At 62.5% G+C, this 57671-nt stretch carries 51 protein-coding genes and 3 pseudogenes (1 of these 54 running past the window's edge); 33 read left to right on the forward strand and 21 right to left on the reverse strand.

The genetic code is table 11. The features are described from left to right. Both IAQ70_RS22860 and IAQ70_RS23400 read right to left on the reverse strand, forming a co-directional pair. Positions 1-185, reverse strand: a pseudogene (locus tag IAQ70_RS22860) (MFS transporter); the annotation flags it as partial. A gap of 70 nt (positions 186-255) precedes the next feature. Continuing rightward, a pseudogene (locus IAQ70_RS23400) lies at positions 256-363 on the reverse strand (hypothetical protein); the annotation flags it as partial. Positions 364-851: 488 nt separating this feature from the next. Here IAQ70_RS23400 and IAQ70_RS23405 point away from each other — a divergent pair. The 9 genes and pseudogenes from IAQ70_RS23405 (at position 852) to IAQ70_RS18460 (ending at position 12943) form a co-directional block, all read left to right on the forward strand. Beyond that, positions 852-1214, forward strand: coding sequence for an LLM class flavin-dependent oxidoreductase (locus IAQ70_RS23405; protein ID WP_407682605.1), 363 nt, complete (start codon positions 852-854; stop codon positions 1212-1214). Between the two features lie 132 nt (positions 1215-1346). Next, positions 1347-2372 (forward strand): biotin synthase BioB, encoded by a 1026-nt coding sequence (gene bioB / locus IAQ70_RS18430; protein WP_190990935.1) that lies wholly within the window; start codon positions 1347-1349, stop codon positions 2370-2372. After that, positions 2369-2620 (forward strand): biotin synthase auxiliary protein BsaP, encoded by a 252-nt coding sequence (gene bsaP, locus IAQ70_RS23435; protein ID WP_456154048.1) that lies wholly within the window; start codon positions 2369-2371, stop codon positions 2618-2620. Before bioB ends, bsaP begins: the two co-directional genes overlap by 4 nt. A 127-nt stretch (positions 2621-2747) precedes the next feature. Then, positions 2748-3874: pseudogene (bioA, locus tag IAQ70_RS18435) on the forward strand (adenosylmethionine--8-amino-7-oxononanoate transaminase). A 233-nt stretch (positions 3875-4107) separates the two neighbouring features. Next, the gene (locus tag IAQ70_RS18440) at positions 4108-4248 is read left to right on the forward strand and encodes a hypothetical protein (protein WP_190990937.1); all 141 of its coding nucleotides are present in this window, start codon (positions 4108-4110) and stop codon (positions 4246-4248) included. 356 nt (positions 4249-4604) lie between these two features. Next, a complete protein-coding gene (locus IAQ70_RS18445; protein ID WP_190990939.1) occupies positions 4605-7859 on the forward strand; it encodes a caspase family protein in 3255 nt (1084 codons plus the stop codon). Positions 7860-7864: 5 nt separating this feature from the next. Then, positions 7865-11356, forward strand: a complete 3492-nt coding sequence (locus IAQ70_RS23220) for a CHAT domain-containing protein (RefSeq protein ID WP_190990941.1) — start codon at positions 7865-7867, stop codon at positions 11354-11356. A gap of 406 nt (positions 11357-11762) precedes the next feature. Further along, positions 11763-12116 (forward strand): hypothetical protein, encoded by a 354-nt coding sequence (locus tag IAQ70_RS18455; protein WP_190990943.1) that lies wholly within the window; start codon positions 11763-11765, stop codon positions 12114-12116. 266 nt (positions 12117-12382) lie between these two features. Further along, positions 12383-12943: a cysteine hydrolase family protein gene (locus IAQ70_RS18460; protein WP_190990945.1), complete on the forward strand. Its 561-nt coding sequence runs from the start codon at positions 12383-12385 to the stop codon at positions 12941-12943. Here the strand turns inward: IAQ70_RS18460 and IAQ70_RS18465 are convergent. Further along, complete coding sequence (locus IAQ70_RS18465) at positions 12940-13140, reverse strand: hypothetical protein (RefSeq protein WP_190990947.1); 201 nt, start codon at positions 13138-13140, stop codon at positions 12940-12942. The genes IAQ70_RS18460 and IAQ70_RS18465 overlap by 4 nt on opposite strands. Positions 13141-13439: 299 nt before the next feature. On the opposite strand from IAQ70_RS18465, the gene IAQ70_RS18470 reads away from it, so the two are divergent. Then, positions 13440-13736: a DUF4193 domain-containing protein gene (locus IAQ70_RS18470; protein ID WP_190990949.1), complete on the forward strand. Its 297-nt coding sequence runs from the start codon at positions 13440-13442 to the stop codon at positions 13734-13736. A gap of 743 nt (positions 13737-14479) precedes the next feature. Here the strand turns inward: IAQ70_RS18470 and IAQ70_RS18475 are convergent. Beyond that, positions 14480-14902: a zinc-binding dehydrogenase gene (locus IAQ70_RS18475; protein ID WP_190990951.1), complete on the reverse strand. Its 423-nt coding sequence runs from the start codon at positions 14900-14902 to the stop codon at positions 14480-14482. A 781-nt stretch (positions 14903-15683) separates the two neighbouring features. Here IAQ70_RS18475 and IAQ70_RS18480 point away from each other — a divergent pair. From IAQ70_RS18480 to IAQ70_RS18495, 4 genes are all read left to right on the forward strand, one after another. Then, a complete protein-coding gene (locus IAQ70_RS18480; RefSeq protein WP_190990953.1) occupies positions 15684-17552 on the forward strand; it encodes a vWA domain-containing protein in 1869 nt (622 codons plus the stop codon). 108 nt (positions 17553-17660) lie between these two features. After that, positions 17661-18473: an MBL fold metallo-hydrolase gene (locus IAQ70_RS18485; RefSeq protein WP_190990955.1), complete on the forward strand. Its 813-nt coding sequence runs from the start codon at positions 17661-17663 to the stop codon at positions 18471-18473. A gap of 105 nt (positions 18474-18578) precedes the next feature. Continuing rightward, entirely contained in the window at positions 18579-18836 is a 258-nt protein-coding gene (locus IAQ70_RS18490; RefSeq protein ID WP_190990957.1) for a hypothetical protein, read from the forward strand. Between the two features lie 25 nt (positions 18837-18861). Further along, positions 18862-19116 (forward strand): RraA family protein, encoded by a 255-nt coding sequence (locus IAQ70_RS18495; protein ID WP_223860332.1) that lies wholly within the window; start codon positions 18862-18864, stop codon positions 19114-19116. Here the strand turns inward: IAQ70_RS18495 and IAQ70_RS18500 are convergent. From IAQ70_RS18500 to IAQ70_RS18525, 6 genes are all read right to left on the reverse strand, one after another. Further along, positions 19113-19538, reverse strand: a complete 426-nt coding sequence (locus IAQ70_RS18500) for a ChaB family protein (RefSeq protein WP_190990959.1) — start codon at positions 19536-19538, stop codon at positions 19113-19115. The genes IAQ70_RS18495 and IAQ70_RS18500 overlap by 4 nt on opposite strands. Positions 19539-19824: 286 nt before the next feature. Continuing rightward, positions 19825-21015 (reverse strand): M20 family metallopeptidase, encoded by a 1191-nt coding sequence (locus IAQ70_RS18505; protein ID WP_190990961.1) that lies wholly within the window; start codon positions 21013-21015, stop codon positions 19825-19827. Between the two features lie 138 nt (positions 21016-21153). Then, a complete protein-coding gene (locus IAQ70_RS18510; protein ID WP_190990963.1) occupies positions 21154-21948 on the reverse strand; it encodes an SDR family NAD(P)-dependent oxidoreductase in 795 nt (264 codons plus the stop codon). A 2-nt stretch (positions 21949-21950) separates the two neighbouring features. After that, positions 21951-22712 (reverse strand): polysaccharide deacetylase family protein, encoded by a 762-nt coding sequence (locus IAQ70_RS18515; RefSeq protein ID WP_344000958.1) that lies wholly within the window; start codon positions 22710-22712, stop codon positions 21951-21953. Positions 22713-22908: 196 nt separating this feature from the next. Next, the gene (locus IAQ70_RS18520; protein ID WP_190990967.1) at positions 22909-24171 is read right to left on the reverse strand and encodes an amidohydrolase; all 1263 of its coding nucleotides are present in this window, start codon (positions 24169-24171) and stop codon (positions 22909-22911) included. A 161-nt stretch (positions 24172-24332) separates the two neighbouring features. Beyond that, positions 24333-25220 carry a LysR family transcriptional regulator gene (locus tag IAQ70_RS18525; RefSeq protein ID WP_190990969.1) on the reverse strand — a complete coding sequence of 296 codons (888 nt, stop codon included), beginning with the start codon at positions 25218-25220 and terminating at the stop codon, positions 24333-24335. Between the two features lie 124 nt (positions 25221-25344). Between IAQ70_RS18525 and IAQ70_RS18530 the strand changes: the two genes are divergently transcribed. The 4 genes from IAQ70_RS18530 to IAQ70_RS18545 all read left to right on the forward strand — a co-directional run bounded on the left by IAQ70_RS18530 (position 25345) and on the right by IAQ70_RS18545 (position 30566). Next, positions 25345-26961 carry an ABC transporter substrate-binding protein gene (locus IAQ70_RS18530; protein ID WP_190990971.1) on the forward strand — a complete coding sequence of 539 codons (1617 nt, stop codon included), beginning with the start codon at positions 25345-25347 and terminating at the stop codon, positions 26959-26961. Positions 26962-27008: 47 nt separating this feature from the next. Further along, positions 27009-28037 (forward strand): ABC transporter permease, encoded by a 1029-nt coding sequence (locus IAQ70_RS18535; RefSeq protein WP_223860334.1) that lies wholly within the window; start codon positions 27009-27011, stop codon positions 28035-28037. 109 nt (positions 28038-28146) lie between these two features. Then, the gene (locus tag IAQ70_RS18540) at positions 28147-29772 is read left to right on the forward strand and encodes a dipeptide/oligopeptide/nickel ABC transporter permease/ATP-binding protein (RefSeq protein WP_223860335.1); all 1626 of its coding nucleotides are present in this window, start codon (positions 28147-28149) and stop codon (positions 29770-29772) included. Continuing rightward, positions 29769-30566, forward strand: a complete 798-nt coding sequence (locus tag IAQ70_RS18545) for an ABC transporter ATP-binding protein (protein WP_317983708.1) — start codon at positions 29769-29771, stop codon at positions 30564-30566. The genes IAQ70_RS18540 and IAQ70_RS18545 overlap by 4 nt, the downstream gene beginning before the upstream one ends. A 777-nt stretch (positions 30567-31343) precedes the next feature. On the opposite strand, the gene IAQ70_RS18550 is transcribed toward IAQ70_RS18545, so the two are convergent. Then, positions 31344-32138 carry a hypothetical protein gene (locus IAQ70_RS18550; protein ID WP_223860336.1) on the reverse strand — a complete coding sequence of 265 codons (795 nt, stop codon included), beginning with the start codon at positions 32136-32138 and terminating at the stop codon, positions 31344-31346. A 158-nt stretch (positions 32139-32296) separates the two neighbouring features. Between IAQ70_RS18550 and IAQ70_RS18555 the strand changes: the two genes are divergently transcribed. Further along, positions 32297-32854: a putative immunity protein gene (locus IAQ70_RS18555; protein ID WP_190990975.1), complete on the forward strand. Its 558-nt coding sequence runs from the start codon at positions 32297-32299 to the stop codon at positions 32852-32854. A gap of 295 nt (positions 32855-33149) precedes the next feature. Here the strand turns inward: IAQ70_RS18555 and IAQ70_RS22880 are convergent, their stop codons facing one another. The 3 genes from IAQ70_RS22880 to IAQ70_RS18565 form a co-directional block, all read right to left on the reverse strand. After that, positions 33150-33602, reverse strand: a complete 453-nt coding sequence (locus IAQ70_RS22880) for an NAD(P)-dependent oxidoreductase (protein ID WP_317983709.1) — start codon at positions 33600-33602, stop codon at positions 33150-33152. Further along, positions 33599-33754, reverse strand: coding sequence for an NAD(P)-binding domain-containing protein (locus tag IAQ70_RS22885; RefSeq protein WP_223860337.1), 156 nt, complete (start codon positions 33752-33754; stop codon positions 33599-33601). Before IAQ70_RS22885 ends, IAQ70_RS22880 begins: the two co-directional genes overlap by 4 nt. Positions 33755-34186: 432 nt before the next feature. Next, positions 34187-35557, reverse strand: a complete 1371-nt coding sequence (locus IAQ70_RS18565; RefSeq protein ID WP_190990977.1) for an MmgE/PrpD family protein — start codon at positions 35555-35557, stop codon at positions 34187-34189. Positions 35558-35777: 220 nt separating this feature from the next. Here IAQ70_RS18565 and IAQ70_RS18570 point away from each other — a divergent pair, with 220 nt between their 5' ends. From IAQ70_RS18570 to IAQ70_RS18600, 7 genes are read left to right on the forward strand one after another with little or no spacing between them, the layout of a single operon-like run. Continuing rightward, positions 35778-36458: a 4-carboxy-4-hydroxy-2-oxoadipate aldolase/oxaloacetate decarboxylase gene (locus tag IAQ70_RS18570; protein ID WP_190990979.1), complete on the forward strand. Its 681-nt coding sequence runs from the start codon at positions 35778-35780 to the stop codon at positions 36456-36458. Continuing rightward, entirely contained in the window at positions 36455-37564 is a 1110-nt protein-coding gene (locus IAQ70_RS18575; RefSeq protein WP_190990981.1) for a 4-oxalomesaconate tautomerase, read from the forward strand. Before IAQ70_RS18570 ends, IAQ70_RS18575 begins: the two co-directional genes overlap by 4 nt. Beyond that, on the forward strand, positions 37561-38580 hold the full coding sequence (locus IAQ70_RS18580; RefSeq protein WP_190990983.1) for an amidohydrolase family protein: 1020 nt from the start codon (positions 37561-37563) through the stop codon (positions 38578-38580). Before IAQ70_RS18575 ends, IAQ70_RS18580 begins: the two co-directional genes overlap by 4 nt. Next, entirely contained in the window at positions 38577-39470 is an 894-nt protein-coding gene (locus IAQ70_RS18585) for an amidohydrolase family protein (RefSeq protein WP_190990985.1), read from the forward strand. Before IAQ70_RS18580 ends, IAQ70_RS18585 begins: the two co-directional genes overlap by 4 nt. 2 nt (positions 39471-39472) lie before the next feature. Beyond that, positions 39473-39871, forward strand: coding sequence for a protocatechuate 4,5-dioxygenase subunit alpha (gene ligA / locus IAQ70_RS18590; RefSeq protein WP_190990987.1), 399 nt, complete (start codon positions 39473-39475; stop codon positions 39869-39871). Continuing rightward, complete coding sequence (locus IAQ70_RS18595) at positions 39871-40722, forward strand: class III extradiol dioxygenase subunit beta (RefSeq protein ID WP_190990989.1); 852 nt, start codon at positions 39871-39873, stop codon at positions 40720-40722. The genes ligA and IAQ70_RS18595 overlap by 1 nt, the downstream gene beginning before the upstream one ends. Further along, positions 40719-41669 (forward strand): Gfo/Idh/MocA family oxidoreductase, encoded by a 951-nt coding sequence (locus IAQ70_RS18600; protein ID WP_190990991.1) that lies wholly within the window; start codon positions 40719-40721, stop codon positions 41667-41669. Before IAQ70_RS18595 ends, IAQ70_RS18600 begins: the two co-directional genes overlap by 4 nt. 139 nt (positions 41670-41808) lie before the next feature. On the opposite strand, the gene IAQ70_RS18605 is transcribed toward IAQ70_RS18600, so the two are convergent. The 3 genes from IAQ70_RS18605 to IAQ70_RS18615 all read right to left on the reverse strand — a co-directional run bounded on the left by IAQ70_RS18605 (position 41809) and on the right by IAQ70_RS18615 (position 45137). After that, positions 41809-42603 (reverse strand): NAD(P)-binding domain-containing protein, encoded by a 795-nt coding sequence (locus IAQ70_RS18605; protein ID WP_190990993.1) that lies wholly within the window; start codon positions 42601-42603, stop codon positions 41809-41811. A 3-nt stretch (positions 42604-42606) separates the two neighbouring features. Further along, the gene (locus tag IAQ70_RS18610; protein WP_190990995.1) at positions 42607-43611 is read right to left on the reverse strand and encodes an aldo/keto reductase; all 1005 of its coding nucleotides are present in this window, start codon (positions 43609-43611) and stop codon (positions 42607-42609) included. Positions 43612-43784: 173 nt separating this feature from the next. After that, a complete protein-coding gene (locus IAQ70_RS18615; RefSeq protein ID WP_190990997.1) occupies positions 43785-45137 on the reverse strand; it encodes an MFS transporter in 1353 nt (450 codons plus the stop codon). Between the two features lie 395 nt (positions 45138-45532). Here IAQ70_RS18615 and IAQ70_RS18620 point away from each other — a divergent pair, with 395 nt between their 5' ends. From IAQ70_RS18620 to IAQ70_RS18635, 4 genes are all read left to right on the forward strand, one after another. Further along, positions 45533-46330 (forward strand): IclR family transcriptional regulator, encoded by a 798-nt coding sequence (locus IAQ70_RS18620; RefSeq protein WP_190990999.1) that lies wholly within the window; start codon positions 45533-45535, stop codon positions 46328-46330. A gap of 184 nt (positions 46331-46514) precedes the next feature. Next, complete coding sequence (locus tag IAQ70_RS18625; protein ID WP_190991001.1) at positions 46515-48173, forward strand: FAD-dependent oxidoreductase; 1659 nt, start codon at positions 46515-46517, stop codon at positions 48171-48173. Then, complete coding sequence (locus IAQ70_RS18630) at positions 48170-48517, forward strand: Dabb family protein (protein WP_190991003.1); 348 nt, start codon at positions 48170-48172, stop codon at positions 48515-48517. Before IAQ70_RS18625 ends, IAQ70_RS18630 begins: the two co-directional genes overlap by 4 nt. A 9-nt stretch (positions 48518-48526) precedes the next feature. Then, complete coding sequence (locus IAQ70_RS18635; protein WP_190991005.1) at positions 48527-50281, forward strand: FAD-dependent oxidoreductase; 1755 nt, start codon at positions 48527-48529, stop codon at positions 50279-50281. A gap of 55 nt (positions 50282-50336) precedes the next feature. Here the strand turns inward: IAQ70_RS18635 and IAQ70_RS18640 are convergent, their stop codons facing one another. From IAQ70_RS18640 to IAQ70_RS18655, 4 genes are all read right to left on the reverse strand, one after another. Continuing rightward, the gene (locus IAQ70_RS18640) at positions 50337-51062 is read right to left on the reverse strand and encodes a FadR/GntR family transcriptional regulator (RefSeq protein WP_190991007.1); all 726 of its coding nucleotides are present in this window, start codon (positions 51060-51062) and stop codon (positions 50337-50339) included. 384 nt (positions 51063-51446) lie between these two features. Continuing rightward, entirely contained in the window at positions 51447-52121 is a 675-nt protein-coding gene (locus IAQ70_RS18645) for a FadR/GntR family transcriptional regulator (protein ID WP_190991009.1), read from the reverse strand. A 52-nt stretch (positions 52122-52173) separates the two neighbouring features. Further along, the gene (locus IAQ70_RS18650; protein WP_190991011.1) at positions 52174-52593 is read right to left on the reverse strand and encodes a Zn-ribbon domain-containing OB-fold protein; all 420 of its coding nucleotides are present in this window, start codon (positions 52591-52593) and stop codon (positions 52174-52176) included. Then, on the reverse strand, positions 52593-53780 hold the full coding sequence (locus IAQ70_RS18655) for a thiolase family protein (protein WP_190991014.1): 1188 nt from the start codon (positions 53778-53780) through the stop codon (positions 52593-52595). Before IAQ70_RS18655 ends, IAQ70_RS18650 begins: the two co-directional genes overlap by 1 nt. Before the next feature lie 116 nt (positions 53781-53896). Between IAQ70_RS18655 and IAQ70_RS18660 the strand changes: the two genes are divergently transcribed. The 3 genes in view from IAQ70_RS18660 to IAQ70_RS18670 are tightly spaced (at most 57 nt apart) and all read left to right on the forward strand, a layout consistent with a single transcriptional unit that may run on beyond the window. Further along, entirely contained in the window at positions 53897-56131 is a 2235-nt protein-coding gene (locus IAQ70_RS18660) for an acetate--CoA ligase family protein (protein WP_190991016.1), read from the forward strand. Further along, the gene (locus IAQ70_RS18665) at positions 56116-56604 is read left to right on the forward strand and encodes a MaoC/PaaZ C-terminal domain-containing protein (RefSeq protein ID WP_190991018.1); all 489 of its coding nucleotides are present in this window, start codon (positions 56116-56118) and stop codon (positions 56602-56604) included. Before IAQ70_RS18660 ends, IAQ70_RS18665 begins: the two co-directional genes overlap by 16 nt. A 57-nt stretch (positions 56605-56661) precedes the next feature. Next, positions 56662-57671 carry the 5' portion of an acyl-CoA dehydrogenase family protein gene (locus IAQ70_RS18670; protein ID WP_190991020.1) on the forward strand. 148 nt of this gene lie beyond the right edge of the window, so only the first 1010 of its 1158 coding nucleotides appear in the window; the start codon lies at positions 56662-56664; its stop codon lies off the right edge, out of view.

Below are 57671 nucleotides of genomic sequence, written 5' to 3' on the forward strand. Positions count from 1 at the left end.
CCGGTGATCAGGACCGTTCCACCGATGGCAATGAGCCGGGTGTGGGTGTAACGGTGAACCAAAAATTGCATCAGTCGGGCACCGGCAATAACGCCGAGACCATAACCGGCCACCAGGACGCCGGCCAAGGAGATCCCCATGCCGGTCTGCTGCAGCGCCGGGACGATATACGTCAATGCCCCCATCAGAACCGCTCCCTCCAGCACAGCAAGCCCGTAAACGCCGAGGGGCCCGCCGGCAAAATTCAGCAAAAGCGGTGTTCAGTCCGTCGACTATGGCCGAACGCCCTTCCCACTGGCCCCTGCCGGCGTCACAGATAGCATCAGCCGTAAAGAGTTCGCCAAGCAAACGAGCGTTGTTGGTGTCGAGGAGATGTGCTTACTTGATACGGAGATTCCTAATCTCCTCGGCGGCCAGGAGCTTTTCGATAGGTTCCATGATGCCTTTTCTCTTGAGTCGCGGGGACGTGGACAGTCAATCGCGGGCGGCCGGGATCCTCAAGATATGTGCACATCCATAAGGCTGGTCCGGCCGCTCGCATATGAAGAATGGACGTTCACACATATGTGAAGGTCAAGTTAGCGTTTGAGCGACACACCGAAACGCGCCTCGGCCTCCTGCCGCATTACGGGCCACCACGATGGTCATGGCCAAATGTTTCACTGGATGGCACCCATCACCCACCTGCCGAGATTTGACCTTGACACGGATGGCAAGGTTTACGTTGGTTCTCGTCGCAACCAAAGGCAACGATGAGGAGCAAAGTTGAAACTTGGAGTCTTGGATTATTCGCCTACCGATGAGGGTGCGTCGCCGTCGGACGCGCAAATGGCGTCGACGCGGCTTGTGCAATTAGCGAAAGGGCTCAACTATTCGCGTTTTTGGGTCTTCGAGCATCATGGATTGAAGCGATGGCAAGTGTTGCGCCGGAAGTCCTGATTGCCCATCTGGCTTCCGCTACCACGCGGATTCGCATCGGTTCGGACGGAGTAATGCTGCCCCATTACAGCAGCGTGAAAGTGGCGGAGAGCTTCAATACGCTGGAGGCACTGAATCCGGACCGGATCGATCTGGGATTCGGCTGCGCCCCGGGGGCCAATCAACGGTTTAGCGCCGCATTACAGGACCTTCCCGAAGGGAAGAGTGCCAGCTCGAATCGATACGCACGCCGAGCATTCCCGCGTCCCTACGGAACCGCCAGCAGCGCCCCTTGAGGCAGCCAATGGGCCGTCCAATTTCAGCTTCATCACTTTGTCGAAACCCCACAAAATCGCACCTCTGGCCGGGAACTAGCGTTTGTTCCGAGTAAGTATCCGCAGCTACGCAGGCACCAAAAAGGACTATCGATGACGATGCAGCCAGACCTCCAGGCCAACCCCAACACCATCCTCGAGACCGCCCGGGCACGGGTCCTGGAGCAGGGAATGGGCCTCTCCGAAAGCCAACTGGTGGAAATCCTCAGGCTGCCGGACGACGCCCTGCCCGCCACCCTGCAGCTGGCCCACGAAGTCAGGCTGAAGCACTGCGGCGAAGACGTCGAGGTGGAAGGCATTATCTCCATCAAGACCGGCGGCTGCCCCGAGGACTGCCACTTCTGCAGCCAGTCAGGCCTGTTCGACTCACCCGTCCGCGGCGTGTGGCTGGACATCCCCGAACTCGTCAAAGCCGCCAAGGAAACCGCCGCCACCGGAGCCACCGAGTTCTGCATCGTCGCCGCCGTCCGCGGACCCGACATCAAACTGATGAACCAGATCAAGTTCGCGATCGACCGCATCAACGAAGAAGCGGACATCAACATCGCTTGCTCCCTGGGCATGCTCACCCAGCGCCAGGTGGACCAGCTCGCCGAATGGGGTGTACACCGTTACAACCACAACCTCGAAACCGCGCGCAGCTACTTTCCCGAGGTAGTCACCACGCACACCTACGAAGAGCGCCTCGAGACCTGCAACATGGTCAAGGACGCCGGCATGGAGCTGTGCTGCGGCGCCCTCATCGGGATGGGCGAAACCCTGGAGCAGCGCGCCGAACTCGCCGCCCAGCTCGCCGCCCTAGAACCCCACGAAGTCCCGCTGAACTTCCTCAACCCGCGCCCCGGCACGCCGCTGGAAAACCAGGGCCTCATGGACGGCAAGGACGCCCTGCGCGCGATCGCCGCCTTCCGCCTCGCCATGCCCCGCACCGTGCTGCGCTACGCCGGCGGCCGCGAACTCACCCTCGGCGACCTCGGCACCCGCGAGGGCCTGATGGGCGGCATCAACGCCGTCATCGTGGGCAACTACCTCACCACCCTGGGCCGGCCCGCCAACGCCGACCTCAACCTCCTCGTCGAACTCAACATGCCCATCAAGGAACTCCAGAAAACACTATGAACCGGGTTTCGACGAACGCAACCACCGGCGGCACCTCAGGCCCAACCGCGGCTGAGTTTTGCGGCCACTGCGGTGAATCGTCCGACGGCGGCGCCAGCGCGACGTCGGACGTTCACCACACGTGCGAGGAACTGCTGCAGCTGGAACCACCGCGCTACTGCGCGGCCTGCCGCCGCCGCATGAAAGTCCAGGTCACTCCGCTGGGGTGGTCGGCTGAGTGCTCGCGCCACGGGCTGCTTTCACCGTGAGTGGCGCGACTCAGCCGGGCCTGATCCAGCGGGACGTGCCCCGCTGTGGCACCCCTAGGCCGGCGTCCCCGGACCTTCCGCTCGGCTTCGCGGCGAGGACGGCACCCGCCATGAGGTGGTTGACGCAATGTCCTCGTGGTGGTCCGCAATCCACGGTTACCGCAACCCGGTGCTTGACACCGCCGCGCGTGGGCAGCTGGAGAGGTTCAGCCATGTCATGTTCGGCGGCCTCACGCACGTCCCGGCGGTGAAACTTGCCGAGCGGCTGCTGGAGATGGCCCCTTCCGCACCGGGGCCGCCCGCTTTGGAGCGGGTGTTCCTTGCCGACTCGGGTTCGGTTGCCGTCGAGGTTGCGCTGTTGCTGGCGGTGCAGCACCAGAACGCATCAGGGAACCCGCAGAGGCAGCGGTTCCTGAGCATCCGCGGCGGATACCACGGCGACACCTTCGCGGCGATGGGGTCTGTGACCTGGTGGACGGCATGCACACTGCCTTCCCGGGTCTGCTGGCCGGCAACGTGTTTGCGCCCCGTCCCCCTGCGGCCGCCGCCGCGACGTCGGAAACCGTGCAGGCGGGGGCAGCCAGCCTCGCGGACATTGCTGATGCACATTCACGGGAGCTGGCCGCGATGATCGTCGAACCCATCCTCCAGGGTGCCGGCGGCATGCACGCCTACCCAGCCGAATGCCTGACAGTGCTGCGGCAGGTGGCGGACCGGCACGGCCTGCTGCTCATCTTCGATGAGATCGCCACAGGGTTTGGGCGGACCGGCGAACTGTTCGCGGCCGAGCATGCAGGCGTCGTGCCGGACATCATGTGCGTGAGCAAGCCCACCGGCGGGTACCTGACCCTCGCCGCCATGCTCTGCACCAGAGAGATTTCGGCGACGGTTTCCAATGGCCGGGCCGGAGCGCTGCTGCACGGCCCCACGTTTATGGGTAACCCGCCGGCATGTGCCGTGGCGAACGCCAGCCTCGGCATCATCGACGGCGGACGGTGGCGGGCCGACGTCGCCCAGATCGGCGCATGTCTGGTGTCCGGGCTCGCGCCAGCCCTGGACCTTGGGGCCGTCCGGGATGTCCGCACCATCGGCGCCGTCGGAGTCATCGAGCTGCACGACGCCGTGGATGTCACGGCGGTCACCACCGCAGCCATCCGGCACGGGTCTGGGTCCGGCCGTTCCGGAACCTCGTCTACACCGTGCCCCCGTACATCAGCACCGCGGCGGATGTCGACCAGATCACCGCGGGCATGACGTCGGCGGTCGCCGAAGTCCACGAGCGCGTCCCGGCACGGTCGGGAGGCCCGGTTTGAGCAACTCCATGACCCAGTGGCTCGAGCGGCAGGCCGCCGTCCGGGGCCGCTGGGGCCTGGCCCGCCGCCTGCTCCCCCGATCCGCAAACGAACGGTTCATCGACCTTGCCAGCAATGACTACCTGGGACTCGCCGCGGACCCCCGGGTCACCGCGGCGGCTTGGAGGAACGTCCATGAACCTGCCCGCCGTCATTCTGGTCACCGGCACGGACATGTTGTCGGTGCGCCGCATCGTCGAACGAGACAGCGACCTGCCAACCGCCTTCAACCAGGAAGTCATGGAGTCCCATGTGCTTCCTGCCGTGAATGAGTAGCAGCGACACCGCTGCCCAACCAGAGAGCGAGGGAGACGCCCCGCCACAGCAACGGCCACCAACAAAAAGGACCCCGAAGGGGCCCATTCGTGACAGGCGAGAAAGGCGGCCGAGTTTGTGCGCAGCAATAACGCCGCAGTAACGGGCCATCGTATATATAGAAATTGCGGGCAGTGGGACCTGCAACGCCAAGTGGTGCCTTTGTGAGTGAGGGGTCGGAGATGGCAACGCCTCTAATAGCGCTAGGAATCTGCCCCACCCGAAGAGATGGGACGGCGACCATGCAGGGTGATACCTGCCAGGCTGCACGCTATTGCTTCAGTTGGCGAATTTCTTAACGACAGGTGGGACAACTGATGCAAGCGGTTCGCGCGCTGTTGATTGGCATCGACCGGTACGCAGGAGACGTGTCAAACCTCGCGGGATGCGTCAACGACATTCGTGCCGTTGAGAACGTTCTACCCACACTATTGGCCGCCGGTGTGGACTACGTGCCCCTTGTATTGTTGAACGAGCAGGCCCGCCGGGAAGCCGTGATCGACGCATTTCGGCGACACTTTGCAGAGGCACAGCCCGGAGACGTAGCTGTTTTTTGGTATTCCGGCCACGGTTCTCAGCAGCAGAGTGTTCCCGGGTCGGTAGAGCCTGATGCACTCGACGAAACCATCGTTTGTCACGACTCACGTGGTGGGTCTTGGGACATCACTGACAAGGAGCTTAGGAGTCTAGTAGGAGAGGTGTCTGCCCGCGGCATCGAGGTCCTCGTCGTTCTCGACTGCTGCCACTCGGGCAGTGGTGTGCGCGACGCCAAGGAGGAGGGCAAGGTACGACAAGCTCCGCTCGACCGCCGCAGTCGGCCATCCGACACGTACCTCAAGCCCGCACCGGGAGCCCGCGCTACCACGGCATCCCCCGTAGGAAATCCGACGTACGTCCTGTTGGCCGCCTGCGCGCCGCACCAAACGGCGAAGGAAGCGCGAGTTGCCGGCGTAGAAAGGGGGGCGTTCTCGGCGGCGCTCCTTCAGGCGCTCGTCGACACTGGCGGCCGTCTGGCCTATGGTGATCTCATCGCATGGACTGCTGCTCGCGTCGGGCGCATGGTTCGAGCACAGGAACCCCGACTGGAGGCCACCAACCCGGACGACAGAGACCGCGCCTTCCTCGGTGATCTCGTGGCCGAGGCGACCCGCTCCTACCGCCTCCTCCACGACGGATCCGGATGGTTCCTCCAAGCGGGCACCCTTCATGGAATCCCCTCAGTCCGGGGCGAAGAGAAACTTCTACTATCGATCCGTCCTGGCTTCGGCGACGAGCGTCGGGAGATCGCCACCGCCGAGGTTATCGAGGTCGAACCTCACCGCTCGCGAGTGGCTCCGAGCGGGCCCCTCGACGAGGCCCTACTCTATCGGGCAGAGGTCACGGCGTGGCCAGTTCCCCTCGTTAGGGTGGGGCTCCGCGGCCAGCCAGAGAGCGTCGCCCGCGTGCAGGAAGCCTTAGCGGGCGTCCGGCTCGCTGAGGTCGTCGATTCATCTCCGGACGTGGAGGTCGAGGCGACGCCTGGCGGTTACCGAATCGGCACACCACGATCGGGGCTCCGCATCGCTCACTTGATAGATGCGGATGATAGCCACGCCTTCGACAAGGTGACCCGGGCAGTGGAGAAGATCGCGCGCTGGCGCTTGATACGCGACTTAGTCAACCCGCGTAGCCACATTCCGGCCGATGCGCTGCGTATTGTCATACAAACCGCCTCGGTGCCTGAGTGGAAGGAGTCGGGGCCGATACGCCTGCTATACACCACAGACAATGACAGCTTCGAGCAGGCTCCGCAGATCCGAATCAGCGTCCAGAACCACTGGAATCGAAAGCTTTACATGGCGATGCTATTCCTTGATGAGGAGCATGCCGTGGAGAACGTGCTAGTTGAGGCGGCAGGCGAATGGGTCTCTCCGGGCGGCGTGCTTGAGGCGGCCGATGGGAATTGGCTGACGGTCAAGGTCCCCGATCACCTCTTCTCAGGAGGCGTTACCGAGGTGACGGACTGGATAAAGGTGATCGCCAGCACTCGGGAATTCGATGTCAGTGAACTCTGTGACGGCGGCATGCAGGGTGAGGTAGTCCGGACCGTCACCGACAGCCCACTGGACCGCCTCTTCGCCCGTGCCGCTCGCCACATCGAAACTGGGCGAGCCGACCCAACTGTGGACTGGCAGGCGGTGACGAGGATCGTAACTGTCGAACGGCCGGGCCCCGGCGTTTCGTTGGAAGCCGCTAATGACTTGGGCAACGGGATCACCTTCACCGCTCCGACCGGCCTTACAGGCCGAGTGCGTTTGGTTAGCTATGAGACCGCAGTCCGCGATCTCGATCGTCCGATGGTTCCGCTAGTCCTCGATGACCCCGCGCTGACGACGCCGCTTGACCTGGTCCCCACCCGTGCAGACTCTGCGCTCTCAGTTCTAGAACTGGAGGTCTCCGGGGGCGGCGATATGGTGGACCCGGTTCACCCTTTCCTGCTGACTTTTCCTAGTCAGCTGGCGGATGACGAGCACGTTATCCCGCTCGTATATGACGGCGACTACTGGCTACCGGTGGGCCGCGTGGTGCACCGGGGCTCTGGCGAAGCTGTGGTCGCCATCGAATCCCTTCCCGCACCGACGATGTCAGTCCGGGGACTTTGGTCCTCCGTGCGGGTGCTCTTCCGCAAGCTCGTCGGGCGGCCGTTGGGTCTCAGGTACGAGTACCCGGTTCTTGCGGTCGCTGCGATGGAGGACGGCAGGGTACGGTACGACCCACCCGACAGGTCGCCGGCTTTGGCTACCAAGAAACCAGTACTTCTCTATGTGCACGGAATTATCGGCGACACGAAAGAAATGGTTAAGAACGGATCGTGGGTGGACTCCTACTACGGCGCGGTTCTAACCTTCGACTACGAGAGCATAAACACCTCGATTGAGGAAAACGCCCGTGATCTTCGCCGTCGCCTGCTGGACCTGGGATTTGGCTCAACCTGGCAAGTTGATGTGGTAGCTCACTCGATGGGCGGACTGGTCGTGCGTTGGATGATCGAGAAAGAGGACGGGGCTGCGCTTATTCGTCGTGCTGTTTTCGCTGGCACACCCCATGCAGGCTCGCCTTGGCCGACGATTCAGGGGTGGGCGACAACTGCCCTTGGCCTAGCACTCAACGGCCTTACGGGCGTGGCTTGGCCTGTGGGCTTGGTCGGCGGCCTTGTCCAAGCCATCGAGCGAGTCGATGATGCGTTTGACGAGCTCCAGCCTGACTCTGAACTCCTGAAGGTCCTAGCCAAGAGCTCGGATCCGCGCGTGCCGTACACGCTCCTCGTCGGGAACCAGTCGTTGGAGGGCCCGACTGATCGAGCCGCAGGGCTGTTGGAACGCCTGCGCGCTCATAACCTACTGGCAGCCGCGGCTGCGCTCGCATTCCTCTCGCAGCCCAACGACATCGCCGTGTCGGTGCTAAGTGCCGGCGCCGTCCCGGGGCCCCGAGATCCAGTGGTGGAAGCAATTCCAGTAGCGTGCGATCACATGACCTACTTCTCGTCAGTCGTGGGACAGAAAGTCATTGAGAATGCATTGAGGCGAAGGTAGGGGTCGTGGAGTCACTTCAACTGATGCTGCAGCTGCTCGTTCGAGAGCAATGGCGTGGCGGAACCAACGGGCTGATGCCGGAAGCGGTATGGCCCGGGGTGCCACAGGATGAGGTTGCGCTCGTGGCTGCTGCTGCCGCTCTTGGTGCGGGCGAGCCGAAGCGCGCCCTGATGAACCTGGGTGAACTGATGACTGACGGCGACGGCGACCTCGCAGCCGTCAATCGCGCTCTTAGAAGACTCGCCCTGACCTTGGAGCACAACTGGTTCCCCGGCGGTGCGGGAGCTATCCTTGAGCCCGGCGTGACGGCCCGCATGGACCTACCTCCCCTACAGGCGGACTCGATCGAGGTCGGCCTGTTCATCGATGTCGTGGACTTCTTTTCCTTGTTACCAACACTGCGGACCTTTGCGGAAAGCAGCCGGCGTGGTGGTGTGCTTCCAGCGGACATGAATCCCGTCATGATCGCCGAATCCCTCCTGCAGCGGCTAATGGCTGTCCGTGAGAATTTTTCTATCGGCCCGGTTGCGCTGACGGTTGGGGACCTCTACGTTCGCTCCGGGCGATTCGGGCAAGCTGGGATACCGCTGGGCCTTGCACTCCAGGCAGCAGCAGCGCAAAACGACGTAGTGGGAGTAGCGTGTTGCGCGCTCGCCCAGGGTGACTGGACAGCGGAGCCCCTATCGCACCCGGAACTGCTCGGCGAGGATTTAGAAGCAGTGCCCCCAGGACCAGCAATCGCAGAACCCGATCCGGTATTCGCGGCCGACCGGTACACCGAGGCGGAGCGACGATTCAGCGCGGCCGGGGCGACCCGCGGCATAGCGGCTATCTGTCTCCGGCGGGCGGCCCTCCACGTTCGGTCCGGGAAGTTTGCCGAGGCAAGGTCGGCCCTCGACCGGTCTAACCGCCTCGCCACTGAGGCGGGCGACGGGGCGTTGGCGCGTCTCGCGCTCGTGCACCATGCGCTTGCCTGTATAGAAGAAGGATCGCCCGTCTCCCTCAATTCTGTGGCCGAGGACGTCGCGGAGTGGAGCCACTCTGTGGGCAGCCGGAGCTTCGTCCGTGGGCTGGGAAGACTCTGCCATGCCGTGGCCCGGCGCCTTCGGGACGACATCGGGCGAGCACGGCACGCGCTCCTTCTTGCCGAGGCCATAAACGACCGAATAGGTGCCATTACCGAGCCGGCGCTCGTACGCCGTGAATTCGCGCAACAATACGAATTTGCCAACTACTGGCGCGCCACTCTAGTAATGAACCTGCTCGATTTGGACGAATTTGAACAGACAGGGGTTCCGACCCCGCTGGACTGGATCCGCTTGGTCGAGCTCGCGCTGCGGGCGGATGGGGATGCGAATGCCCTGGCTGACTCGGAGGCAATTCAGCGCGCACACGACCATTTGGTCCGAATCGCAGCACTAGAACCCCAAGGTCATGCGGAAACTGCTGTGGTCCGTGCGCAGCTTGAGGCAGCCACCTCTGCCTCAACCGTGATGGTCGAGCTGTATCGTGGCGTTGAAGCGCGCGCTCAAGGTGACACTGAGGAGGCCGCGGAGCACTTCCACAGCGCGCTGACACGAGCCGTCTCTCTAGGCCCGGAGGGGACCTTGACCAGGGCGATTGTCCTCGGCACCATGCGCCGTACCTCAGAGGCGCGCGCCTTAGTGCAGGAGATGCTCGCGTCCGCTCAGTTGCCGCCCGATTTGGCAGCCGCGCTACTCGTCCGCCTCAAAGCCTTCGATTTGGCGGAGCAGCAGCTGGATCGCTACGAACGCCTAGCACTGGACCCCCCACCCCCTTCCGAGAGACCTTGGGACCGCTATGGGCTGCGTGCCGAACTCCTTGTAGGAAGCGGACGCGCACGGGAAGCCCTCCCCCTCATCACGGAAGCCCTGAACAGATTCGAAGAGCATTTGGCTGGTCTCTCCCGCGACGTCCTGCGCACAATGGCCAGCGACAGCCCTGTGGCGGCGGGTCTGTACACCACCGCCGTTCGAGCCCACTCCGATCTTGCCGCAGTCACAGGCAACGAAAGCCACGTGGACGCCGGGTTCGCCCTGTCCGACCGCAGCCGCGGCGTCGCCTTAACCGACCTGATCAACCTGGATGGGGACGCCGGTAAGGATCCGGCTACGGTCACCGCTGTGCGGGCGTGGCTGCGGGCGGGAGCGGAGCTTGCCAGGACGATCGAAAGCGTTGGAAGCGGCGGCGTGTGGCGCTCACACGCCGACATACGGCGACAGATCCGCGCCGCCGAGCGGGAGCTTGATGACACCGAGACCGTGCTCGGCGCTACCGCCCCTGCCCTGCTCAGTCGACGCCATCGGCTGCCGCCGCCGCGGTCCCTGGCCGAAACACGGGAGCGTCTGGAACCCGGAACGCTAATGATTCAGTACCACGCGTACGACGATCAGCTGTTGACTTGGGCGGTCACTCGGGATTCCGCCCGACTCATCCGTCAGATGAGCGCCACACCAATATTGGCGTCGCAGGTCCGGCAGTGCCACCGGGCTATCGCGGACCGTTACTCCACGAAAGCGAGGCGAGAGGAAACGTCCATCCCGCTAAGTCAGCTTCTGCTTGATCCGGTTTCTGATGAACTTTCAGCTCATCAGCGCGTGGTTTTCGTTCCTCATGGTCCCCTCGCCGTCCTGCCCTTCCATGCGCTATTGTTCGAAGGCTCAGATCTTGCCACAACGCACGAGGTGTCGTATCTTCCAACCGTGAGCGCCGCGCGCGCCACAGGCAGGCGAAAAACTGGCAGTGATGCGCGGACAGTTATCGTCGGAAATCCCGACTACGGTGGCAGCGACGCGCTTCCCTCGCTGCCAGGGGCTAGGGCAGAGGCTGTCGAGATCGGACGTCTTCGGAGAACCACCCCACTCCTAGGAGCGGCCGCTACCCGCACCAAAATTTTGGCAACCCTCGTGGATGCGGACGTAGTACATCTGGCAACGCACGGCGTACTCGTCGAAGGATCGCCGTACAGCGCAGAGTTGGCGCTGGCTCAGGGCGCTGGCATGACAGTTCCAGACCTCATGGGACTCGACACATCTCTCTCCCTCGCCGTCCTCAGTGCCTGCGACAGTGGACGTGGCCGAGCAACGGCGGCTGGGGATGTGATCGGCCTCACCCGGGCACTCCTGACCGCCGGTGCCGCCGAACTCGTCGTATCACTCTGGCCCGTGGACGACGAAGCGGCGTGCCTCACCATGGTGAGACTGCACGAGGAGCTTCTCACCGGCGGCACCCCCGCCCAAGCTCTCAAGACAGCAGCAGCGGCGGTCCGGGAACTCGACAGAGCGGGCGCGGACCGCGCCTTCCGCGCGCTCGCAGGGGACGACAAAGCATCCCTGAAAGAAACGAGGACTGCGCGCAAAATTGAGTTACCCCACCGGGAGGCGCCACCGGCTGACCTGAGCCACCCGTATTTCTGGGCACCTTTCGTACACATCGGATTGAAACCTGCCCAATTAGTACTCCTGGCCCGTCTTTAGCGCTCGACGGCGGCAGCACAAGAGTAACCTGTGCACCAACTTTTCAATGTGGGAGTTCGGCTTGTTGAACACCCTGGTGCGATCGTACTCCCGGACAGGGGAAGGGAAAACTGTCCCACGAAGACGGCCGCCGGTTCCCCGGCTCACGGCGATCACCAATGTCCGCCGCGAACTCCAGTAGGGAAACCCATCTGTAGCCCACAGCGGTCAGGGCATGGGACGGGGCCAAGATTCACTGATCCGCCTCCGTGGGTCCCGACGGGAGCAGCCCAATGGGTTCACGCCGGTTGGCTTTTTCCTCTAGAGCCCCGGTGCTTGCCAGTGCGGCAGGGGCGGGTCTAGCCTGAACCCGGGAGAGTGGCTTTCGCAGACGGGCCGAGGGTCTCCCGTCTAAAGGAAACCGTCAATGCCGACCATCCCCGACCCAGACCTCTTCGGAGGACACCGTCAGCCGCACCCCGAACACCTGCACTGCCTCAGTTGCGGCACGGGCCGGCACCTCATGATTCATTCGATCGATGCGCTTTCCCCACCTTCACGAGGGCTGGACGCCGTCTCGTACACCTGTGCACGGTGCGGGGAAGCACAGACCCAAGAGGCTTCAGATCCCCAAGTCCCCGCCATCCTGAACCGGCCCGGACCCTCCGCAGCAGCGGACGTCCTGCAGTTCGGTGGGCAGGACATCCACTGCGGCGAACCGATGCATGCCGCAGGCTCCGGCCTGCGTCATGGATACACCCACGAATCCGGTGGATCATGACCGCCACGTCTCTGCGCGGCTCGGCGGCTTGATTGCAGTCATGAACGGATCGGCGGCTTGACTGGAGGGGGCGACCGTCTCGCGGCAACCACGATCATGCGCCGCCCGGGGCGCGGATCGAGTGGCCTAGTGGCTTCGCGGCGGCAGAAAAATGATCAACGATCCGTCCGAACCGCGGGCGGAACTGGAGTCGAGGATAACTACAGGACGCCGGACCGATCGGGTTCCGGCGACAGGCAAGCGCAGGAATCTCCGGAGGGGACAAAATGATTGCAGTGCTGGTGATTGACATGCAGAAGGCCTTCTTCGAGGACCCGGCCCTGGGCCACCGGCAGGAGGACACGGTTCAGGCCTGCAACACCCTGATCGCCGCGGCGAAGGAGAGCGACGTGAACGTCCTGCTGGTGAAGACCGAGCATGAGGAAGATAAGTCGACGTGGACGCTGAACATGCTCGAGGATGACCAGGGTTTCATTTTCCGCGGCACTGAGCAGGCAGAGTTCATACCCGGCCTGAGGACCGAGGGACTGCCGCAGCTCCTGAAGACCCGGGACAGCGCCTTCCTCGGAACGGACCTGCTGCTCCGACTGCGGAACTGGAACGCCGACACGATCGTGCTCGCCGGGGTGTCAACGCACAACTGCATCGCGCAAACCGCGGCCGACGCCTTTGGATACAACATTCGGGTCATCCACGCCGCCGACGCCACCGCATCCGAGGACGGGGAAGCTGCTGCCACCGTACTGGACATCCTCTCCCGCGAGTACCGCCAGCGGGTTCTCCCGCTGCCGGAGATCATCGAGATCCTTCGCGCCCCTGACCGCTAAGTGTCGGCGGCCCTGCGGGTGGTTTCCTCGACGCATAGGTCGTACCAGAACTGCGCGCCGAGGTCCGGACTTGGAGTATCCAGGTTCTGGAACAAAGCGTCCAGCAGGGCTTCGAGTTCTTCACCGGAAAGATCGGGAAGGACTGTTTCGGGGCCTCGGGGGTCATTGATGACCCGGGAAAGCTTTGAGCGATTCATCGCGGACTGACCGGGCGTGTCGCGTCAGGCAGGGTGTACGTCACAAGGACCTCCATCTGTACGTCCGGACGCCGGCGGAAGTATCTGGTGCTGAACGCCTCATAGACACCCTAAACGAGACCACGCCCCGATGGAGTAGGGCCCGGCAGAAAGCTTTGTAGCGGATCCTGTCGCATCCCGCCCTCCACCGACCGCTCGGCGCTTTCCCACACCGGCAGCGTAGGGGAAACATTCCGGTGCTGCCGGGTTGGCAGTGATCCACCGTCCACGCACCGTCAGACCAAAGGAGAACGACCACGATGGCAACTGATTACGACGCGCCCCGGCTGGCTCCGGAGAACGATCTCACAGAGTCCTTGGAGGGGCTGAAGGCAGGGAAGAGCCCGAAGCAACCTGTCATTGATGTTGACGAAGCAGAACTGGCCGACGACTTTACCCTCCCCGGAGCCGACCTGTCCCACGAGGAACTCCTAATCCAGGTGGTCCCGATCCAGGCAGACGCATTCACCTGCATGTCCTGTTTCCTGGTCCACCACCGCAGCCAACTGGCCAGGGAGCGAGACGGCGCCAAGTACTGCCTGGAATGCGAGAATTAGAGTGGCGCGGCACTGCAACCCCGGGCCAGTCCGTGCCGGCGGCCCGGGCTAACGAAGTAGTCCCTTCTTTTGCCGTGATTCGTTCGGTTGCCTTTGCCTGTGGCTTGGGGTCCAGGATCAGGGCTGCGGCGATGCCGAGCATCCAGATGTCTTTTGCCAGGGCTGTTCCCTGCGGGCTGGGACGTATACCGTCCTCCAGGGTCATGTCGGGTGTCCTCAGGTAGAGGGTGACCAGGCAACCGGAGAAGATCCCGAGGCCGATGCCGGCCAAACGGCTGGGCACGAAGGGCGTCAGGAGCGCCACGCCCAAGGTCATTTCCGCGTAACTGAGTATCTTGCCGAACTTTGCGGCGTCGATTCTGCTCACGGGCGGGATTACCCTGGCCGCCATGGCCTGCAGCCCCGCTGCCCTGTCCCTGTCAAGGTCATGTTTGCCCCACCCTGCGTTCAAAATGAACGCACCTGTGGTCAGGCGCAGAGGGATGTGGCTGGGTCGCATGGTTGATTCCTCTCATGAAAGTTGTCAAAATCCGTTCGGCGCCGTCAACCGGCGTTCGCCATTCTGAGTTCGGCGAGGCTCTAAACGCACAGTCTCAAGTTCGTACGATTTCTATTTTCTTCCTTTCGTGCAGCGCGCACAGGGCCTGGTCACTAAAGGATGATGACGAGCTTGCCGCGCTTTCCGGCGGCGAAGTCAGCGAGGGCGGCCGGGGCTTCGTCGAGCGGATAGGTGCGCTGGATGCTCACTGCCGTTGCTCCGGCCGGCTGGTTGGCGGCGAGCCCTTCCAGTATCTCTGTTGCCGGGTTGGCAAAGACAGGGACGACCAGAGCGGTCCCATCCGGAAGGTTGTCCGGGGCCCGCTAAGAGTAGAGACCAGGCGTCCTCCTGCGCGCGCATCGCTCGCCGCAGCGTCGCCGGCAAGATGAATGACGACGTCGACGCGTTCCGGATGCCGAGCCAGCACTGCCGCTGGCGTATTACTGTAACTTACGGTCTCCGCGGCGCCGAAGGCAGCGACGCAGGCCTTATCCTCGTCGGTGTGAGCCGTGGCAACAACGAGGGCACCGGCGGCCGCGGCGCGCTGGACAGCCCGCGAGCCCACACCTCCCGTGGCACCTGCGATCTGGATGGTGGAATCTGCCACCAGCGCCGCGGCCTGCTGCATCCCAAGCGGCGCCTCCCGCCAAGCCCAGCGCTGCGGCCTCGATAAAATCCACATTGTCCGGCAGCCTGGCAAGGCCCACGGCAGCCCGGACGGTCACATATCCGCCGAATAAGCCGTCGCCGAGGAAGGGTTTGGTGACGATGCCGAAGACCCTGCCGGCGTCGCTGGACGCAGGCCATTGGTCGCCCCTAGGGGGCGGCTGGCTGTCCGGCAAGTACAAAGGCGACGAGCCGCCGACCAGTGGAACGCACATAGGTGACCCCCCGAACATCAAAGCCCTGGCAACTAAAAACGGAACTCATCACAGCCCCCGCCGCCTGTGGATTGATGCCCGCTGCCCCAGGATGGCGCAGGCAAGAGTGACGGCTCGTCCGGGCGGTAGACGACGACTCCCCCACCCTGTTCCCCTGATTAACCTGGATCGCTCGGCAGGTGCCGGGATCAGCTGCAGTAAGTTAGGCCGCCAGATGTCGAGGTGTGGAGGAAGCAGTCTGCCGCTGCCAGGGGGTTCCCATTCACAAAATGGGCACGAGACGAGTGGGTGTATTCAAGGAAAGGCAGGGAAGCGACGATAAGAGCCGGAACCCCACAAAATTCAATCAAGAATGTGAATCCGGCCACTCACGTGACACCCGCCGGGGTTATTCTCAAAGTGCGCATCCAGTTGCGGGGGGCATCCGGGCGGGGGGCTAGGCGCGCACCCGCGGTGTGACTGCCGTGGGCCAGTTTCATTGTTTGCATCCACACCGGGGTAACCCGGCGGATTTCAAAGGAAATGGGCATGGGCCGTCGACGCGCAGCAACTGACCCGAACTATCCACGCTGGGTCTGGTTCGCCGCGGCGGCCGCTGTGGCAATTCTCATTGTTGGCGGCGCATTCCTGCTGCGAACGTTGCTTTACCCTGCCGGTTCAGGGGAGGGTGGGACTTCAGCAGGCAATGGCGGCACACCTTCAGCAGGCGAACCCTTGCCTCAGGACAGTCCTGCCGCCGTCGCCGGAGCCTCTCCCTGCCTTTCCTTGAACATCCTCACTTCGCTGGAAAACGCCGACATGGTCCGGGCCGTGGCGGCCGAGTACGCGGCGAAACCCCGCAGTGTTGACGGCAAATGCGTGACGCCGACAGTGAGCCAGGAAAAATCGGGAATCGCTGGCGGCAAGGTTGCTGCGCAGTTCCCCGGCGTTCCGGCCGGAGACAGGCCCTCCGTCTGGCTGCCAGACTCCTCCGCGTGGTTACGAATCGCAGGTGAACGTTCCGGCGGAAGCACTGTCCCGCAGGAAGGCATCAGCATCGCCCGGAGTGCGATCGTAGTGGCAATGCCGGAGACCATGGCTAGTGCCCTCGGCTGGGACAGCAAACCGCCGTCGTGGTCTGAGGTCTTCAGGATGGCCGAGGACCAGGACGCCTGGGAGCGCCTCGGCCATGGCGACTGGGGCAAGTTCAAGTTCGGCAAGGCCAGTCCGCTCGTCTCGACGTCGGGTTTGATGGCACTTGTTGCTTCCTACGGTGCCGCCGGCGGCAGCCTGGGGGGTTTGGACGGCATGGACCTGGACGCACCGTCACTCGTGGAGAAAGTACGCACCGTGGAACTAGGCACCAGCCACTATATGGCCACCCCCGAGCATTTCCTGTGGCACGCCAGGGAGGCTGACGATGCTGGGATGGTCTCGGAATTCCTCTCCGCCGTGATCGTGGATGAAAAATCTGTCTGGGACTACAACCGGGGAGTGGTCAGCGAGGACGGAATGACGAAGCAATCCGGTCCCGCGCCCAAGGAACCCCTCCGGGCCATCTATCCCCGCGACGGCGTCCACGTGGCGGACAACCCGGCAGTAATCCTTGACGGAGACTGGGTGGGGAGCCAGCAGCGTCTGGCGGCCCAGGATTTCCTCGCGTTCGCAGTGACGGAACAGGGCCAAAACGTTGTGAGGGCATCCGGGTACCGGACCATCCAGGGCGAGCTGGATACTGGGGTGGCGGAAACCGGAAGGTATGCTGAGACGCTCCTGCCACTGCCACTGCCCAAGGCGGAGGCCCTTGTTGCCGTGCAGGACAGCTTCCCCGAGGTCCGCAAGCGGGCCAGGGCCTTGTTCCTGCTGGACATCTCGGAGTCCATGGTGCAGGGACCCGGAGTGACGAAGCTGCAACGGGCCAAGGATGCCGTTCTCAAGGCACTGGACCATTTCTCGGGTGAGGATGAGATTGGACTGGCCGCTTTCTCCCATGTGGGCGACGGCCCCTTGCAGCCGGGCATCGTAAGCCCGGTAGCCCCGTTCAGGACGAATAGAGAAGACCTCATCGCCAAGCTCAATGGGCTCCAGGCCGTGGACGCTACACCTCTTTTCGAAGCGGTGAGCCGCTTCGCAAGCGATCAGGCCAAGGAATACAAAGACACCTTCATCAACACCATCGTGCTTTTGAGTGACGGCAAAAATGATTCCACGCACCCGGGAGACCTGAGCGGGCTCTCAGAACAGTTGAGCCATCAGAACCACTCGACGCCGGTGCTCGTCTTTACGCTCGCTTACGGGCCCGACGCCGACGTCCCCACTCTGCTGGAAATCGCCCGGGCCAGCGGGGCGCACTACTATGACGCCACCGATCCGAACAGGCTCGAAGAAGTGCTGGGCGAACTGGTGACCAGTTTCTAGGACCGGCAAATACCATTTCCACCGATTCATGCCCCGCCGCAACCGTTTAGCGTTTGATCTTTGGGGATGGCTAGTAAGCAGGACACAAGACGCTTAGAAGGGACTACCATGCTGATCTGCGCAACCTGCGCCGTCGAACGCGACGAACCTACACCGGAGCTCTGCCCGATCTGCACGGACGAGCGACAGTACGTGCCCGAGGACGGACAAAAGTGGCTCACACTTGACGGGCTAAAGCAGGAGGGCCACCGGACATTGTTGACGGAGAACGAGCCGGGACTTACCGGGATCAGGACGGAACCAAAAGTCGGGATCGGCCAGACCGCTCAGCTTGTGGTGACGCACCAGGGTTCGCTGCTGTGGGATCCGGTCGGATACGTCGATGACAGCGCTCTGAAGGCAGCGCTCGAGCGGGGCCCGGTCCTGGCGATCGCCGCTAGCCATCCACACATGTTTGGTGTGCAGGTTGAATGGTCGCTTCGGCTCGGCGGCGTTCCTGTACTTGTGGCGGACGCGGACCGGCGATGGCTCGGGCGCAACGATCCGATCATCAAATACTGGTCTGGCAGTCAGACTATCGCCGAAGGGTTGACACTGCACCAGACCGGGGGGCACTTCCCCGGCAGCGCCGTGGTGCACTGGGCCGCCGGAGCGGACGGCAGAGGAGTTCTGCTGACCGGTGACAGCGTGTATCCGAATCCAGACCGTCGTTCCATCGCCTTCATGCGCAGCTACCCGAATCGTTTACCCCTGTCCGGCGCGGTGGCGTTACGAATCGCCGCGCAGCTTGGGGAGCTCAAATTCGACCGGATCTACGGCAACTTCAACAATGTAATCGCGTCCGGGGCCAAGGCGATTCTGCACGATTCCGCCCAACGGCACGCTGCCTGGGCGGGAGGAGACTTCGACCATTTGACCTGAATCACCCATTGGCCTTGTGGCCTGTGCATCGGGAGTCAGCCCCTTCGGCGTGTACCGCCCGGGATCGGTCACCCATCGCGCTGGAGCCGCAACCATGGGTGCCTCGTGGACGGTGCCCGCAGGTTCGCTGCGCTCCAGGGCGTGGAGCGGGTCGTGCCGCTGTTCGCGATGTACGGCGGGGATGAGCCGATTCCGGCGGAAGTCCGGTGGTCGCCTCAGGGTGTGAGGCTCTTCACTCCGAACGAGGTGATGGAGTTCATCGGGGCCGGCATACGTGTTGCTCTGCCGGCAGGGCGGGATAACCCGCGGCTGCGGGAAGCGATGATGGATCTGCGGGAACGGTCCCTGTTCACGTTCAACTGACGGCCCCGCGAAAGTCACCATCCCCGTGGTCTGCACCAACGCACTCGTCACCGGCGATGTCGTGATCGCCGACGTCGACGGCGTCGTCGTGGTTCCCGCCGAACCCGCCGCAGAGGTAGCGGCAGCGGCGCGGACCTGCGCGGACAACGAAGAAGGCAAACGCAAGCGCTCCGGCGCAGGCGAACTCGGCCTGGACGTCTACTCGAATCCGCAGGGCTCCGGTACGTCGACTAGGCAGCTTCTCGGGAGGACCTGTAAGGCGCGGGGCCCTCGAAGCTAATGTTCTCGCGCCTTCCGGGTTGCTGCGTCGTTGGCCTTCTGAAGCGCTGTGATGAGCTCGTCCTTGTTCATCCTCGAGCGGCCGTCGATATCCAGTTCTTGCGCACGCTTGTAGAGATGCTCCTTCGACGCGTTGGCATCCACACCACCAGCTGTGGGTTGAGGTGAATCGAGTCCCTCCTCCGCGTGCTTGTCTGAAGGGCCGCGCTTCTCTTTCTGCTCCCAGTGGTCGCCCACCTTCTCGTAGCTGTGCTTTAGAGCGGCATAGGCGGTGCGTGCAGCTCTGCTTTCGTCGTTATCGTAAGATTCGAGGGCGGCGTCATAGGTTTTGGCGAAAGTGTCCTGGGCTTTCTGCTCCGAGCGCTGGAGGGTCGAGGGAAGCTCGTTCTCGCGGGCGTGGTCGTTCTTGCCGGTTTTAGGCATGGCACGCACTCCTTAGTCAGCTCAGCAGGCAATCGTTCAGATGGAACCAGCATAGTTATCGATCGGCTGCCTTGCCGGTCCACGTGGTTACCAAGCCCTGCGGCACCCCAAAATCAGCAGCGCCTGTTCGATCTTTCGGTGCGTCGAGGACAACAGCGTCCACGCAGTTCGCTTGTTGCCATCGATCCGCGGGAACCCTGCCCCCGACGCTATCAAGGCCGCGACTTCGTCGCTAACTGCATATTTGACCGCCATGCCGGGCTGGCCACAGATGGTCGTTTTAGACTCAGCTCGTTGTAAGGCTGTCATCCCGCCGACTCGTTGAGGCCAGTCGGGAGAGGATCCCCGATGTGAGCGCGGTCTGGCGCAGGGCGCCGCTGATACTGACCCATTCGCCCCGCGAGTGAGCCCCGTCGCCAATCGCACCGAGTCCGTCCAGCACCGGGAGCCCCAGCGCCGCCGCAAGATTGCCATCGCTGTAACCGCCGACGGACTTTTCCGACAACGTGAAGCCGAGGTCGGAGGCGACATCGGCTGCCAGTTCGAAAAGCTTTGCGATGGCAGCTGAGCGCCGCATCACTGGCCGGTTCCACCCTCCGGACACTCTGATGTTCGCTTTCGCATTCACAGGGACCAACCCCGCAAACAATGCATCGACTCGTGCCGCTTCCTCATCCGAACTGACCCTCACATCGACGTTGGCATTTGCCTTTCCCGCCTTCACGTTCGTACGAGTGCCGCCCTGCATGATGCCGACGTTTAGAGTCGTACCCCGGTCGAGGTCGGTCGCATCATGAAGGTTCACAACGATGCGGGAGAGCTCATCAATCGCGCTTATGCCGTGCTCTGGATCCAGCCCAGCATGAGCTTCCTCACCGGTCACTTCAAGCTGGAAAATCCCGGCCCCCTTCCGTGCCGTTTTCACCGCACCGTTGGCACTCGCTTCGAAGACCAACACTTCGTCACTGTCAGTGACCTCCCGTTCAATGACAGGACGGGAGGCTGTGCTGCCGATCTCCTCGTCGCCGTTGAGGAGCAGCCGGATGTTTGGAAGCGGCAGTCCGAGCTCAGCGTTGGCGCGAATCGCCCAGACCAATTGCACCAGTCCAGCCTTCATGTCGAACACGCCAGGCCCGGTGACCCGGTCGCCGTCGATGACCGCTGGCCAGCCCTCGAGCGTGCCAGCTGCCCACACGGTGTCGTAATGGCAGAGCGCCGTGACCAAACGATCACTTGGTGTCGCGGCACGGTACTCCAGCACGACGATGTCTCCGTAGGCTCCGCCGTCCACGAAACGACGATCGTCGGGCAATCCGATGCGTGCTTCAATCCACCGTTCAATCCAGGCAAGGCCCCCGGCGAGTAGTTCCTTGTCCTCTGATGGGGTCTCGAGTGAGACGAGGTCAACTAGGTCCGCCACAATCGCGTCACGTTGCTCCCCGATCCACTCCGTCAAATCGCTGAAGTCGCTCGACATCTAGGCTCTTTCCGTTTCGGTCGACAGTCGCATCATCGAGGTATAAGAGAGCGACGTCTGGCCAGCATAGGTCGCCCGTTCCCATGCTGGGAAATGCTCAGTTTGGACTACATGTATGTCCCAGAGACATAGGTCAGCTCAGCCCACCGGCGCATCATCGGGGAGGGAAGTCGTCCCCCAGCTCAGGGGCGTCGCCCGCGATCCTGTCGACGAGCCGCCGTCGACGCGCAGGACGCTGCCGGTTACCCAACTGGCTTCCGGACCTGCAAGCCAGACGATGGCAGCCGCGATGTCGTCCGGGGTGCCCGGGTGACCTAACGGGTTCATCGACACTGCCGCCGAGTACTCATCCGTTACCGGGTTGATCGGGCTGTCGACTGCAACGAAGCCCGGAGCGACGGCATTAACCCGTATCCCGTATTCGCCGAGCTCCAGGGCTGCAGAGCGCGTAAGCATCTCGACCGCGCTCTTGGATGCGCTGTACGCTGCTGCCCCCGGGCGTGTTCGGAGGATGACGGTGGAGGATATGTTCACGATCGCCGCCGGGCGCCCCTCGGCGATCGTTCGGTGGGCCAAAGCGACCGAGGCGAGCATGGGGGCACGGACGTTGATGTTTTGAACGTCGTCCCACCTAGCCGCTGTCAGTTCGAGCATCGGTGCCGACGGGTAGATTCCGGCGCTGTTGACCAGAACGTCGATCGGAGCGAACGCCCAAGCTTCAGCTATCACCTCACCCGGCGCGTCTGCGTTTCGGAGGTCTGCAATGATGGTGTTGACCTTCGCTGCGCCCGCGCGGCGGACCTGTTCGGCCCCCTCCGCCAGTCGATCACCGTTGAAGTCGACCATGGTGATCGCGGACCCCTTTTCGGCGAATCGGATCGCAGCCTGCAACCCGAGTCCATTTGCTGCCCCTGTGATGACGATGTGTTCCATGTTCAGTACTCCTGTTCGGATCGAAAAGAGGTTTCTTGACTCGGCTTCTGGGTGGGCGGGCGCATCAGGCCCGAGCCGACGTGTGCAGCAAGTTCAGCGTGGGTAGCGAACCACACGTCCTCGTGTGCCCTGATGTGCTCGATCAGCGCTTTCAAAGCGACCATGCGCGATCGGTGTCCGATGATGTGCGGGTGCATCGTCAGCTGGAACACCCCACCCTCGGCGTAGGCGCCGTCGAACTCGGCCTGCCAGATGGACGCGAGGCTCATCGGCGTTACGTTCGGCCGGGAGGCCGCCGCCATGTCGGTCGAAAGGTAGGGAACGTCGTCGCGAAGCCACTCGACCGGGATTTCGACGACTCCCGTCCCGACCCCGTCCTGCAGGAGTTCGTACGGGTCGTCGTCCGCCATGAGCGATGAGTCGTAACGGAATCCCAGGTCGCGGATGATCTCGAGCGTCGATGACGAAAAATCCCAAGAGGGCGTCCTGATTCCGCACGGCCGGATCCCCGTCTGCGCTTCGAGGATATCCACGGAGCGACTGGTCAGATCGAACTCTTCGTCGGCGCCAAGGAGTGAGTTCCGTTCGTGGATCCACCCGTGCACACCGACCTCGTGCCCTCGAGCGATATAGCCGGGAGCCTCGTCGGGTCGAAGCACGGCGCAGATCGCGGGGACGAAGAAAGTGGCGGGAATCCGGTGCTCATCCAGGAGTGCAAGGATTCGGGGGACGCCGACGCGTGCGCCGTACTCCCCTTGGGCCATTTTGCCGGGGGAGGTAAGTCCGTCCCGAAGTGCTGGCGTCTCGTGATCGGCGTCGAACGACAGTGCGACCGCTGTGCGTGCACCGTTGGGCCACCGCGAGTCGGCTTGATCGGAAAGAAGCGGGCGCCCGGCACGAACCCTCCCCACAGTAGACCGGATTCGTTCTTCGCTCCACCTCCATGCGGGACTCTGGGGCTCAGCGTTCATCGGTGTCGTCCTGACCTGCGACAGTGGCCGGTCCAAGGAAGGCGAGGATACCGGCCACTGCCGCCTGAACGCCGGTGGTGATGGCGGGAACCGGGTCCGGTGCGAACAGCGGCGAATGGTTGGCCGGCACCGGTTGCGCCATCATTTCGAACCGCGACGCCTCGATGCCGCCAAACCACCAAAAAACCGATGGCACACCGATGCTGTCTCCCAGGCGTCCGAAGTCCTCGCTCCCCATCGACAACGGTCGATCGACACGCACGGCGTCAGCACCGAGTGAAGACCGAAGCGCAGTTCCAACCAATGCGGTAGTGGCCGGGTCGTTGAAGCACCGGGGAAACCGCGAGATCTCGGTTATTGTGGGAGCCTTGGCGCCAGCGGCCGTGGCTTCGGCGGCGAGTATTCGCCGCAGGTCCCCGAGAACCCGTTCGCGAACTTTGTCATTCGGTGTCCGGACGTTGAGGGTGAATTCGGCTTCATCAGGAATGATGTTTTCTTTGAGCCCAGCGTGGAACGTCCCGACGGTAACGACTGTCGGGTCGAGCGGACTCGAGTGCCGTGAGACGACCGCCTGCAACCGGGTGATCATGTAGGCGGCGGTGACAATCGGATCGATGGCGTTCTCGGGCTGCGAGCCATGGGCTCCTCGTCCGTGGACAAGGACCTTCCAGGAATCTGCGAGCGACATCACGTGGCCGGGTCTGGTCTGCACGGTGCCGGCCGGATACGCCCCCAGGTGCTGTCCGAGGACAACGTCCGGGCGGGGCGCGCGACGCCAGAGACCGTCATCGATCATCGCCGCGGATCCGGCGGCGTTTTCCTCGCCGGGTTGGAAAACGAAGACGACAGTTCCGGTCCAAGCGGTGAGATCGGTCGCGAGTAGGTCTGCTGCCGCCAATGCGGAGGCGATGTGCGCGTCGTGTCCGCATCCGTGCATCGTCGGCACGACGGTGCCGTCTGCCAGCGTGGCAGTGTCGACGCTGGCGTGAGCCAAGCCTGTCCGTTCGAGGATGGGGAGCCCGTCGATGTCGGCTCGAAACGCGACCACCGGGCCTTCACCATTCCGCAAAATTCCGACTACGCCTGTACCTCCGCAACGGAACGTCTCCAGCCCGGAGGCGCGAAGCTCCGACTCGATCAGCGCCGCTGTGCGATGCTCCTCCATCGAGAGCTCCGGATGTCGGTGAAATTCCGTGTAAAGCTCGACGAAGCGACACAGTCGCTCCGGTTCAATGTCAAGGCGCAGTGCCATCAGGATCCCCTCATTGATCGTCGCCGACGTTTCCAGGCGTGCCGAATGGTGGCGGTCGATCGACCGTTTTCCAGCGAGTCCGACGGAAGCGTCGTGGTGTGGCAAGAATACTCACAACTTCGGATTTGCCAACCGGGCCCCCTCCAATTCCTCTGTCGCCGCTATGGGTCGAGGGAGTACAACTGCTCGATGAATCCTCCGAGGGCGTCGAGCGAGCCCTCGATAGCGTCCGCTGCGAAATGGCGGGGAACCCACGCGGCGTAGAGCGGGATGTGAAGTTCACCGGTCTCCGAGGTTACCGGGATGGCATGGAGCCCGAACCGCGAGTGGTCGGACAGGATGCAAACCCCGCGCCCGGCGGCGGCGAGTGCTTGCGCGACTGAGTTCGAAGCGGTCTCATATGCCGGCTCGTAGGTGAGGCCGGCGCGGGCGACGGCATCGTCGAACAGACCGCGGATCGCGTGACCCTTCGTCATCACGATGAGTGGCCAGGAGACCAACTCGACGACCGAGATCCTGTCGAAGGAGGTGAGTTGCGCATACGTCGGCGTGCACTGCGCCCACGGATGCGTGTACCCGACGACCCGCCACTCAAGGTCAGCCGGCGGAACCCTGGTGCTGAGCGCCAGGTCCGCGGAGCCGTCATGGAGGGCCGTGTAAACATGCTCCGGGACCAGCTGAATGGCATCGACGACCGCACCCGACGGACCGCTTCTGGCGATGAACGGAGCAACGATATCGATGATGGTCGCAGGAGGAGCGGCGATGGTGAGCTTCGGCGCCTGGCCCGAGGCCAGAGCGCGAGCCGACGCCGCGGCGAGTTCCGCATGCTGAAGGAGGTCTCTCGCGATCGGCAGAAACGCCTGACCGAAAGCGCTCAGCACGAGCCGTTTCCGGCCTCGGTCGAACAACGGCTGGCCGAGGTCCCCCTCGAGGCGCTGCAGTTGACGCGACAGCGACGGCTGGGTCACGAACAATGCCTGGGACGCGCCGGACACCGAGCCGGCATCAACGATCGCCAGGAAGTAACGGATGAGACGTAAGTCCACGTATGCCTCCAAGGTATGAATATGCTCCATGATAAGCATTTCCCTGCATCGAAGGAGCCGACCTAGGATAAGCCCATTAACCCAATGACGCGGGATCTGCCACCCACCACGAGCAAGGAACACCATGTCGAATAAGTTGGAGAAAAGGCGTAACGCGCTCCGCGCAGTTTCGGTCGCAGCCGCGACCGCCCTCACAACAGTTGCGCTCTCCGCCTGCACGGGTGGCGGCGCGGCACCCACTGCCCCAGGCGGGGCCTCGGATGGCAAGCCGTCCGGCACGATCAACGCGCGCATCTACAGCGATCCTTCCACGTTCAACCCGGCGCTTGCGGCGGGGGTGCAGACTTTCCAGCTCGACCGGCTGCTCTATGACACGGTGCTGCGCAGGGACACCGACGGTATCGTCGGTGGCCTTGCCAAGAGCTGGACAGCATCCAGTGCCTCCGACTACACGTTCACCATCCGCGATGGATCGACGTGTTCAGACGGAACACCAATCACAGCCACGGTCGTCGCCAACTCCCTGAAGTACCTGGCGGACCCAAACACGGGTTCCACCTGGAAGGCGCTGGCATTTGGGGACGGCACGCCGACCATCACCGCCAACGATGCGGACTCCACCGTGCACGTCGGGCTGTCGGCACCGTTCGCAGACCTCGAAGCGGGCCTCACCGTCGCGCAGACGGGCATCATCTGCCCGGCAGGGCTCGCAGATCTGGCCGGACTCAAAGCCGGTTCGGTGGCCGGGGCCTACTCTGGCCCGTATTCGCTGGCCGAGAGCAAGCCAGGGTTGTCCTACTCACTTAAGTTCAACGCCCAGTACAAGGCCTGGCCGGATTTCTCCAGCCCGCTGGACGGGCGCCCGGCTGAAACAATCGCGTACACAATCAGCAACGACGAATCGACTACAGCCAACCAGGTGCTCGCCGGCCAGGTAGACTTCGCAGACTTCGCTGACTGGAACACGATCGCCCGCTTCACGGGGAACGACACCATCCACCAGAACCGGATCACGGCCTACACCACATACGTCGTCTTCAATGAGCGACCAGGGCATGCTTTCGCTGACAAACCGGAGCTTCGAAAGGCTGTTGCTCAGGCCGTTAGCCAAAAGGGCTTCAACGCCGTCTTTTCGAACGGGAACGCCGAAGTGCTGACCTCGATCGTCCCCGCTTCCTATGAATGCGTTAATAAGGACCAGTCCCTCCTGATCGCCCCCGATGCCGCTGCTGCGAAAAACGCTCTGTCGTCTGTAGATGGAATCAAGATGCTGGGAAACACGGCAAACGTGAGCTTCAGCAACGGTGCCGACTACATCTACTCGGCCCTCACCACTGCCGGTGCCGGCGTCGATCTCCAGAAGGTCGACAACGCGACCTTCTGGAGCACGATCGCAAAGGGCGACTCGGACTGGGATCTGGTGTTCATAGGCGACCAGAATGCCGGTCAAACCATCAGCGCGTCGCTCAGCAGGACGATGGGCCCAGCCGTCGAGGACAACGGACGCAACTTCAGCGCATCAGACAACCCTGCCGGGGTCGAGGCGATGAAGGCCGGGCTAGCCACCACTGATCCTAAGGAGCGCTGCGACCACTTCGAAGCTGCCCAGAAGACGCTGTTTGATCGATACGACGTCGTTCCACTCGTCGGAGGATCGACCGTGACCATCACGAGGGCAAACGTAAGCGCCCGCAAGATCGGTGAAAACGTCGATCCTGCTACCCTCCGCCTCATGGGCTAGTCGCAGTGCGCGAGAAAACGTCATCGTCCAGAGTGAGGAACCCCGCTATGGAAGCACAGGAGCAGAAGCGCAGCACGGTCAACGCCGTACTGCCCGCCCGGCCGAACCCCACCTTGCTCCGCCGAATGGCGGGCTCCTCGTGGATCGGATTCGTCTTGAATCGGGCCGGCGGGGTACTGGCAACCTTCGTCGTGGCTGTGATCATGACGTTTCTGATCGTTCGCTTAATCCCTGGCGATCCGGCAGTGAGCGCCGCTGGGCAGAACGCAGACCTCGTCCGGATCGAACAGGTCAGACAGGAACTCGGCCTCGATCTGCCCATGCCGGTGCAGTTCATGAACTATGTCACCGGTGTACTTCGAGGCGACCTCGGCTTCTCCTTCTCACTGAACTCACCAGTGTCCGACGGGGTCTTCAGCCGGCTTCCGTTCACTGCCGGGCTTGCTGTGCTCGCGCTACTAGTGGTACTGGTCGTCGCGGTTCCCATGGGGATGTCCGTCGGCATCCTCACCCGGAACGGACGGCGGACATGGCTCGGCAGCGCATTCGGCTACGGCACGGCCTTCCTGTCTGCTATCCCGGCCTATGTGATGGCCACGGCGCTAGTCCTCATCTTTGCGATCTGGCTGAAAGCACTTCCCCCAGCCTACTCAGCCGGGAACATCACGGCCGCGATCATCCTCCCCTGCGCCGCCCTCAGCATCGCCTCAATCTGCTCGATCGCCCGCATCGTCAGGCGTGAGACCGCCGTCGTGCTCGAGCAGGACTACATGCGCACGGCGCGCGGGTGGCGCGTGGGTACGGGACGTCTCTACGCCAAGTACGCGCTGCCGAATCTCCTGACCACCACACTGACGCTCAGCGGAATCATCATGATCGGCATGCTCGGCGGAGCGATCTCGGTGGAGCTCGTCTTCAACTGGCCCGGGCTCGGTTTCGGGATTGTGAACGCGGTCAAGACCAAAGACTACCCACTCATCCAGGGAATCGTCCTCGTCCTTGCGATGCTCGGCTCCATCCTGACCCTCATCGTCGACATCGTGCTCGCCATCGTCGACCCGAGAATCCGAGGCTGAACAGATGACCATAAATGCACCCGAGTTGGACGCCCCGACGTCACTTCCTCCGGCTGGATCCCGCCCTGCACCTCGACGCTTCCGCAGGACACCCAGTCTCATAATTGGGTTGACTCTCATCGGCCTCATAGTGCTCGGCGCAATCATCATCCCGTGGATCGGCGGCGGGGCCGCCGACGCGCTGACGGAGGCCACGGCACTCCCGCCATCATCGTCTCATCTGCTCGGCACCGATCTGTTCGGTCGCGACATGTTTATGCGGGCGATGGTCGCAACCGGGCTCAGCCTCCTCATGACCTTCGGGGCCACCGTACTCTCGGTGGTCTTCGGTATCGGAATAGGTACCTCCATCCGGTTCCTTCCCGACCGAGTGCGCGGCTTCTGCCTACGCCTCGTGGAGATCGCGGTGTCGTACCCAAGCCTGCTGGTTGCCGTGGTCATTGCGGCGATCCTGGGGTCGGGCCCGTGGCAGCTGGTGCTGGCGATCGGGCTCTCCGGCATCCCGTCAATGGCACGGCTCTCGTCCACACTGGCAGCTTCCGTCTACGAGAAAGACTTCGTGACTACGGCCCGGCTCGTAGGCGTGCCAAACCGGTTCATCATCACCAGGCACCTGCTGCCCAACATGGCCGAGCCGTTGCTCATTCAAACTGCTTCCGTCTTCTCCTTCGGCCTGATTGCGATCTCAGCCCTCTCCTTCGTCGGCCTCGGTGTTCAGACACCGCAATACGACCTTGGGCGACTCCTCGCGGACGGATTGCCATCCATTTACACGCGGCCGCTGGATATCGTTGGACCTACGGTAATGATCGTCTTGATCTCCCTTGCAGCGATGCTCATCGGCGATGGACTCGCTGCCGCCGCCGACCCGCGCGCCTCACTGCAACGCCCGGCTCGCGCCAAAACGGACCGCCCGGCGGTCAACACCCCGGTCCCAGCACCGGACTCACTCGTCTCTGTGCAGGATCTGGTCGTTCACACGTCCAACGGCGTCCCACTCGTACACGGTCTCTCATTCCGTATCGGACACGGCGAGATCCTCGGTCTCGTTGGTGAGTCCGGGAGCGGGAAATCACTTACCGCCATGTCGCTGGCGAGACTGCTTCCGGACGGGCTCAGTTCCCACGCGTCACAGATGAAGGTCGGAGAGCTGGACCTGCTTCAATCGACGAACGGTAAGTCTCTCGCCAACACACTCGCACTGGTGTATCAGGACCCAGGGACTACATTCAATCCGTCGCTTCGGATGCGTTCCCAACTGACTGAGGTGCTTCGCGTGCACCGGGGGTACTCGGCTCGACGGGCCAAGGAAGTGATCGTTGAGATACTGAGAAAAATGCGAATTGACGATCCGGACCGACTCCTTGATTCGCGCCCGCATGAGCTTTCAGGGGGAATGCGCCAGCGCGCCATGATCGCGTCAGCACTCGTCACGGATCCGGCCCTGATTATCGCGGATGAACCGACGACGGCCCTGGACGTCACGGTCCAGGCTGACATCCTCCGGGAGTTCAAGAGAATAAACCGGGAGCGGTCGATGTCTATGCTGTTCATCTCGCACGATATCGGCGTGGTGGAAGCTCTCTGCGACCGAGTGATCATCATGAAAGACGGCCGACTGCTTGAAGAGCTCACAGCCGAGCAACTCCGCACCGGCGAAGTCTCCCACCCATACACCCGGCGCCTGCTCGACGCGGTGCCGAGGATCGACGACGTCAGGAAGGAGCGGCCGTGAACCTTCAACCAGCCGCGGTAGTAATGGATATCACCGGCGTCAGCGTACGATTCGGCCATCGCGAGGTGCTCCACACGGTCGACCTGCGCATCGAGCGGGGGCGCACGGTCGGCCTCGTCGGTGAATCGGGTTCGGGTAAGTCGACGCTCGCGAAGGCGATCATCGGCACCGTTCCCGTGTCAGCGGGCGCGATATCGTTCGACGGAGCCAACCTGGCGCACCTCGACCGGTCACGCCGGCGCGAGTTTCGCCGACGGGTGCAGCTGATCCCCCAGGATCCCTACTCATCGCTCAACCCTCGTCGAACGGTCGGCCAGACCCTCGCCGAGGCGATAAACCCGCTCAGACCAGTGGTCCGTCGTTTCGAAGACCGGATCACTGCTGCTCTCGAAGAAGTGTCTTTGCCGCCGGACCTCATCAACCGTTTCCCGCACGAGTTTTCAGGTGGCCAGCGCCAGCGAGTAGCCATCGCTCGCGCCCTGATCGTGGAACCAGACGTGGTGATCGCTGATGAAATCACCTCCGCCCTGGACGTTTCAGCTCAGGCGGAGGTGCTCGAGCTGATCGAACAGCTCCGCATCAAGAGAGGCATCACGATGCTCTTCATCTCTCACAACCTCGCCGTCGTGAAGCAGGTGTGTGATGACGTAGCGGTGCTCTACCGGGGCGACGTGATCGAGTCAGGGACAGCAGGTGACGTATTTACAAACCCCGTCAACGACTACACGAAACTTCTTCTATCGTCGGTGCCTGGTTCTGACCGCTTCAGCCTGGATCTAGCGTCCGAGGCCTAGCCGCGACGGCAAGCCGCAAGTCGATCTCGCAAACGGTGGCCCCACCATACCGGCAACCGTCGCTTTGCTTCCGTCTACCATTCCGGACGTGGCCGCCTAGGGACAGTCCCATGTCACCACATATGTTCAGAGTGTGAACAAGGTGCACCTCCCTTCGGCCGACGGCCACCTTCCCACTCCCCAGGCGTCAGAAAAGAGTTGAACCCCTACGGCGACCATCCACCGATTGGGCAAAGCCAGATCCTCGGCCGACCCGCCGCCTTCACCGTCGCACTATGTGAGAGGCCCAACCCTACCAAACACTGAAGAAGCACCAAGAGTGGCCTTGCAGCCGACCCACGCATGAGGCAAACAGTGGCTGGCACGAGGGGCCAAGGACAGCGTTCGATGACTGGGACCTGTCCACGGCTGGGGTCAATTCGGGCTATCACGGCCGGAATAGGAGCCATGCGGGCAGCTCCCTGGCAACCGTAGCGCTGGATAACCCTGGGAATTGGCTCCGTATGTGGGCAGCAGAAGCGGGGGCTACCCGTTCCCTTTTGGCTCCCCTCCACCTGCAGGGGATGACATGGTCCGAATAGGAATGTCCGAGCCTGCACGTACACGAGCACGAGCACCGCAACCAGCGACGCCGACGTCCGGGGAGTCCAAGAACTCCTAAGCCATGCCTCCGTGGCCACCACACAGGTGATGGCCGGTACGCTCGTTCAAAATCCGTGCGGCCGCGCAGCCCCCGCCCAGCGTAGAGGTTTCTTTCCTGCTGGAAGCTGCCGGTCCTCAGGCAATCACGTTGAGCGTGAGTTCCACGGCGCCGAGGAGGAGTGCCAGAACCGACGTGCCAAGCCCAGCCACCAGAAGCAGGCCAGGGTGGGCAATACCCACCACAACACGCCGGAGTTGGGGCGAATGCCGCAGGAATCTCTTGGGCAGCCGCGAATCCTGCGGATTCTGGCGCCAGCCGCGGAGACGGCGCAGGAACCACGCACAGCGCACAATAAGCGCCATCCACAACACCGACACAACCAGTGGGACCGCCGCCAGGAGCAGGTTGAACCCCAACGACGTCACCGCACGCTCCGAGTCCCCGGCCAGTGCCTGCACCGTTGTGGAAATCGAGGCGCTGGCCACCACGGAGAGGCCCCACACCATAAATGCAGCCGTCAGCGCGAGGAACCGGACGAAGAAGTGCGCGAGCACCGATTCTTTCTGGGGTTTGAGGTATCGGCGCGGGGTCGCATGAAGCACGGCCACAGTGCAGACCAGTGTGGGCAGGGCAGCCATCCCCACAAACACGTACCAGGTCCAGCCGGCCAGGTCCACGAACTCGTCAACAATGATCAGCAACGCCCAGAAACCCGTCCACGCCCACCCTGCATACAGCGGATTCCGGACCAGCCAGGCGGGCAGCCGCTGAGGCAGCGGGACAGTCGGCGCGATAGAGGGCCGGGAAACAGGATTCCGGACCCTCTTATTTACGGGCGCAACGGCTGCCGGGCCGCGGACGACTGGGCCGTCCGGCAGGGCCCCTGCTTTGGCGTCCGGCGGGTTTTGTTCCCCACTAGCCATGCTCATGGGCTCATGGTAGCAATGCGGGAGGCGGGGCCGTCGTCATCCGTCCGCGCGGTTAGGCACGGCGCAGGGGCAGCGGAGCGCCCCTGCGTATCGCTGAACGGAACACCAGCATGTGCCCGTTCCGGGATCGGTGTGCGAGCCGTGTGTAGGGTACTGATATGGCTTCTCCGCAGACGCTAAGCGAGTCCGAGCGCCGCGTCGTCGCGACCTGGGCCGCCGACTGTGCTGAGCGCGTTGTCGCCTTGTTTGAGGCAGAGGCACCGGCAGATGCTCGCCCCCGGGACGCCATCGCCCGCGCCCGGGCCTTCGCTCGCGGTGAGCTCGGTGCCGCCGAAGAGATCCGCCGGCGGTTTGTTGCTGGCCGTGCCGCACGAGAGGTAAGTGGTGCTGCTGCTGTGGCTGCCGCCCGGTCTGCCACGCAAGCAGCGGCCGTCGCCCACATGGGCGCGCACGCCTTGGGGGCGGCCGCGTATGCCGCGAAAGCGGCCGGACTGGCAGCGCCCGATCGGCCCCGGACGGTCGACGACGAGATCCACTGGCAACTCGAACACATGAGCGCCGAAGCCCGGTCCGCGCTTCGGCGCCTGCCACCTCTGGGAAAGAATTCCGCCGGTCCGCTGGGTCCAGGACTGCTCGCGTCCGGAATCCTCGCCTCGATCATCCGCGCAATCCAGGCCGACGTGGCCCGCCCCGCCCGGCCGGCCTCCCCCGGCTGAAACTGCCACTGCAAGCCGCTCCCCCACCGCGACACCCTCCCCCCTACTGGCGCCGCGAGAAAATCCGATACAGACACTGGATTCCTGGAATAGCGCATACCCGGCCCACAAAACTGTCCCGCTCAGGTTGGACAATCGCGACAGCCGCACCCGCCCTCGCAGGTCATTGGCTGCGTCAGGGGTCCAACGAACAGCAATACCGCTGTCCAGTGCAAGACAGGGAGCCGCCGGACCGCTACGGTCACCACAAAAATGGGCAGACGATATGTGAACCCGCTGGGCTCACGTCTGCAGACTAAGTGAGGATGGTCCGGTAGATCCCTGTATGGTCCAGGTCTCCGTCGCCGGCTGCGATCATGTCCTCGAACGCGCTCTTTAGGCACGCGGCTAATGGAAGTTTCAGTCCTTTACGCCCGGCAGTCTCGGTGATGAACCTGAGGTCTTTGCGCTGGTTCTTGGCGGATCCGCCTCCGTCGAAGTCCTGGGCGATCCATCGACGTCCCTTTTGCGTCAACACTTCCGAGTTGGCGAGGCCGCCGGAGAGCACGGATTGCACTTTTTCAAGGTCCAGCCCCGCAGAGCTTGCCAGGGCCATCGCCTCCGCCAGGGCCGTGACGGTGGCGGCAACGACGATCTGGTTGCAGGCCTTGACGGTCTTTTGCGCAACCGTCTCGCCGAACCACACGATGGTCGAGCCGTCAGCGCGAACAGCGGTCCAAGACGTTCCACTGCGCTGTGGGGGCCTCACACCATGATGCTCAGCCGGCCCACCTCGGCCCCGATTGTGCCGCCGCTGAGCGGAGCGTCCACGACGGTCAGGCCCCAGTTTCGGAGGCAGTCATCACCGAACTCCGCGACTGCCACCGCATTAAACGCAAAACCCGTCTGACGAGGGGCCAACAAGTGCCCGAGGTGGGACTCGAACTACATTCCGGGCATTGCAAACACTAGGCTCCCACGGAAACATGCGGAATCCGGCCCGATCCAATCCCAGTACGGGCGAGTCCGACGCCCAAAGTGTGGACATTGTCCACACCACATTCACCCATCTGCTCTCCCCAAAACCCGCGTCCCCCTCACGGAATGCGGTTTTTGTTTGCTTCCGGACTACGGACGGGTTTCGCCCTGTCCCGGTTGTGGGTGGCGCCGCTGGCGACGAACGGTGCCTGCAATGTAAGGACCGCACGATCCAGCAAGGCAGAACTTCATGACGGCGATAGGATGTTGGCAAACAAGCATATGACTAGCCAAAAAGCGGCGACGTGGGGCACTCAGGTGCACGATTCGGCCACTTCCACTCTTGTCCTCTTCCCTGATGCCCACACCGCGCACTTAGCTGGCCTTCGCGTCTGCTTCCAAGATGTCGTCGATGATCGCCCAAAGACCTTGGTCGTTTCCTGGACGGGCAAGATTCTGGATCAGGCTGATACCCGATTCAATCTCGGTGTCGGCCATTCGTGCAGATGCCAGACGCCTGAACTTTTGAACAACATCGTCGTCCGACAGTGGGTTGGCGGCCGATCCCCGGGGGGCGTTGCAACCGCCTTCGACTATTTCCCCGTCATGCCCCTCAATGGTTACCCGTGAAATGTTGTAGGGTTTCGCGTGAATTGTGCCGCTGATTTCCAGCGAAGTGACTTCAATCCGGTCTGCCAGCGCTGCGATTTCGGGGGACGCCGCGTATCGTTCGAATTCGAGCGTATGGGCCGGGCTGATGAAGTCGGCACCATTGGCCGCGAGAGCGAGGCAGTACTGCAGATGGAAGCGGGCTTCATTGGACGTTTCCGGCATGTGGTCCTTGCGTACGGCGGCCAGCAAGTATTCGGGCACCTGGACTTTGATTCGCTTGGCTTCTGCGACGTTCACGCCTTGGCGGACGAGGTCGACGACGGCGTCGATGCTCGAGTGGGTATACCCGCAGGATGCATGAAGTTTCCGCTGCGGCTTGAGCAGGTGCCATACACGTGGTGAACGGATCTCACTTTCGTCAAAACTGTGTGAGAGTGCAGCCATGAGCCCGAGTGGGCTTTCGATCAGGTGCGGCGGTCCAGTAAGTCCCGCCAGGGCATACTCAACGCCTTTGATGCCGCTGTCCGCAGGGCACGCACCGAACAGGATTGGTTTGATGGTTCCTCCCGTGCCGAAGATGACCTCGGCTGGACCCCAGCTGACGATGGTACCGGCAATGGCCATTGCTTCGGCCGTCATGGCGACGGAAAGACCGCGCAGTCGGGCCACGGCGGCTGCGGCGCCTATCGCGGAAACCAGGCTCGGGATGACCATCCCCGACTCTGTGTATGGCTTCTTGGTCCATGCCGTGGATTCATAAAGGCGGGAAGTGACTTCAATGCCCGCGACAATTGCATCGACGACTTGTTCCCCGGAAGAGTCCGCTTGCCGGGCAGCACCTATTACCGCGGCAACAATCCCAATGCTTGCGTGTCCCCCGATCAAGTCATTCAGTTCCAGTACGTCACCCATGTAACCCAAGACTCGAGCCTCCTCACTCGGAGACAGCAGGACTCCCGAGCCGCTGCTCAGACGGCGTTCCGCCCGCTGCAGGGCCGAGGCCTCCGCAGTAACGGAGCCAGCGATGATGCATCCCAGCGTGTCGAGGAGACAGAGCTTGGCCTGGTCGCGTACAGCAGACGGAATGGCGTCACCTTCAAGTGAGTGCGCAAATTCGGCCAGTACGGTGAGCAACGGCTTGTCTGCTGATGCCGGCTGGTTGGCGCCGCTCTGGCCTACGCTTTGGGACTGCATTTTTTCTCCTCCGTCTTGACAAGACCTGTCGTGACCTCCACCATATCAATGGATGAACCAATGTGCCAGAGTGTGTAACAGGGGCAACCGGGAAGCCGGTTTCGAACACCCGACTTTGGCGCGGCAGCGCGCGGAATTCCGCGGTATTCAAAGGAGAATCATGGCAGTAGTAGTTCGCGGTACCCCACGGACGCCCTTGGACATCGTTGATGGTCTTGCTGGACTGGGTGTGTCCACCGTGCATGAATCCCAGGGTCGGACCGGCCTGCTCGATATTCGTTTGCGGCCTATCTTTCCCGCCAAGGTGGCCGGAAACGCACTTACCTGCGAGGTTGCTCCGGGAGATAACTGGTCCATCCACGTTGCCGTCGAGCAGGCCCAGGCCGGTGACATCTTGGTCGTGACGCCGACAAGTCCTTGTGACGATGGCTATCTGGGTGACCTGCTCGCTGAAAGTCTTCTCGCGCACGGCGTCCGCGGTCTCATCATTGATGCCGGTGTTCGCGATGTCGACACCCTGACCGACATGAATTTTCCGGTCTGGTCCAAGGCCATCGGCGCCCAAGGAACCGTGAAGGAGACCGTCGGTAATGTACAGGTTCCCGTCGTGATCGCCAACCAGCTCGTCCGTCCCGGTGACGTGATCGTTGCCGACATCGATGGTGTTTGTGTTGTTCGGCGGGAGGACGCCGCGAGCGTCCTCGCCAAAGGCCGGGAGCGTGAAGCGAATGAGAGTGCAAAGCGGACACGACTTAAGTCAGGCGAGCTGGGCCTGGACATTTACAACATGCGCGACAGGCTTGCCGCCAAGGGTCTGGTCTACGAGGACTACCAGCAATGACCAGTCAGATGGCGGTCCCCTGCACCGTGATGCGCGGCGGCACGTCCAAGGCACTGTATTTCCTGGCCGAGGACCTGCCGGCCGAGCGGGGCGCCCGGGATGCCTTCCTTCTGGCGGCCATGGGCTCACCCGATCCACGGGAGATCGACGGAATGGGCGGCGGCCACCCGCTCACTTCAAAAGTTGCCGTCGTCAACAGGTCCATCCGGCCCGGGATTGACGTAGATTATCTTTTTCTTCAGGTGTGGCCGGACCGTGCCGAGGTCAGCGATCAACAGAACTGCGGCAACATTCTGGCCGGAGTGGGTCCCTTCGCACTTGAAAACGGACTTCTGCCTGCTGCTGACGGTGTCACTCCTGTCGCCATCTACATGGTGAACACGGATTCGAAGGCCACAGCGTTTGTGGAAACTCCAGGAGGAGTGGTCAATTACGCCGGTTCCGCCCGCATCGACGGCGTTCCTGGGACGCATGCTCCCGTCAATATCAATTTCGAGGATGTCTCTGGCTCAAGCTGTGGTTCGCTGCTGCCCACAGGCAACGTGACCGACGTCGTCAACGGAGTCGAGGTCACCTGCGTTGATAACGGCATGCCGGTGGCCTGCCTCAACGCTTCCGATTTTGGCATAACGGGCTATGAGACTCCGGCCGAACTCGAGGCAACTGCGGAGCTGAGGGGCCGGGTGGAAGAAATCCGCCTTCAGCTCGGACCCCTGATGAATCTCGGCGATGTCACCAACAAGACGGTTCCCAAGATGAGCCTGCTTGCACCAGCCAAGGGAGGGGGGTCCATCAGCACCCGGACCTTCATCCCGCACAGGGTCCACGAATCCATCGGTGTTCTCGGTGCCGTCTCGGTAGCCACCGCCTGTGTGCTCAAGGGCAGTGTCGCCGAGAAAATCGGGTCGCCGGATACACCCGGCCGCGGCGACGGTACCGGCATGGAAGTCCAGGTCGAGCACCCCTCCGGATTCTTTACAGTCCAGATGGAAGTCGACAACTCCTCGGACCAGCCGGTCGTGACCAAGTCCGCCTTACTCCGCACCGCCCGCATGTTGATGTCGGGCTCCGTTTATGTCCCTCAAGTATTCCGGGAGAACACATGATCATTGATTGCCACGGCCACTACACAACTGCCCCGGAACTTCACAATCAGTGGCGGATCGATCAGCTGGCAGCATTCAAGGCCGGCAAGCCCAGCCCTGCCTACCCGGAGATTTCCGACCAGAGCATCATCGACTCTGTCGAGAAGAACCAATTGCGCCTCATCAACGAGCGCGGCATTGATTTAACGATTTTTTCTCCACGGGCGTCCGCCATGGGCCACCACGAGGGTGACCAGCAGATCAGCCTTGAATGGACCGTTGCGTGCAACAACCTGATCAAACGCGTCGTGGATCTCTTTCCCGAGTCATTCATCGGTGTCTGTCAGCTGCCGCAGTCCCCTGGTGCCGATCTCAGTGAATCAATCAAGGAGCTCGAGCGCTGCGTCAACGAGCTCGGCTTCATCGGCTGCAACCTCAACCCTGACCCCAGCGGCGGGATGTGGCAGACAACGCCGTTGACGGACAAGTACTGGTACCCCCTGTACGAAAAGATGGTGGAGCTGGACGTTCCCGCCATGATTCACGTCTCGGCGTCGTGCAACTCCAACTTCCACGCCACCGGTGCGCACTACATGAACGCAGACACCACCGCGTTCATGCAGCTGCTTCAGGGTGACCTGTTCAAAGACTTCCCGGCACTGCGGTTCATCATTCCCCACGGCGGCGGAGCCGTCCCCTATCACTGGGGCCGTTACCGCGGACTTGCAGACATGTTGAAGCAGCCGGCCCTTGATACCCACCTGATGAACAACGTCTTCTTCGACACCTGCGTTTACCACCAGCCCGGCATCGACCTATTGCTTGACGTCATCGATAACAAGAACATTCTTTTTGGTTCCGAAATGATCGGCGCCGTGCGCGGCACCGATCCCCAAACGGGCCAGTATTTTGACGATACGAAGCGCTACATCGAGGCCGCTGACATTTCCCCGGCAGAACGCGAAGACATCTTCGCCAACAACGCCCGCGCAGTCTTTCCACGACTCAACCAGACGATGAAGGCCTTGGTCCCATGAACACACTCACCTTCGTGAAGGATTCCGACTGGCTCGACTGGGATCCCACCCCCAGCAAGCCGACGTTTCAGGTTCCAGCCGGTGCAGTCGATGCCCACTGCCACGTTTTCGGGCCAGGCAACATCTTTCCTTTCGCTCCAGAACGGAAATACACCCCGTGCGATGCCAGCAGGGAGCACCTCTTCGCGTTGCGCGACTTCCTCGGCTTCGAGAAGAACGTAGTGGTTCAGGCAACCTGCCACGGTACGGATAATTCCGCCCTCCTGGATGTCCTGGCGAACTCGAACGACAGGGCGCGCGGCGTCGTCACCGTAAAGCCCTCGGTAACTCCGGCGGAACTAGCACAGATGCACGAGCTGGGCGTCCGAGGCGTCCGCTTCAACTACGTCAAACGCTTGGTGGACCCCAAGCCCGACGAGTATTACCGCGAAATCATAGAGAAGATCCGTCCGCTGGGCTGGCACGTCGTGCTCTACTTCGAGCCTTCGGATCTCCGGGAAAAATGGGGCTTCTTCACCTCCCTGAACATTCCGATCGTGATCGACCACATGGGCCGTCCCGACGTTACCAAACCCGTGGACGGCACAGAGTTTGGCGAGTTCCTGCGCTTCATGCAGGAGAACTCCAACGTCATCTCGAAGGTCAGTTGCCCGGACCGCATCACGGTCTGTGGAGCACCCGCCTATGCCGATGTTGTGCCCTTTGCCAGGACCGTCGTGGAGGAGTTCCCCGACCGCGTCCTGTGGGGGACGGATTGGCCGCACCCCAACATGAAACAAGGGATGCCCGACGACGGAATTCTCGTGGACTACGTCCCGTCCATAGCAGCAACGCCGGCTTTGCAGGAGAAGTTGCTCGTAGCCAACCCCAACTACCTTTATTGGAGCTGACCATGAAGCCAGATTTTGAACAGTTCAAGGACCTTCCGGGCACAACCATCTTCACGATTGAGAAGGGTCGCGAGGGCTTCCAGTTGAACGAGTTTTGCATGAGCCTTCGCAAGGAGGAAAACCGCAGGAGGTTCTTGGCGGACGAGCGCTCTTACCTGGACGAGTGGGAGATGACGGAGGACCAGAAACAGGCCGTCCTTACCCGTGATTTCCAGAAGATGCTCGACAACGGCGGAAACGTCTACTTCCTGTCCAAGATTTTCGCGGCGGAAGGACTGTCGTATGTCCAGGCCGTAAGCACGATGACCGACATGAACGTGGAGCAGTACCAGGCAATGATGCTGGCCGGCGGCCGCAACGTTGAGGGCTGGCGCTCCAAGAAGGAACGAGACGTAGCATAATGGCTAAAATTACAGCTGGGGTCGCGACCAGCCACGTGCCCGCAGTCGGCGCAGCGATCGACATGGGCCGCACAGAGGACGACTACTGGAAGCCGATGTTCCAGGGATACGAGTTCTCGAAAAGCTGGATCAAGACCAACAATCCTGACGTGGCAATTATCGTCTACAACGACCACGCTTCGTACTTCGGCATGGAAATCATGCCCACCTTTGCCATCGGTGTGGCCGAATCATTCGAGGTCTGCGACGAGGGCTACGGGCCCAGGCCCGTTCCGTCCGTCGAAGGTGCTCCGGAGCTCGCAACCCATCTGGCTGCTTCCCTCATCCTGGATGACTTCGACCTGACTGTGTTGAACGTGCTTGAGGTGGACCACGGCCTCACAGTTCCCCTGTCACTGATGTACGGCACTCCAGACAAATGGCCTTCCAAGGTCATACCCCTGGCCGTGAATGTCGTGATGTACCCCCAGCCCTCCGGCGAACGCTGCCTCTCCCTCGGCAAGGCCATACGTCGGGCGGTGGAAGAGTTCGACGAGGACCTCAACGTCCAGATCTGGGGCACCGGCGGCATGAGCCATCAAATCCAGGGCGCCCGTGCGGGCCTGATCAACCTGCCCTGGGACCAAAAGTTTATGGACGATCTCGTCGACCAGCCCGAAGTGCTCCAGTACAAGCCCCACCTCGAATACATGAGGGAAGCAGGTTCAGAAGGCGTTGAACTCATCATGTGGCTCATCATGCGCGGCGCCCTCGGCGACAAAGTCGACGAAGTCCACCGGTTCAACCACGTACCCGCCTCCAACACCTCTGTTGGCCACCTGATCCTTACCCCTCAAGGAGGAAACGCATGACTGTCAATATTGCCGTCGTAGGCTTGGGAGCCTTCGGCCACAAGCACCTCGACGCCCTCACCCAAATCCCTGACGCCAGAATCCAGTATGTTGCCCACAGCAAGATGGACATCGCGAAAGAGGTAGCCGTCAAACACCGGGCTAAAGCCGCCTTCACCAGCTACTCCGAACTGCTGGCTCAGGACGACCTGGACGGCGTCATCCTTGCCACACCGACCCAGATGCATCATGCCCAGACCCTGGAAGCCCTGCGTGCGGGCAAGCACGTCATGGTTGAGATCCCGATGGCTGACTCCCTGGCAGGCGTGCGGGAAATCGTGGACGTCCAAAAGGAGACGGGCCTTGTTGCCATGGCCGGCCACACGCGGCGGTTTAATCCCTCGCACCAATTTGTGCACAACAAGATCAGCGCCGGCGAATTCGCCATCCAGCAAATGGATGTGCAAACCTACTTTTTCCGGCGCACCAATGCCAACGCCCTGGGCCAGGCCCGGTCCTGGACCGACCACTTGCTGTGGCACCATGCAGCCCACACTGTGGACCTGTTCCAGTACCAGACCGGCGAAAAAATCGTGAAAGCCAATGCCATCCAGGGGCCCAAGCATCCTGAGCTTGGCATTGCGATGGACATGTCCATCCAGCTCCAAACCGAAACAGGCAAGATTTGTACCCTTTCACTCTCCTTTAACAACGACGGCCCCATCGGGACGTTCTTCCGCTACATCGGTGATACAAACACCTACATCGCGCGGTATGACGACCTTGTCGATGGAAAAGAGGATCCCATCGACGTCTCCAACGTGGCGGTGTCCATGAACGGCATCGAGCTGCAGGACCGCGAGTTCGTGGCAGCCATCAAGGAGAATCGCGAGCCCAACTCCAGCGTGGGCCAGGTTCTTCCCTGCTATGAAGTGCTCGACGCGTTGCAGCACCAGCTCGCGTACTAAGCCGGGGGTCCAGTGCGGCCACCGAAAGCGAGAGCTTAACCAGCAAAGGGGTGCTCCGTCTCTCGGATTTCAATTGTCTTGACAGTTGAAATCCGAGAGACGGAGCACCCCTCACGTTGTCCGGCGAACCCCGCAGCAACTAAGGCGCCTTGCTGAACGGAATCTTTCTTCCATGGAGGATACGCCCGTAGGTGAACTCGATGGCTGCGATCATGGTGCTCTCATAACCGGTTTCGTTAAGCATCCCCACGACGTCCAGCATTTCAATCTGCCGCCGCTTGACATACAGGGCGGTACCCGAAAGATACCGCTTCGCCGTTTCGGCGGAATGGGATTCAAATTCCTCTAGAATCTCCCGGTAAGCCCAGTTCTGCAGTCCGATGCTCTCCGCGGCCCACAGGCTGTCCGTGATGACTCCGGCCATACCTTTGGCCAGCAGGCTGCGGAGCAGCCGGCGCGCCGTTGCTTCGCCCGGCATCTCGGAAACATACTCCAAGCGCAGCCTGGACGGTTCAAGCAGTTCCACCAACTTCCTGGCGCCAGTCCCGGACACATCCAGGGCTGGTATTTCGCCGGACACCGGATCCTGCCCAGCAACTGCGATATCCACATATGAACCGTCGTCAAACAGCGCGGCAAGTTCCTTTTTCACGGCAGGCGTGCCGGTGCTCAGGTCCCCGTAAAGAGCAGCCTTGGCAAGGAGGGGCACCACGCTCTCGGCAACCCTGGACGGCGCGGAGGATGGGCCCAGGGAAAGAACCACGGCAGCGCCGGCTACTGCCTCCTCAAGGCTCTCCGCCATAGGCGCAACGGGTGATTTGCTCACCGCGGAATCGAAACCGACGACGTCGAACCCCGCCTTAATCAGCTCGCCGGCGATTACGGACCCGGCTTCGCTGTGACCGATAAAGGCTACTTTGGGATGCGTAGTCATGGGCTATTGCCCCACGCGTGCGCTGAGCGAGTTTTCCCGGTCGAAAAGCCGCATTTGGGCGGCAGTGTGATGATCGCCCACTGGCTGCGTGACGTTATCCAGAGCATAGATTTGTTCCGGGGTGAGCTTGACGTCCAGCGCATGCAGGTCTTCTTCAAGGTGCTCAACCCGAATGGTGCCCGGAATCGGCGACCAGTCCTTCCCCTTGCATAGCAACCAGGCCAGCGCCACCTGGGACAGGGTCGCACCGGCCTCCTCGGCCACGGATTCCACCTCTGTGAGCACCTCGAGGTTCTTTTCCAATGCACCGTCCATAAAGCGCGGGTTACTCAAACGCCAGTCGTCCTGATCGAGCTGGCTAAGGGACTGGATCTTTCCGCTAAGCAGACCGCGGCCGAGAGGTGAGTAAGGCACAAAACCGATCCCGAGTTCCTTCAACAGTTCCAGGGTTCCATCGTCGCCATCACGGGTCCACAGCGAGTATTCGGACTGCAGCGCGGTGACCGGATAGACCGCATTCGCCCGCCTGATGGTGTCCGGCCCCGCCTCCGAGAGGCCGATGTGGCGGATCTTGCCCTCGGCAATGAGTTCGGTCAACGTTCCCACGACGTCTTCGATGGGCACCGTCTTGTCAACGCGGTGTTGGTAATACAGATCGATGTAATCGGTGTCCAGGCGCGTGAGGGAGCCTTCCACCGCGGCGCGGATGTTTGAGGCCGAGCTGTCCGCGGGTCCGGCGTTCCCCACGTGGGAGATCAGACCGAACTTGGAAGTAAGAACCACCTGGTCGCGGCGGCCCCTCAGAGCCTTCCCCAGGAGTACTTCATTCCTGAAGGGCCCGTAGAGCTCCGCGCTGTCAAAGTGGGTCACGCCCAGTTCCAAGGCACGGTGGATGGTACGGATCGACTCTTTATCTGCTTGCCTATGGCCCGTGTAGAGATGGGACATACCCATGCAGCCGAGCCCGATCGCGGAGACGGTGAGGTCACGAAGCTTGATGTAATGCATAAAACTACTTCCGGTCGGTTCGAGTCAGGTGGAAACAGGCAACGGCTGCGATCAGCACAGGCAAGGCCCAGACGATGGGGCTTCGTCCGGGCCTTGCCTGTGCTCAGTAGCCGGGCGGCCCACCGATGACCCGAATCATTTTGTGAGTCGGCTCATCGGCTAGGGCCGACGCTTTAAGGTTTGCTTGCGAATTCCTTAGTCGCCGCGCCCGTCATGATGTCGTTGTCCTTGGTCTCACGTGTAAGGAAAACGGCCGCCACGCTGATCGCGCACATGCCCACCATGAACCAAATGACGGGACCAATGTCCTTACCGGATGCCGCATAAAGGGAGGCAAGGATGACAGGGGTGAAGCCGGCGCCAATCAAACTGGCCAGCTGGTAACTGAGCGAGATGCCGGTGTACCGCGACCGGGGCGGGTACTGCTCGGCAAGGAATGCCGCCATCGGACCATAGATCATCGAGTAGAGGACCTTTAGGGTCACGAAGGCGATAAAGACAAGCGCGATGGTTCCGGACCCAATGGCCGCGAAGAGTGGATAGATCAACAGCGCGACTGCAATGCCTCCTGCCATCATGAGCCAGCGGCGGCCCAAGGTATCCGACAGTTTGCCGAAGACCAGGACCCCTGCAGAAGAGAAAAGCCCGCTGATGGACAAGCCGAACAGAACGCTGGAGCTGCTGGCACCGCCAGCGACAGCATAGGTTGGTCCAAAGGTGCTGATCATAGCGGACATGCTGAACAAGGATATGCAGCTCAAGGTGGTCAGGATGAGAATCCTGGGGTGGCGAAGTACCTCCATGAGAGGGGCGGACTCCTTCTTCTTTTCCTCTTGGGCAGCCATGGCAGCTTCGAAGACAGGGCTCTCGGAAACCTTGGCGCGTACGATCAAGCCGATAACCAGCAAGGCCGCGGAGGCAAGGAACGGTAGGCGCCATCCCCAAGTAAGGAATGCATCGTGGGGCAGCAGTGCGACAACACCCATGGCACCGGTTCCCAGGAAAGTGCCAAACGAGCTTCCGGCGGTAGCGAACGACGCGGCAAAGCCGCGTTTTTTCGCCTTGGCATGCTCCAGGGACATCAAGGCCGCACCGCCCCATTCGCCGCCCACACAGATGCCTTGAACTACGCGCAGCGTAACCAGCATGACAGCGCCCCAGGACCCGATGGCATCAGCCGGAGGAATCAGGCCCATCAGGAAGGAGCCGATGCCCATCCCCGCCATTGAGAGGACGAGCATTTTCTTGCGGCCAAGCCGGTCACCGAAATGGCCGAAGATCAGGCCTCCGACCGGACGGGCAACGTAACCGGCCGCAAACGTTGCCAGAGAGGCAATCGTGCCGGCCAGGGGATCCAGGTTGGAGAAGAACACCGGGCCGAAAACCAGCGATGCCGCGGAGGCATAGACGAAAAAATCGTAGTACTCGATGACACTTCCGAGGAAGCTAGAACCGACAACACGACGGACTTCCTTCTCCTTTTGTTCAGGCGTCAACACACGCACCTGTTCGTTTGTTGTGGACATAACACTCCTTTGTGTAAGGATAGGCCCCGCTTGAGTGGTGATTCTCGGGGCGGCTGAATCGAAGCAGGGGTGTCCAGCAGGTCAACGGCTGGAGGAGGTAGCCCTCGCAGGATCTCAATGGAGGAACCATTGCTCCAATGATAGTGATCTAAGCCATATAGTCAATACCGCGTCTTGTCGCAACCGCTGCCCCTGGAGAGGGCGGAGTAGTCAACGGTGCAATCGGCAATCAGCTGGTGCTGTTCTTGCCCGGCTCGCTGGTGTTGCGCTGGCTTCCGGCCGACGGCTGGTTCCGGTGGCCGTGTTCATCGACGCACTACCACAGCGGGCACCGAGACCCAGGGTGTTCCGTTCATCGGTATGATGAAAGCACTTCCCCTACTGAGAGGCGTCCCGTGGCCAATTCACCCTCCGGGGAATCCGTCATTCACCGTGTCGTTCGGATTCTTGGTGCCTTTGCGGATGACGCCCCTGCCCTTCACCTGCGGGAGCTAAGCCGTAAGGTCGGCCTGCCCGTGTCCACAGTGCATCGCCTCGTAGGTGAACTGGAGATTGAGGGCCTGCTGATCCGGGACCCATCCGGACGGCTGCGGCATGGCCACCGGCTCTGGGAGCTGGCCTCCAGCGGTTCCCGGGCCGCCAGCCTTCGCGAGTCCGCCCTGCCGGTCATGGAGGACCTGGCCGCCCACACCGGCCACAACATTTCGCTGGGCGTACTCGAGGGCACCGATGTTCTGTACATCGAGCGGCTGGCGTTAAACGAATCCGTCGTCAACATCACCAGGATCGCCGGCCGCCTCCCGGTCCATGGTTGTTCGGGCGGCTTGGTCTTCATGGCCTTCGCCCCCGAGACGGATCAAGAACGGTTCCTGAGCCGACGACTAGAGAAACTGACAGATGCCACGGTGACGGATTCGCGGGAGCTGCGGAAAGTCCTGGCCATCATCCGCCAGACCGGATATTGCTCCATGGCCGGAATCATCGTGGATGAGTCCAGCGGGATCTCCGTGCCGATCTTCGCGGACGGAGATCAGCCCCTGGCGTGCCTCACCGCTATCGTCACCAGGGGCCAGGAAAACGTTCCGGCGCTCGTCCCCCAAATGCAGATGGCTGCCCGTGCCATCTCCCGCCGCCTTGGGTACATCCCGGCACCCATTGGCACAATGCGCCGAAGCCTCCCCGCGCCGACCTGAACGCCCCTAGGCCGACCGGCGAACATCAGCCTCCTGCGGGCACCAAACCGCCCTGTTCCGTTCAACGACTCAGGTGTTCGAATCAATGGAACACCATCTCGGTAAGCGCCTGCCGCCGTGCCACGCTCAGGGAATTGTTCCAGCCCCCGCTGGACGTCAGACCCATGGAGAGTGAAAGAACCAAATGCGCATCCTCAATGCTGAGAACGCCGGCCGCTATGACATCGTCGTGGTGGGCTCCGGTGCGGGCGCACTCACAGCCGCTGCCACCGCAGCCCATGCAGGCCAGTCCGTGATCGTTTTGGAAAAGTCCGAGCTGCTGGGAGGCACCTCCGCTGTGTCCGGAGGCATGCTCTGGGTGGTGGACAACCACTACGCCCGCGAAGCCGGCATCAACGATTCAAAATCCGCCGGCCGTGAGTACGTGGAGGCTGTGGCCCGCGGCCGCGGCCGGTCCGAACTGCTCGACGCAGCCCTGGACCACGGCGACACAATGCTCCGCTTCGCGGCGGACGAACTCGGAGTGCGGTTCATCTTCCTGGACAACTTCCCGGACTACCGCCAGGATCTGCCCGGCGCCGTTAAGGGCGGCAGGACGGTGGAGCCCGAGCTGTTCAACTGCCACGAGGCCCTCGGCCCCATGGCCCAGCACGTCCGCACGGACGGCCGGCTCCCCTACACCATGCAGGAATACGAGGACTGGGGCGCCTTCACCGCTTTCCCGTGGGACGACCTGAATGAGCGTCAGGCCAACGGGTTTGCGGCCAAGGGCCACGCCCTTGTAGCCATGCTCATCAGCGCATGCCTCAAAAATGGCGTTCATTTCGCTGTCGAGGCACGCGCTGAAAGGCTCCTTACCAGCGAGAGTGGCGTGACCGGCGTCGTACTCAGTGACGGTACCGAATTCGAAGCGAGCGCAGGCGTGGTGCTGGCCGCGGGCGGTTTCGAGTGGGACCGGCAGCTGGCAGACTCGATGCTCGCCACCCGTCTGTACACCATGTGCTCACCGCCCTCAAATACCGGGGACGCCCTGAAGATGGCCCAGCGCATCGGTGCCATGACCCGTGGCACCCGCGAAGCCTGGTGGGCGCCCATGTCCCTGACCGGGACAATGCGGGACGGGGAACCTGTCGGTTCGCTGCTGCGGTTCGAGCGCCAGGGGCCCGGCTCCATCATGATCAACCGCCACGGCCAGCGCTTCGCGAATGAGGCACAGAACTACAACGACCTGGCCCGCGTGCTGCACTCCTGGGATTCGGCGAACAACCAGACACTGAACACCCCGGCCCACGTGGTCTTCGACCAGTCCTACCTCGAGCGCTACGGCATCATGGACCACCGCGCCGGCGACCCCACCCCGGCCTGGCTCATCGAGGCGCCGACGCTGGCCGACCTCGCCGCCCGGATCAGCGTCCCCGCAGAAAACCTCGAAGCCACTGTGGAGCGGTTCAATGTCAACGCCGTCCAGGGCGAGGACCCCGACTTCGGGCGGGGGTCTTCAGAGTACGACCGCTACTGGGGGGACGCGGACAACCCGTGGCCGAACCCCTCGCTGGGGCCGCTGCAGTACGGGCCTTACTACGCCCTCGAGGTTGTCAACGGAGCCTTCGGGACCTGCGGAGGTGTGGCCACTGACGGAAATGGCCAGGTCCTCGACGTCGACGGAAACACCATCCCTGGCCTCTTCGCCGCCGGCAACACCACCGAGAGCCCCTATGCCGCCGGATATCCCGGCGCCGGGGCGACCCTGGGCCCGCTGATGACCATGGCGTACCTGGCCGGCCGCCGGTTGGCCGATCAACCGGCCCATTACGCGGCCGAGTCCGAGTCGGTGCCCGCATGATCCGGCACATCGTCATGTTCCGCTGGAAGGACAGCTTCACCGAAGAAATCCGCGCCAGCTGGATCACCGGCCTGGAGCAGCTGGAAGGCAATATCCCCGGCCTGCTTTCGCTGGCCCACGGACCTGACGTTTTGAACACGGACAGATCGTGGGACCACGTCATCGTTGCGGACTTCCAGGATCGCAATGCACTCGCCGTCTACAACACCCACCCCCTCCACGAGGCCATCAAGCCCTACTCACTGCCGAACGTGCAGGACCTCGCCTATGTGGATCTCGAACTCGACGGTTCAGCGACGCCCCTCACCCCTTCAGGCAGCGCTGCCTTGACCTCCAAACGCTAGGAAACAGTCATGACTGACACCCCCACCGCTATCCACCGCTGCGACATACTCATCGTCGGTTCCGGTGCGGCCGGCATGGCTACCGCGCTGCGGGCCGCGCACGACGGCCTGAATGTCATCGTCGCGGAAAAGTCTCCGCACTTCGGCGGCACCACCGCGCTATCCGCCGGATGGGCCTGGGTCCCCGGCAACCGCAAGGGCGCTGCGGCCACGGGCGACACCCGCGCCGAAGCCGAAACGTACTTGAAGGCCCTGGCGCCGAAGACATACAACGAGGACGGCATCGCCGGGTTCCTGGACACCGTTCCGGAAGCCATTGATTTCTTCGAGGACCACACCGAGGTCACCTTCAGCTATCCGGAGAAGGCACCCGACTACCAGATGGACCTGCCGGGCGCCAGACTCGGCGGCCGCGCCATCCTGCCCACCGATGCCGACATCCGCATGCTGGGCAACCGCCGCAAGGAACTGCAGCCATACCTTAGCTCCTACACCGTTTTCGGCTACATGCCGCAGGTGGGTCCGGACCTGAGCACGATCCTGAAGGCCAATCAGTCCGTAAAGGCCTTTACCTACACGGCCGGCAAGCTGCTGAGGACCTGGGTGGACACTGCGCTGTTCCAGCAGCCCCTCAGGCGCACCAACGGCTCGGCCCTGATGACCCGCATGGTCGCTTCCGCGCTGGACGCGGGCGTGCGCGTGTGGACCTCCACTCCCGTGGAGGAGTTGGTAATTGACGACGGCGGCGCGGTCACCGGTGCGGTCCTTTCCGGCGAACACGCAGGCCGGGTGGAGGCAAGGCTGGGCGTGGTGTTGGCCGGCGGCGGCTTCTCCGGAGATGATGCCCTGCGCAGGCAGTACTTTCCGCATGACCGCAACGGCGGGGAGCACTTCACCCCGACCCAGGGCCATGACGGCTCCTCGGCACGGATGGCCATGAAGGTCGGCGGCAGGATCAATTCCGAGGTCTCCTCGGTAGGCTCATGGGCACCCGTCACGGTCTTCAAGTACCTGCGCACCGGTGCCGAGCGCCTCTTCCCGCACCTGCGCCAGATCGGGCTCCCGGGCATGATCACCGTGGACTGCAACGGCAAGCGTTTCGGGAACGAAGCCCTGAGCTACCACGATTTCGGCGGACAGATGCTGAAGCACATGAAGGACGAGGACTCTGTCTACGCGTGGATCGTGGGCGACAGTAAGCTCATGGACAAGTACGGCATTGGCTATGCCAAACCTCGGCCGATCCCCCGTACCTTGTTCTACAAGATGGGGTACCTGGTTAAGGGCAAGACCCTGGAAAAGCTGGCCCGGAAGATCGGCGTCGACGCAGCCGGGCTGACGGCCACCATTGAGCGTTTCAACCGGGATGCCGTTGCCGGCGAGGATACCCAGTTCGGCCGTGGCTCTACCGCCTACAACCACTTCCGCGGGGACATGGAGCATAAGCCCAACCCGAACCTGGCATCATTGGACAAGGGTCCGTTCTTTGCCGCCAAAGTGCGCATGGGCGACCTGGGCACCTTCGCCGGAATCGACGTCGACTCGCACAACGCGGTGATCCGGGCCGACGGATCGCGAATCCCGGGGCTGTTCTCTGTGGGCGCCGCTGCAGTCTCCGTATTCGGCGGCGGCTATCCCGGATATGGCTCCCACATCGGCCCGGCCCTGGTATTTGGCTACCGCATGGGACGGGACATCGCTGCGCTGGCCGCGGAGTCCGGTCACGCCGGAGCTGCGGAGCGTGCCGCGAAGATCGGCGTGTAATTCTGAATACTGATGCTCCGGAGCCCATGCCGGGGCTCCGGAGCATCAGTCATTTTCAGCTGTGGAGGGTGACGGCAAGGAGGCGGTCTTGCAGTGCCGTGAAGTGCTCAGCCAAGACCGTTGTGGCAGCTTCAGAATCGCGGTCCCGGATCGCCTGGACCAAGCGGGCACGGAGTTCGTGGGTTTCCATTCCCGCGGCCGGTCCGGACTTGAGGTGGAACTGCCGGGTCATTTCCAGCAGCGGCTCGGTCAATACCTCGAGCACGCGGTTATGGGCGAAGGTGGCGAGCTTCCGGTGAAAATCCATATGCAGAACCAGCCGGTGTTCGTAACTCGGTTCGGAACTCTCCGCAAGTTTTGACTGCCGGGCAATGGCAGCCAATTCATCGATCTCTTCGTCCGTCGCGTGGAGGCAGGCCCGCTCGACAGCGTAAGTCTCCAGCACCAAGCGCACGTCGATGAGATCGGTAGCGTCGTACTGGTTAAGGTTGATGCCATCGCGAATATTCTGCGATAAGGCAGCCGTGTTCGAATCATTGAGGAACGCACCGCCTGTTGCCCCCTTCTTCAAGGTGACCAGGCCGGAGACCTCCAACATGCGAATAGCTTCACGCACGGTGTTCCGGCTGACGCCCATTTGCTCCGCCAACAACCGCTCGGCGGGCAGCTTCTGACCTGGCCTGAGTTCGTTGGATTGGATGCGGTCGCGGATCTGCTTCATGATTGCATCCACGGCGCGGCGCGGCTGTACCTGCGCGAACGGCTGAGCTGAGTAATCCACTGTCTACCTTCGTTTAACCGGCGTGGGTGCTGTCCATACGTTCGAGTATCGTAACCGCAGGGACCATTGTCTGGTTCGGGTGCCAGCCTACGTTGATTTGGCATCCGGCCCATGAAACACATTCTCTACGGCGTTTACACGTGTGAGACTTCAATCACCCAAGTAATGGATCAACCATACACATACTGAGGGCACCATGGCTACGGTAGTCACGGCCGGTCTGCTGAGTCTTCGAGCGGGATCTCCAGGCCTGAGCGTGACGGCGAAACAGCCAAGGTCAGCTTATTCGTGACGGAACTGCCGAGGACTGCGCGTGCAAGCTCAGGAGCATGGAAAAGCCAGCCCCAGGCATGACCCGGGACTGGCTTCCTTTTTAGTGGCTGGCTATCCGGGGTCCCCGGCTTGGATGCGGCGGTGGAGCAGATCAAAGTGTTTCGTCAATGCCTGCTTTGCGGCGTGCGGATCCCGGTCCCTTAGCGCCTGCACGAGTTGACGGCGGGTTCCGTGGGTCTCCAACCCACCCGTGGGGCCAGCATTCTGATGAAAGTGCCGCGTAATTTCCAGGAGCGGTCCGGTCAGCGCCTCGGAAATCCCGTTGTGGGCGATCTGAGCGAGCTTCCGGTGAAACAGGATGTGGCGCTCCAGACGATCCTCGAAGTCGAGGTATTTGGTTTCGGCTTCCTCCGAGGAACGCACGACGGCGGCCAGTTCCTCAATCTCAGCGTCTGTGGCGTGCAGACACGCCTGTTCAGCAACGTAGTTCACCAGGACGAGACGGACATCGATGAGTTCCTTGGCGTCGTACTGCCGCAGCCCCATCCCATCGAACAGGCCCTGGGCCAGGGCTGCCGAATTCGAGTCGTTGAGGAACGCCCCGCCGGTGGATCCTTTTTTCAGTGTGACGAGCCCGGAGGATTCCAGCATCCGAAGAGCCTCACGAAGGGTGTTCCGGCTGACGCCGAGCTGCTCAGCCAGATCCCGTTCGCTGGGTAGTCTTTCACCCGGGTTGAGCTCATTGGACTGGATACGGCTTCGAATTTGCTCGATGATCTCATCCACCGCACGCCTTGGCCTGACGCTGGCGAATGGCTGGAATGCCCCCGTCACGGCTTCAGGCGACCAGGGGCCTGGCGGCGAATGCAATGTCGTCGGTGTAACGCATTGCCACGATCTCTATCGGTGAATCCAGCGGGGTGTCCACCGGCCCGAGGAATGCCGTGGCCAAACGGGGCCCGTCATCCAGGTCGACGATCGCGACCTGGTACGGCGTGAACTCACGGAACGCCTCCGGAGCTGCGTGGACGGACGTCACTGAGTAGAGTGTGCCGCGCCCGGACAATTCCACCCACTCGATATCCCTGCTCCACGTTGCCGGATCGAAGTCCCTCGGCGGAAAGGTGATGGCCCCGCCCGCCCCCAACCGCGTGCTGATGAAACGCCCTTCTGCCAGCGCCTGCCAGAACGGGGTGGTGAACGGGGTTTTCCGCGGTGGGTAGGGGTGGGGGTGGTTCAGCTGGACGGTGTTGATCATCAGGAAACCCTTTCAAGGATGTGCACGAGAGCTGCGTTGTAGTTGCCAAGTTCAGCGGTGGCCAGGCCGATCGAGGCGTCCTGGACCTGACGGTCGCCCGCCTGGTGCATCAACTGCTCCACGGCTTCCAGGAGGTTGTACAGCGGGGTGACGTAGGCCGGGTGGCCCCGGGACGTCAGTCCGCCCGAGGTGGAGATGGGAATGTCACCACCCAAGGAGGTCCTGCCCTCTGCCGCAAATTTGGCGCCCGCACCGCGCGGAACGATGCCCAGCGCCTCGCTGACCAGGACCTCTACGATCGTGCAGGGGGCGTACGGCTCCGCGAAGTCAAGATCGGAGGGCTTCAGCCCGGCCTCAGCGAAAGCCTGGCCGCCAGCCTTCTGGGCAGCGTTCAGGGCGATCATGTCGTTGGGTGTGGCCGTGATCTGGTGGGCACCCTCATGGTGGAAGCCTGTGCCGCGGACCAGGACGTAGGGCCGGCCGCTGGCGCGGGCCACGTCCTCGTCAGCCAACACCAGGCACACCGCGCCGTCACTTCGCGGGGGCACTTCATAGAGCCCCAGGGGGTGGACGATAGTCGGCTGGGCCATGACCTCGTCCAGGGTAATGGGCTTGCGGTACTGGGCCAGCGGATTCAAGCTGGCGTGGTGGCGGTTCTTCACGGCCACGGTTGCCACGTCCTCGCGCGTGACCCCAAACTCATGCATGTAGCGCATCATGTCCATGGCGTACCACGCAATGGGCGTGATACCGAAGGGGGCCTGGAAGTCCACGTCCCCGACGGCGCGCATGGAGCTCATCATGTGCTCACCCGAAGAGATGGCGGTCTCGTAGTTTACGCCGAGGGCAAGGGCCACCTTCGCCCGTCCCGAGCGGATGTTGTCGGCAGCATGCTCGAAGGCGAGGCCACCGGTCATTCCGTTGCCGAGAACCTCAGCCACGAAGCCGTCACAGGGCAGCTGCAAATAGCTGGCCATAAACGTCCCGAAGTACTTCTGCTGGGTATACGGACGGGGCTGCGCGAAGCTCAGGCCCCCAATATCCGACTTGTCCACCTGGGCCATCTCGACGGCCCGGAGCACAACGTCCGCGAGGACTTCGTGCTCAAGTGAACCTGCGTCCCCGGTCCGTGGCTGCAACCGGCCTACCGGTGTTGCCGCATATCCAATGACTGCCACTCTGCCCATTCTGTGCTCCTGACGATTCCTGGCCGTTGCTTCGCGACCTTGAGAAAGCTCTCTTGACGTATCTTGAGACTAGCGCCACAATTGCAATGGTTCAACCGTTGATATTTAGGAGAGACATGATTCAGCAGCGGCCCCTGTATGGGCGCGACGATCTGCGCCGGCTTATCGAGCCGAGAAGCATTGCCGTGGTGGGTGCTTCGCCCACCGAAGGCAGCTTCGGGCGCCGGACGCTCGAGAACCTCGCCAACTTCACGGGGACCGTTTACGGCATCCACCCGAAGCACAGCGAGATCCTTGGCCGGCCCGCCTTTGCCAACCTGGCCGATCTCCCCGAGGTCCCCGACTGCGTCATCGTTTGCGTGGGACAGCACCTGGCCGAACCGGTCATCCAGGAAGCGGCCCGCCTGGGCATCGGCGGGGCCGTGGTTTATGCCTCCGGCTACCGTGAGACCGGGGATGTGGACGGCGAAGCAGCCCAGCTTCGCCTGCTGGATACCGCCCGGCAAGGCGGCCTGCGGCTCGCCGGCCCCAACTGCATTGGCCTCGTGAATGCCCAGAGCAAGGCCGCCATGAACTTCATGACCGACTGCGGGCAGATGATCTCCGGTGACGCGGGCAGCATCTCCCTGGTTTCACAGAGCGGCGCTCTCGGGTACTCACTTCTTCAGGGCGTGCATCGTGGCATGGGCTTCAGCAAGTTCCTCGCCTGCGGCAACTCGGTGGATGTGGACGTTGCCGACTACGTGTCCTACCTTGCGGAAGACCCGGACACCTCAGTCATCGTGTGCCTGCTGGAGGGTATCTCCGATGGCCGGCGGTTCATCGAGGCGATCCTGAAGGCCGGTCGGGCCGGAAAGCCTGTCATCGTCTACAAGGCCGCCAACGGTGAGGCCAGCAGTAAGGCCGCGCTGTCCCATACCGGGACGCTCGCCGGTTCCGCCGAAGCCTACCGCTCAGCCTTCCGCCGGGCCGGTGCGGTCCTGGTGGAGGATTTCGAGGCTCTTCTGGAAGTCGCGACGTTCTTCTCCCGCAATCCCCAGGGCCCGAACGGGGCAGGCGTGGGGATCATGGCAACGTCGGGCGGGGCAGGCGTGATCTGCGCCGATAAGGCTGAAGAAAACGGCCTGCCGTTGCCGGCCCTGGATGACGCCACGGCCGCCGTCCTCCAGGACATCGTTCCGGGCTTCGGTTCCATGGCCAATCCGGCGGACCTTACTGCCGAGGTACTCAAGGACATCTCCACGTTCAAGACAGCAGTGATGTCCTTCTGTGACGATCCGGGCTACGGGGCCGTCGTGGTGCCGCTGACGTTTGTCCACGAGACAACCACCGGTGTGCGGGCCCGTTACCTCGCGGAGGTTGCCAGCGAGACCAACACCGCCCTGGCCGCCGTCTGGATGAACGAATGGCTGGAAGGACCGGGCAGCCGCGACCTGGACAGCGATGCCTCCGTCACCGTGTTCCGGTCCCCCGCCCGGTGCATGTGGACGATCCGGCGATGGATGGACTGGCACGCCCGCACCGATTGGTCCCCGTTGTCGGACTCCACCGCCGATGCCGCAGGCGGAAATCCCGCCGCCGGATTGCTGGGCGCCGCAGTCTCCGGCGCGACAGCGCTGACGGAGACTGCCGCAAAGGAGATCGTGGCCCGTTACGGCATCAAGGTTCCGGCAGAACAGGTGGTCCAGACGCCGGACGCGGCAGTCGCCGCTGCGGACGCCATGGGATACCCGGTGGTGCTCAAGGTCGTGTCCCCCGACATTTTGCATAAGTCCGAGGTAGGCGGCGTACGGGTCGGTCTCGCCAGTGCCGACGAGGTCCGCGAGGCGTTGACCACCATGTCTGCCCGCATGCTTGCGGAGGCCGCGCACGCCCATATCGTTGGCTACAGCGTTCAGCAGATGGCCGGGGAAGGACCCGAAATCCTGCTCGGTGCCCGCTTTGACCCGGTATTCGGACCCCTGGTCCTGCTCGGCAGCGGGGGCACCTGGGTCGAGATCCTCAAGGACGTCAGGGTCTATCTCACCCCGCTCGACCGTCCGACGGCCCTGGCAGCCATTGGGGAGATGACGCTGGTCAAAGTCCTTGAGGGCGCCCGGGGCCAAGCCCCCTACGACATCGCTGCCCTCGCCGACACCATCGTCGCCTTCTCACAGCTGGTGCGGGATCTCGACGGCCTGGCGACCGAAATCGAACTCAACCCCGTCCGCATCACCCGCGACCATGGACCCATGGCGGTCGATGCCCTCATCGTCCTGGCACCTCGGGAGCACGGCATCACACCGCAACCGGGCGATGCCGTACCGGCCGCCGCCCACGCAGAAAGGACAGCGGCATGGGCAAGTGCGTAGAGGACTTCGCCATCGGTGACGTCAACGAGAGCCCGGCCAGAACGGTGACCGAGACGGACATTGTCATCTACTCGTGGATTTCCGGCGATTCCAACCCCATGCATACGGACGCCGAGTACGCGCGCCGCTCCCCGCTGGGGCAGAGGATCGCCCACGGCACCCTGGGCATGTCGATTGTTACCGGACTGAGTGCCCGCATGGGTGACTTCGACGGCACCGCCATCGCCGCGCTGGGCGTGGACGAATGGCAGTTCCTCGCACCCATCCTCATTGGGGACACGGTGCGGTTGCGCACCACCGTACGGAGCGCCAAGGTCACATCGAAACCCGACCGGGGTGTGGTTGTCCGGTTGATGGAGCTCGTGAATCAGAACGACACGGTGGTCCAGCGGGGCCTCATGACGACCATGGCCTACACCAGGGCCGGGCTGGCAGGACAAGCGGCAACCGCGCCGGAACCCGCCGCCATCTGACCACCCAACACGGCACGACACCACCGCAGCACAATGACTACCACTGGAGACAAAACAATGAAGTTACTGGTCAACACCACGGGGCTCACCGAGGATCAGAAGGCGATCCGCGAGGCGGTCCTGGAAATCCTGGAAGCAACGCTGCCCAAGGAAGAGATCCGTCGCATCGACGACGTCAAGGAATTCCCACATGCCGCCTACGATGCACTTGCAGAAAGCGGCTTCCTGGGCCTGTTTTTCGACGAGGAGTACGGAGGCGCCAGCGCCAGCTACAAGGACATCACCAACTTTATGGAGACCCTTGGATACCACTACGCCGGCATCGGGCAAGCGGTGATGATTACGTCGATCTACGCAGGCGGCCACGTGGCGAAGTTCGGCACCGAGGAGCTCAAGCACCGGATCATCCCGGGCATCATCAACGGCTCAATCAAGATGTCCATCGCTATGTCCGAACCGGGAACCGGTTCTGACGTAGCCGGCCTCCGGACCAAGGCCGTAAGGCAGGACGGCGGCTGGGTACTCAACGGAACCAAGGTCTGGATATCCGGCGCGCACGTGGCCGACTACCTCGTTGTGATCGCCAAGACGGACCCGAACGCCGAGCGTCACCAGGGCTTCACCACCTTCCTGGTCAACGCCAAGAGCGCCGGTGTGACAATCAACCCACTGCAAATGCTGGGACGGCGCACCACGCACGCGAACGAAGTTGTGCTGGAGAACGTCTTTGTGCCGGACGAGGACCGCATCGGTGAGGAAGGCAAGACCTGGAAGAACCTCATGAAGGCGCTCGGCCTGGAACGTCTGGGACTGGCCGCGATCTCGGCAGGGAACTGCTACCGGATCACCGAGGATGCCGCTGACTACGCCCAGCAGCGCATCCAGTTCGACCAGCCCATCTCCAAGTTCCAGGTGATCCAGCACAAACTGGTCGACATGTGGATCATGGCCGAGCAGGCCCGCCAGGCAACGTACCGGGTGGCGGAGCTGTTGGACGCCGGCGAGTCTGCCATTGAGGAAACCTCGATAGCCAAGATCATTGCCACAGAGAACAACTTCAAGGTCTC

The organism is Pseudarthrobacter sulfonivorans, assembly GCF_014712225.1.
In the GTDB taxonomy this organism is placed as follows: Bacteria; Actinomycetota; Actinomycetes; order Actinomycetales; family Micrococcaceae; genus Arthrobacter; species Arthrobacter sulfonivorans.

Excerpts from the sequence above, each read along its gene's own strand:
- bioB (WP_190990935.1), top strand. The coding sequence starts at position 1,347 with ATGACGATGCAGCCAGACCTCCAGGCCAACCCCAACACCATCCTCGAG.
- bsaP (WP_456154048.1), top strand. The coding sequence starts at position 2,369 with ATGAACCGGGTTTCGACGAACGCAACCACCGGCGGCACCTCAGGCCCA.
- IAQ70_RS18440 (WP_190990937.1), top strand. The coding sequence starts at position 4,108 with ATGAACCTGCCCGCCGTCATTCTGGTCACCGGCACGGACATGTTGTCG.
- IAQ70_RS18445 (WP_190990939.1), top strand. The coding sequence starts at position 4,605 with ATGCAAGCGGTTCGCGCGCTGTTGATTGGCATCGACCGGTACGCAGGA.
- IAQ70_RS18455 (WP_190990943.1), top strand. The coding sequence starts at position 11,763 with ATGCCGACCATCCCCGACCCAGACCTCTTCGGAGGACACCGTCAGCCG.
- IAQ70_RS18460 (WP_190990945.1), top strand. The coding sequence starts at position 12,383 with ATGATTGCAGTGCTGGTGATTGACATGCAGAAGGCCTTCTTCGAGGAC.
- IAQ70_RS18465 (WP_190990947.1), bottom strand. The coding sequence starts at position 13,140 with ATGAATCGCTCAAAGCTTTCCCGGGTCATCAATGACCCCCGAGGCCCC.
- IAQ70_RS18470 (WP_190990949.1), top strand. The coding sequence starts at position 13,440 with ATGGCAACTGATTACGACGCGCCCCGGCTGGCTCCGGAGAACGATCTC.
- IAQ70_RS18475 (WP_190990951.1), bottom strand. The coding sequence starts at position 14,902 with ATGCAGCAGGCCGCGGCGCTGGTGGCAGATTCCACCATCCAGATCGCA.
- IAQ70_RS18480 (WP_190990953.1), top strand. The coding sequence starts at position 15,684 with ATGGGCCGTCGACGCGCAGCAACTGACCCGAACTATCCACGCTGGGTC.
- IAQ70_RS18485 (WP_190990955.1), top strand. The coding sequence starts at position 17,661 with ATGCTGATCTGCGCAACCTGCGCCGTCGAACGCGACGAACCTACACCG.
- IAQ70_RS18500 (WP_190990959.1), bottom strand. The coding sequence starts at position 19,538 with ATGCCTAAAACCGGCAAGAACGACCACGCCCGCGAGAACGAGCTTCCC.
- IAQ70_RS18505 (WP_190990961.1), bottom strand. The coding sequence starts at position 21,015 with ATGTCGAGCGACTTCAGCGATTTGACGGAGTGGATCGGGGAGCAACGT.
- IAQ70_RS18510 (WP_190990963.1), bottom strand. The coding sequence starts at position 21,948 with ATGGAACACATCGTCATCACAGGGGCAGCAAATGGACTCGGGTTGCAG.
- IAQ70_RS18515 (WP_344000958.1), bottom strand. The coding sequence starts at position 22,712 with ATGGCCCAAGGGGAGTACGGCGCACGCGTCGGCGTCCCCCGAATCCTT.
- IAQ70_RS18520 (WP_190990967.1), bottom strand. The coding sequence starts at position 24,171 with ATGGCACTGCGCCTTGACATTGAACCGGAGCGACTGTGTCGCTTCGTC.
- IAQ70_RS18530 (WP_190990971.1), top strand. The coding sequence starts at position 25,345 with ATGTCGAATAAGTTGGAGAAAAGGCGTAACGCGCTCCGCGCAGTTTCG.
- IAQ70_RS18535 (WP_223860334.1), top strand. The coding sequence starts at position 27,009 with ATGGAAGCACAGGAGCAGAAGCGCAGCACGGTCAACGCCGTACTGCCC.
- IAQ70_RS18550 (WP_223860336.1), bottom strand. The coding sequence starts at position 32,138 with ATGAGCATGGCTAGTGGGGAACAAAACCCGCCGGACGCCAAAGCAGGG.
- IAQ70_RS18555 (WP_190990975.1), top strand. The coding sequence starts at position 32,297 with ATGGCTTCTCCGCAGACGCTAAGCGAGTCCGAGCGCCGCGTCGTCGCG.
- IAQ70_RS18570 (WP_190990979.1), top strand. The coding sequence starts at position 35,778 with ATGGCAGTAGTAGTTCGCGGTACCCCACGGACGCCCTTGGACATCGTT.
- IAQ70_RS18575 (WP_190990981.1), top strand. The coding sequence starts at position 36,455 with ATGACCAGTCAGATGGCGGTCCCCTGCACCGTGATGCGCGGCGGCACG.
- IAQ70_RS18580 (WP_190990983.1), top strand. The coding sequence starts at position 37,561 with ATGATCATTGATTGCCACGGCCACTACACAACTGCCCCGGAACTTCAC.
- IAQ70_RS18585 (WP_190990985.1), top strand. The coding sequence starts at position 38,577 with ATGAACACACTCACCTTCGTGAAGGATTCCGACTGGCTCGACTGGGAT.
- ligA (WP_190990987.1), top strand. The coding sequence starts at position 39,473 with ATGAAGCCAGATTTTGAACAGTTCAAGGACCTTCCGGGCACAACCATC.
- IAQ70_RS18595 (WP_190990989.1), top strand. The coding sequence starts at position 39,871 with ATGGCTAAAATTACAGCTGGGGTCGCGACCAGCCACGTGCCCGCAGTC.
- IAQ70_RS18600 (WP_190990991.1), top strand. The coding sequence starts at position 40,719 with ATGACTGTCAATATTGCCGTCGTAGGCTTGGGAGCCTTCGGCCACAAG.
- IAQ70_RS18605 (WP_190990993.1), bottom strand. The coding sequence starts at position 42,603 with ATGACTACGCATCCCAAAGTAGCCTTTATCGGTCACAGCGAAGCCGGG.
- IAQ70_RS18610 (WP_190990995.1), bottom strand. The coding sequence starts at position 43,611 with ATGCATTACATCAAGCTTCGTGACCTCACCGTCTCCGCGATCGGGCTC.
- IAQ70_RS18615 (WP_190990997.1), bottom strand. The coding sequence starts at position 45,137 with ATGTCCACAACAAACGAACAGGTGCGTGTGTTGACGCCTGAACAAAAG.
- IAQ70_RS18625 (WP_190991001.1), top strand. The coding sequence starts at position 46,515 with ATGCGCATCCTCAATGCTGAGAACGCCGGCCGCTATGACATCGTCGTG.
- IAQ70_RS18630 (WP_190991003.1), top strand. The coding sequence starts at position 48,170 with ATGATCCGGCACATCGTCATGTTCCGCTGGAAGGACAGCTTCACCGAA.
- IAQ70_RS18635 (WP_190991005.1), top strand. The coding sequence starts at position 48,527 with ATGACTGACACCCCCACCGCTATCCACCGCTGCGACATACTCATCGTC.
- IAQ70_RS18650 (WP_190991011.1), bottom strand. The coding sequence starts at position 52,593 with ATGATCAACACCGTCCAGCTGAACCACCCCCACCCCTACCCACCGCGG.
- IAQ70_RS18655 (WP_190991014.1), bottom strand. The coding sequence starts at position 53,780 with ATGGGCAGAGTGGCAGTCATTGGATATGCGGCAACACCGGTAGGCCGG.
- IAQ70_RS18660 (WP_190991016.1), top strand. The coding sequence starts at position 53,897 with ATGATTCAGCAGCGGCCCCTGTATGGGCGCGACGATCTGCGCCGGCTT.
- IAQ70_RS18665 (WP_190991018.1), top strand. The coding sequence starts at position 56,116 with ATGGGCAAGTGCGTAGAGGACTTCGCCATCGGTGACGTCAACGAGAGC.